At 59.3% G+C, this 45,743-nt stretch carries 50 protein-coding genes and 2 tRNA genes; 23 read left to right on the forward strand and 29 right to left on the reverse strand.

The window, feature by feature from the left end; genetic code table 11:
* Positions 1-41 precede the first annotated feature (41 nt).
* The 8 genes from B5E60_RS11235 to trkA form a co-directional block, all read right to left on the reverse strand.
* Positions 42-803: a zinc ribbon domain-containing protein gene (locus B5E60_RS11235; protein WP_087311663.1), complete on the reverse strand. Its 762-nt coding sequence runs from the start codon at positions 801-803 to the stop codon at positions 42-44.
* Positions 804-826: 23 nt separating this feature from the next.
* Entirely contained in the window at positions 827-1,609 is a 783-nt protein-coding gene (locus B5E60_RS11240) for a Nif3-like dinuclear metal center hexameric protein (RefSeq protein ID WP_087311747.1), read from the reverse strand.
* A gap of 102 nt (positions 1,610-1,711) precedes the next feature.
* Positions 1,712-2,425, reverse strand: a complete 714-nt coding sequence (locus tag B5E60_RS11245; protein WP_087311665.1) for a MerR family transcriptional regulator — start codon at positions 2,423-2,425, stop codon at positions 1,712-1,714.
* A gap of 2 nt (positions 2,426-2,427) precedes the next feature.
* Positions 2,428-4,014 carry a methyltransferase RsmF C-terminal domain-like protein gene (locus B5E60_RS11250; RefSeq protein WP_087311667.1) on the reverse strand — a complete coding sequence of 529 codons (1,587 nt, stop codon included), beginning with the start codon at positions 4,012-4,014 and terminating at the stop codon, positions 2,428-2,430.
* Complete coding sequence (locus B5E60_RS11255; protein WP_087311669.1) at positions 4,011-4,631, reverse strand: deoxynucleoside kinase; 621 nt, start codon at positions 4,629-4,631, stop codon at positions 4,011-4,013. Before B5E60_RS11255 ends, B5E60_RS11250 begins: the two co-directional genes overlap by 4 nt.
* Before the next feature lie 75 nt (positions 4,632-4,706).
* On the reverse strand, positions 4,707-5,141 hold the full coding sequence (locus B5E60_RS11260; protein WP_087311671.1) for a DUF3997 domain-containing protein: 435 nt from the start codon (positions 5,139-5,141) through the stop codon (positions 4,707-4,709).
* A 51-nt stretch (positions 5,142-5,192) separates the two neighbouring features.
* Entirely contained in the window at positions 5,193-6,677 is a 1,485-nt protein-coding gene (locus tag B5E60_RS11265) for a GH3 auxin-responsive promoter family protein (RefSeq protein ID WP_087311673.1), read from the reverse strand.
* 111 nt (positions 6,678-6,788) lie between these two features.
* Complete coding sequence (trkA, locus tag B5E60_RS11270) at positions 6,789-8,129, reverse strand: Trk system potassium transporter TrkA (RefSeq protein WP_087311750.1); 1,341 nt, start codon at positions 8,127-8,129, stop codon at positions 6,789-6,791.
* A 129-nt stretch (positions 8,130-8,258) separates the two neighbouring features.
* On the opposite strand from trkA, the gene B5E60_RS11275 reads away from it, so the two are divergent.
* Positions 8,259-8,525 carry a hypothetical protein gene (locus B5E60_RS11275; protein WP_087311752.1) on the forward strand — a complete coding sequence of 89 codons (267 nt, stop codon included), beginning with the start codon at positions 8,259-8,261 and terminating at the stop codon, positions 8,523-8,525.
* Between the two features lie 293 nt (positions 8,526-8,818).
* Here B5E60_RS11275 and B5E60_RS11280 read toward each other — a convergent pair whose 3' ends face one another.
* Entirely contained in the window at positions 8,819-9,664 is an 846-nt protein-coding gene (locus B5E60_RS11280; RefSeq protein WP_087311675.1) for a 3'(2'),5'-bisphosphate nucleotidase CysQ family protein, read from the reverse strand.
* A 264-nt stretch (positions 9,665-9,928) separates the two neighbouring features.
* Between B5E60_RS11280 and rplU the strand changes: the two genes are divergently transcribed.
* Positions 9,929-10,240, forward strand: a complete 312-nt coding sequence (gene rplU, locus B5E60_RS11285; RefSeq protein WP_022308068.1) for a 50S ribosomal protein L21 — start codon at positions 9,929-9,931, stop codon at positions 10,238-10,240.
* 21 nt (positions 10,241-10,261) lie between these two features.
* A complete protein-coding gene (rpmA, locus tag B5E60_RS11290; RefSeq protein WP_087311677.1) occupies positions 10,262-10,522 on the forward strand; it encodes a 50S ribosomal protein L27 in 261 nt (86 codons plus the stop codon).
* 354 nt (positions 10,523-10,876) lie between these two features.
* Here the strand turns inward: rpmA and B5E60_RS11295 are convergent, their stop codons facing one another.
* A complete protein-coding gene (locus tag B5E60_RS11295; RefSeq protein ID WP_239403322.1) occupies positions 10,877-11,299 on the reverse strand; it encodes an META domain-containing protein in 423 nt (140 codons plus the stop codon).
* Positions 11,300-11,661: 362 nt separating this feature from the next.
* Between B5E60_RS11295 and B5E60_RS11300 the strand changes: the two genes are divergently transcribed.
* The 10 genes from B5E60_RS11300 to B5E60_RS11345 all read left to right on the forward strand — a co-directional run bounded on the left by B5E60_RS11300 (position 11,662) and on the right by B5E60_RS11345 (position 20,944).
* On the forward strand, positions 11,662-12,171 hold the full coding sequence (locus B5E60_RS11300) for a hypothetical protein (RefSeq protein WP_087311681.1): 510 nt from the start codon (positions 11,662-11,664) through the stop codon (positions 12,169-12,171).
* A gap of 474 nt (positions 12,172-12,645) precedes the next feature.
* A tRNA-Arg gene (locus tag B5E60_RS11305) sits at positions 12,646-12,719 on the forward strand.
* A 109-nt stretch (positions 12,720-12,828) separates the two neighbouring features.
* Positions 12,829-13,383: a 30S ribosomal protein S16 gene (locus B5E60_RS11310; protein WP_087311683.1), complete on the forward strand. Its 555-nt coding sequence runs from the start codon at positions 12,829-12,831 to the stop codon at positions 13,381-13,383.
* An 87-nt stretch (positions 13,384-13,470) separates the two neighbouring features.
* The gene (gene rimM, locus B5E60_RS11315; RefSeq protein ID WP_087311685.1) at positions 13,471-13,989 is read left to right on the forward strand and encodes a ribosome maturation factor RimM; all 519 of its coding nucleotides are present in this window, start codon (positions 13,471-13,473) and stop codon (positions 13,987-13,989) included.
* A 1-nt stretch (position 13,990) separates the two neighbouring features.
* Positions 13,991-15,196 carry a tRNA 2-thiouridine(34) synthase MnmA gene (mnmA, locus tag B5E60_RS11320; protein WP_087311687.1) on the forward strand — a complete coding sequence of 402 codons (1,206 nt, stop codon included), beginning with the start codon at positions 13,991-13,993 and terminating at the stop codon, positions 15,194-15,196.
* A gap of 255 nt (positions 15,197-15,451) precedes the next feature.
* Positions 15,452-15,679, forward strand: coding sequence for a helix-turn-helix domain-containing protein (locus B5E60_RS11325; RefSeq protein WP_087311689.1), 228 nt, complete (start codon positions 15,452-15,454; stop codon positions 15,677-15,679).
* 15 nt (positions 15,680-15,694) lie between these two features.
* Positions 15,695-16,510 carry an endonuclease/exonuclease/phosphatase family protein gene (locus tag B5E60_RS11330; protein WP_239403324.1) on the forward strand — a complete coding sequence of 272 codons (816 nt, stop codon included), beginning with the start codon at positions 15,695-15,697 and terminating at the stop codon, positions 16,508-16,510.
* 167 nt (positions 16,511-16,677) lie between these two features.
* On the forward strand, positions 16,678-19,407 hold the full coding sequence (gene ppdK / locus B5E60_RS11335; RefSeq protein ID WP_087311691.1) for a pyruvate, phosphate dikinase: 2,730 nt from the start codon (positions 16,678-16,680) through the stop codon (positions 19,405-19,407).
* 515 nt (positions 19,408-19,922) lie between these two features.
* On the forward strand, positions 19,923-20,384 hold the full coding sequence (locus tag B5E60_RS11340) for an outer membrane beta-barrel protein (protein WP_087311693.1): 462 nt from the start codon (positions 19,923-19,925) through the stop codon (positions 20,382-20,384).
* Positions 20,385-20,485: 101 nt separating this feature from the next.
* A complete protein-coding gene (locus B5E60_RS11345; protein ID WP_143260745.1) occupies positions 20,486-20,944 on the forward strand; it encodes a hypothetical protein in 459 nt (152 codons plus the stop codon).
* Positions 20,945-21,267: 323 nt separating this feature from the next.
* Here the strand turns inward: B5E60_RS11345 and B5E60_RS11350 are convergent, their stop codons facing one another.
* The 5 genes from B5E60_RS11350 to B5E60_RS11370 all read right to left on the reverse strand — a co-directional run bounded on the left by B5E60_RS11350 (position 21,268) and on the right by B5E60_RS11370 (position 24,812).
* On the reverse strand, positions 21,268-21,831 hold the full coding sequence (locus B5E60_RS11350) for a hypothetical protein (RefSeq protein WP_239403325.1): 564 nt from the start codon (positions 21,829-21,831) through the stop codon (positions 21,268-21,270).
* A gap of 148 nt (positions 21,832-21,979) precedes the next feature.
* The gene (locus B5E60_RS11355) at positions 21,980-22,288 is read right to left on the reverse strand and encodes a TRL-like family protein (RefSeq protein WP_087311699.1); all 309 of its coding nucleotides are present in this window, start codon (positions 22,286-22,288) and stop codon (positions 21,980-21,982) included.
* A gap of 1 nt (position 22,289) precedes the next feature.
* Positions 22,290-22,835 carry a peptide deformylase gene (def, locus tag B5E60_RS11360; RefSeq protein ID WP_087311701.1) on the reverse strand — a complete coding sequence of 182 codons (546 nt, stop codon included), beginning with the start codon at positions 22,833-22,835 and terminating at the stop codon, positions 22,290-22,292.
* The gene (gene ruvX, locus B5E60_RS11365; protein WP_087311703.1) at positions 22,832-23,245 is read right to left on the reverse strand and encodes a Holliday junction resolvase RuvX; all 414 of its coding nucleotides are present in this window, start codon (positions 23,243-23,245) and stop codon (positions 22,832-22,834) included. The genes def and ruvX overlap by 4 nt, the downstream gene beginning before the upstream one ends.
* 22 nt (positions 23,246-23,267) lie before the next feature.
* Positions 23,268-24,812 (reverse strand): glycine--tRNA ligase, encoded by a 1,545-nt coding sequence (locus tag B5E60_RS11370; protein WP_087311705.1) that lies wholly within the window; start codon positions 24,810-24,812, stop codon positions 23,268-23,270.
* A gap of 377 nt (positions 24,813-25,189) precedes the next feature.
* On the opposite strand from B5E60_RS11370, the gene B5E60_RS11375 reads away from it, so the two are divergent.
* Positions 25,190-25,411 carry a hypothetical protein gene (locus B5E60_RS11375; protein ID WP_087311707.1) on the forward strand — a complete coding sequence of 74 codons (222 nt, stop codon included), beginning with the start codon at positions 25,190-25,192 and terminating at the stop codon, positions 25,409-25,411.
* 413 nt (positions 25,412-25,824) lie between these two features.
* On the opposite strand, the gene B5E60_RS11380 is transcribed toward B5E60_RS11375, so the two are convergent.
* The 4 genes from B5E60_RS11380 to B5E60_RS11395 form a co-directional block, all read right to left on the reverse strand.
* A complete protein-coding gene (locus B5E60_RS11380) occupies positions 25,825-26,463 on the reverse strand; it encodes a JAB domain-containing protein (protein ID WP_239403326.1) in 639 nt (212 codons plus the stop codon).
* 158 nt (positions 26,464-26,621) lie between these two features.
* The gene (gene rnc, locus B5E60_RS11385) at positions 26,622-27,395 is read right to left on the reverse strand and encodes a ribonuclease III (protein ID WP_232009173.1); all 774 of its coding nucleotides are present in this window, start codon (positions 27,393-27,395) and stop codon (positions 26,622-26,624) included.
* 26 nt (positions 27,396-27,421) lie between these two features.
* Positions 27,422-28,669, reverse strand: a complete 1,248-nt coding sequence (gene fabF / locus B5E60_RS11390; protein WP_087311711.1) for a beta-ketoacyl-ACP synthase II — start codon at positions 28,667-28,669, stop codon at positions 27,422-27,424.
* Between the two features lie 40 nt (positions 28,670-28,709).
* A complete protein-coding gene (locus B5E60_RS11395; RefSeq protein WP_018694937.1) occupies positions 28,710-28,946 on the reverse strand; it encodes an acyl carrier protein in 237 nt (78 codons plus the stop codon).
* 177 nt (positions 28,947-29,123) lie between these two features.
* On the opposite strand from B5E60_RS11395, the gene pepE reads away from it, so the two are divergent.
* The 4 genes from pepE (at position 29,124) to B5E60_RS11415 (ending at position 32,477) form a co-directional block, all read left to right on the forward strand.
* A complete protein-coding gene (gene pepE / locus B5E60_RS11400; RefSeq protein WP_087311713.1) occupies positions 29,124-29,825 on the forward strand; it encodes a dipeptidase PepE in 702 nt (233 codons plus the stop codon).
* A 62-nt stretch (positions 29,826-29,887) separates the two neighbouring features.
* Positions 29,888-30,730, forward strand: coding sequence for a prephenate dehydrogenase (locus B5E60_RS11405; RefSeq protein ID WP_087311715.1), 843 nt, complete (start codon positions 29,888-29,890; stop codon positions 30,728-30,730).
* A gap of 2 nt (positions 30,731-30,732) precedes the next feature.
* Complete coding sequence (locus B5E60_RS11410; protein ID WP_239403327.1) at positions 30,733-31,113, forward strand: YraN family protein; 381 nt, start codon at positions 30,733-30,735, stop codon at positions 31,111-31,113.
* 134 nt (positions 31,114-31,247) lie between these two features.
* Positions 31,248-32,477 carry a 3-deoxy-D-manno-octulosonic acid transferase gene (locus B5E60_RS11415; protein ID WP_087311717.1) on the forward strand — a complete coding sequence of 410 codons (1,230 nt, stop codon included), beginning with the start codon at positions 31,248-31,250 and terminating at the stop codon, positions 32,475-32,477.
* 512 nt (positions 32,478-32,989) lie between these two features.
* Here B5E60_RS11415 and B5E60_RS11420 read toward each other — a convergent pair.
* Entirely contained in the window at positions 32,990-34,276 is a 1,287-nt protein-coding gene (locus B5E60_RS11420; protein ID WP_087311719.1) for an L-cysteine desulfidase family protein, read from the reverse strand.
* A 54-nt stretch (positions 34,277-34,330) separates the two neighbouring features.
* On the opposite strand from B5E60_RS11420, the gene B5E60_RS11425 reads away from it, so the two are divergent.
* Both B5E60_RS11425 and B5E60_RS11430 read left to right on the forward strand, forming a co-directional pair.
* Positions 34,331-34,957, forward strand: a complete 627-nt coding sequence (locus tag B5E60_RS11425; protein ID WP_087311721.1) for an NUDIX hydrolase — start codon at positions 34,331-34,333, stop codon at positions 34,955-34,957.
* A gap of 27 nt (positions 34,958-34,984) precedes the next feature.
* On the forward strand, positions 34,985-35,839 hold the full coding sequence (locus B5E60_RS11430; protein ID WP_087311723.1) for a 4Fe-4S binding protein: 855 nt from the start codon (positions 34,985-34,987) through the stop codon (positions 35,837-35,839).
* Positions 35,840-35,961: 122 nt separating this feature from the next.
* On the opposite strand, the gene B5E60_RS11435 is transcribed toward B5E60_RS11430, so the two are convergent.
* The 6 genes from B5E60_RS11435 to B5E60_RS11460 all read right to left on the reverse strand — a co-directional run bounded on the left by B5E60_RS11435 (position 35,962) and on the right by B5E60_RS11460 (position 41,386).
* Positions 35,962-37,152, reverse strand: a complete 1,191-nt coding sequence (locus B5E60_RS11435) for a transglutaminase-like domain-containing protein (protein WP_087311725.1) — start codon at positions 37,150-37,152, stop codon at positions 35,962-35,964.
* Positions 37,149-37,883, reverse strand: a complete 735-nt coding sequence (locus B5E60_RS11440; protein WP_087311727.1) for a copper homeostasis protein CutC — start codon at positions 37,881-37,883, stop codon at positions 37,149-37,151. Before B5E60_RS11440 ends, B5E60_RS11435 begins: the two co-directional genes overlap by 4 nt.
* Before the next feature lie 74 nt (positions 37,884-37,957).
* A complete protein-coding gene (locus tag B5E60_RS11445; RefSeq protein WP_087311729.1) occupies positions 37,958-38,536 on the reverse strand; it encodes a LutC/YkgG family protein in 579 nt (192 codons plus the stop codon).
* 1 nt (position 38,537) lies between these two features.
* On the reverse strand, positions 38,538-39,908 hold the full coding sequence (locus B5E60_RS11450) for a lactate utilization protein B (protein ID WP_087311731.1): 1,371 nt from the start codon (positions 39,906-39,908) through the stop codon (positions 38,538-38,540).
* Positions 39,905-40,645, reverse strand: a complete 741-nt coding sequence (locus B5E60_RS11455; RefSeq protein WP_087311733.1) for a (Fe-S)-binding protein — start codon at positions 40,643-40,645, stop codon at positions 39,905-39,907. The genes B5E60_RS11450 and B5E60_RS11455 overlap by 4 nt, the downstream gene beginning before the upstream one ends.
* 303 nt (positions 40,646-40,948) lie before the next feature.
* Positions 40,949-41,386, reverse strand: a complete 438-nt coding sequence (locus B5E60_RS11460) for an Hsp20/alpha crystallin family protein (RefSeq protein WP_087311735.1) — start codon at positions 41,384-41,386, stop codon at positions 40,949-40,951.
* A gap of 410 nt (positions 41,387-41,796) precedes the next feature.
* On the opposite strand from B5E60_RS11460, the gene B5E60_RS11465 reads away from it, so the two are divergent.
* The gene (locus B5E60_RS11465) at positions 41,797-42,396 is read left to right on the forward strand and encodes a GNAT family N-acetyltransferase (protein WP_087311737.1); all 600 of its coding nucleotides are present in this window, start codon (positions 41,797-41,799) and stop codon (positions 42,394-42,396) included.
* 44 nt (positions 42,397-42,440) lie between these two features.
* Here B5E60_RS11465 and B5E60_RS11470 read toward each other — a convergent pair whose 3' ends face one another.
* Entirely contained in the window at positions 42,441-42,851 is a 411-nt protein-coding gene (locus tag B5E60_RS11470) for a hypothetical protein (RefSeq protein ID WP_087311739.1), read from the reverse strand.
* A gap of 213 nt (positions 42,852-43,064) precedes the next feature.
* Here B5E60_RS11470 and B5E60_RS11475 point away from each other — a divergent pair.
* Positions 43,065-43,137: transfer RNA gene (locus tag B5E60_RS11475), tRNA-Phe, on the forward strand.
* Between the two features lie 105 nt (positions 43,138-43,242).
* Positions 43,243-44,442, forward strand: a complete 1,200-nt coding sequence (locus B5E60_RS11480) for a site-specific integrase (RefSeq protein WP_087311741.1) — start codon at positions 43,243-43,245, stop codon at positions 44,440-44,442.
* A gap of 64 nt (positions 44,443-44,506) precedes the next feature.
* Here the strand turns inward: B5E60_RS11480 and B5E60_RS11485 are convergent, their stop codons facing one another.
* A complete protein-coding gene (locus tag B5E60_RS11485; protein WP_087311743.1) occupies positions 44,507-45,346 on the reverse strand; it encodes a hypothetical protein in 840 nt (279 codons plus the stop codon).
* A 215-nt stretch (positions 45,347-45,561) separates the two neighbouring features.
* On the reverse strand, positions 45,562-45,743 hold a 182-nt coding region (locus B5E60_RS14085; protein WP_204246470.1), incomplete at its 5' end, for a hypothetical protein.

Raw genomic sequence — 45,743 nt, forward strand, 5'->3', positions numbered from 1 at the left:
CTCGGCCCCCTGCCTGCTCCCCCGGGCCCCCGGGCACCCACTTATTCCTGGGCGGCCTCGGGATCGGCTACGAGAATGCGGCCGCAATACTCGCAGACGATAATCTTCTTGCCCTGACGAATCTCCACCTGACGCTGGGGCGGAATGCGGTTGAAGCAGCCGCCACAGGCATCACGCTTGACCGTCACGACGGCCAAACCGTTGCGGACATTGCGACGAATGCGGTCGTAGGCGGCCAGCAGACGTTCGTCGATCTTGGCCTTGACCTGCTCGCGCTGAGCCTCGTACTCGGCTACCTGCGGGCCGGTTTCGGCCTCGATGCCGTCGAGTTCGGCCTTTTTGGCCGCCAGGTCGGCCGAGCGGTCCTTGGAGAGGTTTTCGGCCTCTTCGAGCTGGAGTTTCTTGGCCTTGATGCCGGCCGCATACTCCTTGAGGCGCTTCTCGGCCAGTTCGATCTCGAGTTCCTGATATTCGATCTCCTTGGAGATGGCATCGAACTCACGGTTGTTACGCACGTTGTTCTGCTGCTCCTTGTAGTTGCCGATCATGATTTTGGCCTGATCCACCTCGCGTTTGCGCTGCTTGGTCAGGGCATTGAGCTCCTCGATCTCCCCGTTGATGTGGTCGATGCGGGTCTTCATTCCGGCCATTTCATCCTCGAGATCCTGGACCTCGAGAGGCAGTTCACCTTTCACCTTGTTGATCTGGTCGATCTTGCTGTCGATCTTCTGCAGCTCGTAGAGTGCGAGGATCTTCTCCTGCATCGAATAATCAACGTCGGCGGTTTTCTTTTGCGTTGCCATATAATGTACTGTATAGTTTAGACTTACACGAGATAATTCACCGGATTGCGCGAGCGTTCACTCTTGCGAACCGCAAAGGTACATAAATTTTTCGACAAAACCTCAAATAATAACTGAATTGCACAATATTCGCTCTCAAAATGACCGACATCCGCCACCATGAGACGCTTGTCGGGGGTCATAAAGTCGTTATACTTGAGATCCGCCGTGATGTAGAGATCGGCCCCGGCCTGCAGGGCATCGCCGATGAGCGAGGCTCCGGCACCCGTGCAGAGGGCCACACGACGCACCGCCGGGATGGCGATATCGCTGTATCGGATGGCACCGCAGCCGAGCCGTTCGCGCACCGTGCCCAGATAAGCGAGGGGCTCCACGGCTTCGGGCAGTTCGCCGACAACGCCGAAACCGACCCCTTCGACCGACGAGGGCTGCAACAGTCGCAGATTCCCGATACCGAGGATCCCGGCCAGACGCCAGCTCATGCCGCCGGGCGCACTGTCGAGATTCGTGTGACAGGCGTAGAGGGCAATGCGGCTGCGGATGGCTCGTTCGACACAGCGCTGCACGGGATCCGCCGAATTGAAGCGTTTCAGAGCGTGGAAGATGATCGGATGGTGCGTGATGATCAGATCGCATCCCGTCTCTTCGGCCTCGTCCAGCACCTCCTCGGTGACATCGACAGCCAGCAGCGCCCGACGTACCTCGTCGTCACTGCGGCCGACCACAAGTCCTGCATTGTCATAGGATTCCTGCCAGCCAAGCGGAGCAAAGCGTTCGATGACATCGGTTATCTCTTTTATTTTCATGGCATTCATAGGTATTTTCAGGTTTCAGGTTTTCGATTCCGGGTGATCGTAAAGCAGGACACGGCGCTGACCGACGGCCTCTGACCGGTGGTCTCGAACCGTTCAGAAAAGTGACTGCTCGTAGAAGGCAAAGAGCTCCTTGTTTTCGGTTTCCTCCTTTTTGCGGCGAGGTTTCCGGGCCGTACGTCGGGTCGGTTGTCCGGGGACGGGTTCGGAAGCGGGTTCAGCAACGGGTTCGGCAACCACGGGTTCGGAGGCGGACTCAGCAACGGGCTCGGCAACCACGGGTTCGGAGGCGGACTCAGCAACGGGCTCGGCGACCACGGGTTCGGCAACCTCGGGTTCGGCGGCTGGCTCTACATCCACCATCTTCGGTTTGCGGAGCCGATCCGCAGACACTCCCCGGCGTCGCGGCTCCTTGCGGGGCATCTCCTCCTCCGGTGCCGCAACGGAAGATTCCTCCTCTTCATCGACAACCTGTCCGTTGTCGGCCTTCAGATCCTCGCGGACCTCAACCAGCAGCGAACGGATCCGTTGCAGATGCTCCATGAGCTGCGTATCCCGTTCGACCGCCGTGGCTGCCCCCTCCTTGCGAAGCACCTTCCGGGCCCCGTCGAGTGTCATGCCGCACTCCTTGACCAGGTGGTAGATCATCTTCAGATGCTCGACATCCTGCGGCGTGAAGAGGCGGTTGCCCTTCTTGTTGCGCTTCGGGCGGAGAATCGGAAACTGCGACTCCCAGTGGCGGAGGAGCGACGTGTTGACGTCGAACATCTCGGCCACTTCGCCCATCGTATAAAAAATCTTTTCGGCCATATCTATTGTTTCATGATTCGCAATGAGTTCGGATAGAGGTTGTTGACCCGCGATCCGATCCGTTTGGCAAAGCCCAGTCCGCGGTCCCGCACACAGATGAGGTTCATCCCCTCGGCCAGTCCGGCTGCCGCAATCTCCTGACGCCGCAGGTAACGCAGCGCCTCCTCCTCCGCCAGTTCTGCCACGGGTACCGCCGTGCGGTTCAGCCCCGGGAAGAAGGCCAACGCCGGATCGGGTTTCAGCACCCCCTTGAAGATCTGCCCGAGGGCCACCCCCGAGCCGATCACCGGCAGCACTTCGGAGAGCGTCCGCACCGCCTCGGCCTGTCCGGCATACCAGGCGTAGCAGGTGTCGCCCGCCATCCCGAAACGCATCGCTTCGGGTTCCGTCAACCAGCGCCACAGCTCCGCCGCGCATTTGCGGTCGACGGGCGTCAGCACCGAACGGCGCGATTTCGGAGTGCGCGTCCGTGCATCGGCTTCGGCCGATTTGCGGGCCACGGCGGCAAAGAACCCCTCGCCGCAAGTCCGATGGGGATAGAAGCGGAAGGTACGGAAGGCCCCTACCCTGCCGCAGCAGATCCCCCACGCCGGGTCGACCTCGACCGGTCCGGTCTCCTCCACCTCCGTTTCGGCCCATGCGAGCATCCGTTCAAGCGACCCCTCGTCCTCCTCGCGGTTGAAGGTGCAGGTGCTGTAGAGCAGCACGCCGCCGGGCTTCAGGGCCCGCCACGCCTCGCGCAGAATCTCGTCCTGACGCGCGGCACAGAGACGCACGTTCGCCTCGCTCCACTCCTCGCGGGCAGCCGGGTCCTTGCGGAACATCCCTTCGCCCGAACAGGGGGCGTCGACCGTCACGGCATCGAACCACGCCTCGAAGCGTCCCAGCGAGGCGGCGTCGCAGCACGTCACGGCCACGTTGCCCGTTCCCCACTTACGCACGTTGTCGGCCAGCACCGAAGCCCGCCGTCGGTCGATCTCGTTGGCCACGACCAGCCCCTCACGTCCGACCAGCGAGGCATAGAGGGTTGTCTTGCCTCCCGGCGCCGCACAGAGATCCAGCACACGGGCCCCCGCGGGGAGCCGGCCGCGCAACAGGTGGCCGACGAATTGCGACGAGGCCTCCTGCACGTAATAGGCCCCGGCGTGGAAATCGGGGTCGAACGTGAACGAGGGGCGTTCACGCAGATACCAGCCGTCAGCGCACCACGGAACCCGTCTCAACAGCGGCAGATGGGGCAAATCCGGCAACAGACGGGCAACAGCATCGGCATCGGCGGAGTCAGTCGGGAGACATAGGGCTGCGGGTGCAGTTGCGGCCGGCAGCTCCGCGGCTTCCGGCCGTTTATCGGCATCTGACCGGCCTCCGGCATCCGGCAGGCCATCGGCATCCGTCGGCATCGCGACACCCGGCAACGTCGCAGTCTCTTGTCGGTTATCGGACGGTGAAGCTCCCGCCGGCCGGCACTTCGACGCATTGAGACGCACCGAGGTCGGGGACTCCGACTCCAGCGCCTCGCACAAGGCCCGACCCTCCTCCACGCCGAGTTCGCGCAGCGTGCGTTCGACGAATCGTTCGGGCAGACTCATCGCTCTTCGCGGGCTTTGAGGGCATCCAACCGCGCGCAGATCCGCTCGAAGACCGCCGGATCCGAAACAAAATCCTCGTGGTCCTTGTCCACGACAAAGACCTCTCCCTCGTAGATCGTGTCGATCCAATGGTTGTATTTGTCGTTCAGACGTTTCAGATAGAGTTCGTCGATATTCATCTCGTACTCGCGGCCCCGTTTGCGGATCTGCGAGATGAGCGTCGGAACGCTCGCCTTGAGGTAGATCAGCAGGTCGGGCTGCGGAATGAGCGACGTCACCAGGCGGAAGATCTTCATGTAGGTCTCGATGTCGCGCGTCGACATCAGTCCCATTTCATGGAGGTTGTCGGCGAAGATGTGAGCATCCTCGTAGATCGTGCGGTCCTGGAAGATCACCCCCGACTTGTTGTCCGAAAGCATGTCCATCGTCTGCTGGATCCGGCTCCCGAGAAACGAGATCTGAAGTTGGAACGCCCAACGGTTCATGTCCTCGTAGAAATCGCCGATATAGGGGTTGTCACACTCCTCCAGATAGCACTTGGCATCGTATCGCTGCGTCAACATCTCGGTCAGCGTCGTCTTCCCGCTCCCGATATTTCCTGCAATGGCTATGTACATGACCGTATCCGTTAATGGTTTGAAAAGAGATAACGTAAAGCGTTATCCTCCCGTTAATATCGTTAATAATTTTTATTACAGCTTCTTGAATGTTATATCATCCGGTACTCCCAGCTCTTTCCGCCTCACTTCAAAGGCCTCTTCATCGAATGCCCCGAATTTGTTTTCCTGCGCCTCCCAGGCCTCCTGCGCGTTATTGACGGGAATGATGTAATATTCGGTTGTATGCCTGTCATAACGCGGTAAGGAAACTCCCATACTGTCCTTCAACGCACGGTACGCCTTGACCAGAATAAAATCATCGTCATATCCCACGGCATAAACACTCGCCCCGGTTATGCCCGTATAAGGTGCATCATCTTCCGGTTGATGATAACACACATCCATATCCTCTTTGGTATCCACTGCGATCAAGTAATAATTCCCAGTAAGATGCCGTTCATAGACAAATCCGCAGCTTTGCATGATCAGGAGCAACAACAAAATGAGGAATGATGAAACCGTTTTCATACGCTCGTTTTATCGGATCTGATGACGCCCAGTTTACGAACGACGACAGGCTCAGTGCCCCTCTTCGCCGCCGATCCCCGCAAACGACTTCACGTCGTCGGCCACCCGGCGGTCGTTCATCAGCCGCGGAACCTTGTTCTTCCCCCGCGCCCGCATCCACGCCAGGAACCCCCCGCGCGGCATGCACAGCAGATGCTGCTTCTCGAGCGTCGTGCGGCGCTTGGCGTCATAGTCCGAATTGACGGCCCGCAGCTCCTCGTCGAGCGCCGCCGCAAACGACTCCATCGAATCGGGTTCGCGGTCGAACTCCACGATCCACTCGTGGGCGCCCCGCTCGCGCAGCGACATGTAGCACGGCGAGACCGTATATTCGCTCACCACGGCTCCCGTCCGGCGGCAGGCGACCGCGAGCGCCCGCTCGGCATTGTCGACAATCAGCTCCTCGCCGAATACGTTGATATACTGACGCGTGCGCCCCGCAAAACGGATCCGGTAGGGGTTCGTCGAGGTGAACTCCACCGTATCGCCGATCTCGTAGCGCCACAGGCCGTTGTTCGACGTGATCAGCACGGCATAAACCTTGCCGCACTCCACCCCCTCGAGCGGAACGATCCGTTCGCCGTCGCGGAACTCGAAGAAGGTCCCGTAATCCAGCATCAGCAGCATGTCGCTGCGCGAAGGATCGTCGGCCAGGGCAAAAAAGCCCTCCGAGGCGTTGTAGGTCTCCATGTAGTGCATCCCGTCGGAGGGGATCAGCTCCTCGAACGAACGCCGGTAGGGGGTGAACTCCACCCCGCCGTGGGCGAACATCTCCAGATCGGGCCAAACCTCCAGCAGATTCCGACGCCCGGTGTACTCCAGCACGCGGCGCATCAGCGCCAGGTTCCACGACGGAACCCCCGCAAAGGCCGTGATGTGCTCGCCCGTACATTCGCGGCAGATCGCCTCGCACTTGGCATCGAAATCGGCAATGATGGCAGTCTCGATGCGCGGTGCCCGGAACCACCCGCTCCAGAACTTCGTCTCGTGGATCAGCAGCGCCGAAAGATCACCCACCAGATTGCGGCCCTCGGCAATGCACGAACCGCCCAGCGTCAGCGTCTTGCCCTCAAGCACCCGGCTGCGCGGGTAGTTGGCCGCATAGACCGTCGCCACGTCGCGCATGCCGAGCGTATGGTTGCGCCACAGCGACTCCCGCGTCACGGGGATGTATTTGCTCCGGTCCGACGTGGTGCCCGACGAGCGGGCAAACAACGAAACCCGGCCCGGCCACGTGACGTTCCACGCCCCGGCACGCATCTGCTCGATATAGGGCTTGAAGGTCTCGTAGTCGAACGTCGCAACCAACGACTCGAACTGCTCCACCGTACGGATATGCCGCAGGTCGTAACGTTCGCCGAACTCCGTCATGCGGCCGCGGCGCAACAGCCGGCGGAACATGCGCATCTGGGTCTCGACCGGATGGCGGCGGAACCGGTCTATCGACCGTTCGCGCTGCGAGAACCACGCTCTGAGTATGCTGTTTCGAAAAGACATTTTCTCCAGTTTTCGGCGGATGACGCCGCGTCGTCCGCATCGGAATGCCCGGCGCCCGTCCGCCTCCCGACCGGTATCTCTCCGTCCCGGGGCACCGCCCCGTCAGTTAAATCAGTTAAAGTAATATCCTATGCGCCCTACCGACGCCGGCATGGCAAAGACCACCACGCGGTCGTAGGGATTGATCTCCATGTTGTCCACGGCGATGAAAACCTTGTCGCCGCGCACAATGCCGCCGATGATCGTATCCTCGGGAAGTCCCAGATCCTTGATCCGGCATTTGGTCGCCGGCGAATTGGGCTTGACGATGAACTCCAACACCTCGGCGTCGCTCCCCGTCAGGCACTTGATCGCCTGCACGTCGGTCGACATCGTGAAGCGAAAGATGTTCGACGCCGTCACCAGCTTCTTGTTGATGATCGTATCGATGCCGATCGACTCCGCCAGGTTGATGTAGTTCAGGTTCTCGACCTCGGCGATCACCTTCTTCACGCCCATCCGCTTGGCCAGCATCGCCGCCAGGATGTTCGTCTCGCTGCGGCCCGTCACCGCCACAAAGGCGTCCATGTTCGACAGGCCCTCCTCCATCATGGCTTCCGTATTGCGACCGTCCTCGTTGATGATCAGCGTCTTGTCCAGCATCTCGGCCAGCCGGTAGGCCTTCTCGGCGTTGTAGTCGATGAGCTTGATGTTGACCTCGTCCTGCAGCTCCGTGGCTACCCGGATGCCGATGCGCGAACCGCCCAGGATCATCATGTTGCGGATCTCGATGTTCGTCTGCCCCGAAAACTCCATCACCTCGTGCACGGCGTCCTGGCGGGCTATCACGTAGATCATGTCGCCCTCCATGAACTCCTCCCCCGCACGCGGGATGATCGTCTGACCGCCCCGCGTGATGGCCACCGTACGGTAGCTCAACGGAGTCTGGTCGTCGGCAAAGCCCGTCAGCACCTGTCCCACCAGCGGCGAGGCCGGCTCCAGGCGGAAGACCACCAGCGAAAGCTTGCCGCTCGAAAAATCCACGTATTCGGTCGTCGAGGTGTGGCCCAGCAGGTTGATCACCTCCCGCGCCGCCACCTTCTCCGGATAGAACAGGTAGTCGATGCCCATGTCGATGAACATCTCCTTGTTGTTGGGCTCGAGATACTCGTTGTTGTCGATGCGCGCGATGGATTTCCGCGCTCCGAGCTTCTTGGCCAGCATCGCCGCCACGATGTTGTCGTTCTCCTCGTGGTTGACGGCGATAAAGAGGTCACACTTGCGGACCGACGCCTTGCGCAACACCGCAAAGGTCGTCGAGTCCCCCTCGACGGTGATCACGTCGGCCAGCGCCCCCACCTCGGCCAACAGCTTCTGATCGCTGTCCACCACCGTGATGTCGTGTCCGCTGCCGCTGAGCATCCGCGCCAGATGGCTGCCCATCTCTCCGGCTCCCGCTATGACGATTTTCATACGTTTTCCGAAATTGTATCCTGCGATCCGTCGCCCGAATCCTTCGGGCAACATTTTTGCAATTTATCTGACAAATATATACATTTGTCCCCGAAAGCCAAAATTTCAAACCACAAAAACTTGACCGCCATGCCCGCCTGGTTAATCGTACTGATCTGCGCCATCGTTGCCGTTGCCTTCTTCGTCGTGGGGATGTCCCTGACGCTGATGATCAAGGGTCACCACATCGACTCGGAGATCTCGACCAACAAGGACATGCAGCGACTGGGAATCAAGTGCGCCGTGCAGGAGACCCGCGAAGCCGACGGTACGGCCGACTGCTCCGACAGCCACTCCCTGGCCGGATGTTCGGGGAACTGCGGCGCTTGCGACATCGAACACAAGGCCGCCAGGTAACCATCTTTCCATCAACGCATACCACAACCTCCGGGGCTCCGCATTCCCGACAGCAGCAGACGCCCGACAATTCCCGGGGCATGGCCGAAGTCCGCACCTCCCGGCAATATCCCGGCCATTCCATCCCCGACAGCACCGCCAGACGTCAGTCAGTCCAACGCCATCGACCCCGACACATTCCGAGAACATTCCGGCTGCCCGACAAATCCCGGCGCCCCTCACGAAAAAAAATCCCGGTCTCCGCACATCGGAAACCGGGACCTTTATATAATTATAATGTCGCCCGCCGGTCCTCAGAAGGGGCAGTACTTCGACCGACAGCAGAACCACGGATTGTGCAGGTCCTCCTCGTTGTAGCGCAGCTCCCGTTCGTCGGGCAGCGACCGCGTGGAGCCCCCCGCCTCCAAGAGAATCAACTCGCCGGCCGCCGTATCCCACTCGTAGGTATGGGTCGTGCGCACGTAGTAGTCGACCCGACCCTCGGCCAGCATGCAGAACTTGTAGGAGCTTCCCTGCTCGACAATCTCCAGATCGGGATAACGTTCGCGGAGCCGCTCGACGGCCTCGTGCGTCTCGCGCGTCTGGTGCGACCGCGAAAGAGCCACCCGCAGGTGGTCGTGGTGCGCCTCACTCTCCAGCGGCAAACGCCTCCATCCGCCTACAATCTCCTCGTACGTATAGTTTGCCCCGGCATCCGGCACCACATGCTCCTTCAGGTAAGACCCCGAGTCGCGCCCGGCAATGTACATCTTCTCGAAATAGGGCACGTAGATCACCGCTCCGATGCAGACGTTGTTCTCCATCAGGGCGATGTTGACCGTGAACTCGTTGTTGCCCTTGATGAACTCCACGGTCCCGTCCAACGGATCCACCAGCCAGTAAAGCTCCCAGTTGCGGCGCTCGTCGTAGCGCATCTCACGACCCTCCTCCGAAAGAATCGGAATACGCGTCGGCCCCAGATACTCGCGGATCGTGCGGTGGGCCAGCCGGTCAGCCAGCGTAATGGGTGTACAGTCGGCCTTGAGGCTGATGTCGTAATCGTCGAAATTCTTGTATACTTGCATGATCGAGGCCCCGGCCCTGACTGCCGCATTGAAAAGCGGAGGCAGCAGATATTGGCGTACCTTGTCGTTTATCATCGTCACTCGCGGTTTTGGATTCCTGACTTCTGTTTCCGTCATTGTCATGGTAAAGGTAGCAAGAATTTATGAGACCCGGAAATTTTTCGGACCCGTCAGCCCCTCTTCCCGTCAAAGAGTACAGATTCGATCCGAAAATCGCCACTCACCCCTCCCGCCAAAACCGTGCCCCGATCCCTCCCGACAATTTTTTTGTCGCCGGCGTTTTGTTTCTCGGAAATTATCCGTATATTTGCCTCCCGAATTCATTCAATTACACGTAGAATGTACGTAATCGTAGAGATCGCAGGTCAGCAATTCAAAGCTGAAAAAGGTCGGAAACTTTATGTTCACCGTCTCCAGGGCGAAGAAAATTCGTCCGTAAGTTTCGACAAGGTCCTGCTCACAGACAATGACGGTCAGGTCAAAGTCGGCGCACCTGTAGTTGAAGGCGCCGCAGTAAAGTGCAAGATCCTCAAGCATCTGAAGGATGACAAGGTTCTGGTCTTCAAAAAGAAACGTCGCACCGGATACCAGAAGTGCAACGGACACCGCCAGTACCTCACCCAGATCCTCGTGGAAGAAATCGTTGCATAAACCTTTAAAAACTGAAGCATCATGGCACACAAAAAAGGTGTAGGTAGTTCGAAGAACGGCCGTGAGTCCGAAAGCAAGCGACTCGGCATCAAATTGTTCGGCGGTCAGTTCGCAAAGGCGGGCAACATCATCGTCCGCCAGCGCGGTACGGTGCACAACGCCGGTGAAAATGTCGGCATGGGCAAAGACCACACGCTCTTCGCTCTCGTGGACGGAACCGTCGAGTTCTGCAAGAAGCGCGAAGGAAGATCCTATGTCAGCGTTACCCCGCTGAGCGAGTAGTCTCCCTCTGTCTGAAGATAACGGTCCTCTTCCGCAAGGAAGAGGACCGTTTTTGGTTATCGCACCCCGCTGCAACTTCGCCTGCGCCCCTTCTCCCCACAAAAAGGGTCCCGCGTCAGTCAAGGACGCGGGACCCTTTTTCGAAACCCGAAACCCAGACCGCTGCAGGTTCGGGTATCGGGAAGAGAGATGGATCGGGACCACAGCGGGCGAATCGGGCCCGAGAGCGAGAGAATCAGACCATTCGCAGACGGCCCCAACCACGGCGGAGGGTTTTGACCACGGCGGAGGGTTTTGACATTGCCGCCAGACCAAACCGCAGCGGGCAGAACGCACCCCACCCCGGACATCCGGCTATTCGGCGGCAGCCTGCGTTCCCTGGAACTCGGCCAGAACCCGATCGCCGTCGAGAAGCTTCAGATCCGAACCCTTAATCTCGAATCCGTTCACCTTCGAGAGCATCTCGACAAACGAAGTCTCGTACTGCAGATCGGGGCAGGCCATCCGCGTCATGCCCAGATCCCCGAACTTCAGGCTCTTGCCATTGAGGATGTAAGGGCCGAAGAAGCGGTTGCAGTTCGTACGTCCGGCCACCAGCGTATCGGCGGCATTGAACATCAGCGTGAAGGCATCCTCCTCGGCCGAAACGGCCGTTGCGGGGATCGACTCCATCTTGGAGAGTTTCCACGAAGTGCCTTCGAGAGGCAGGTTCTCCTGCTGGCAGCAGCAGGCGGTCATCGCCAGAAGCAGCCCGGCGGCTGCAAGAATCTTTTTCATAATCGCTACAATATATTTAGTTCAGGTATTGTTGCTTCCGCTGTCGGAGTTCAAAAGCCGGGCCAAAACAGGATCGGGGCATGGACTCCGCAACCAAGACAAGCATCGCGGCCAGGCCGGAAGAACCGTTCCTCTCCGCATCGCTCATCGGTCTCCGAGGTTCGTGCCACGGTGCAGATCGCCCCGAATACCGTGTGCAAAGATATTCAATATTCTCAACGCCGGCAACGTTGCACGATTGTATTTTTTTTCGTATCTTGTCATCAGAAGACATGACACCCTCCGTCGCAGGGCGTCGGCCGCATCGACTTCCGATCAGGCCGGAGCCGTCACCGAAACATGGACAAAAAGAGATAAAAAACATGAGACACGTTGCACATCTTTTTTTACTGACGCTGGCCGCCCTGCTGTCGGGCTGTGCCTCGCAACGGCGGGCAACCGCCACGGCGGACTCCGGCAACCAAACCTTTCAAACGGCGCTTGCAGCGCTCGAATCGCAGCGGTTTGTCGTCGACATCGACGAGGTCTACACCCGAAAGGGGAAAAGACTGGACACCTACCAGAGCTACGTCCGCATGCAGGGACCGCAACTCGAGGTCAGCTTCGCACCCGACCTCTTCGGGCCGCGGAACTCCCACAGAATGGACCAGATGCGCGCGACCGACGAACAGGGCCGCATCGAAAGAATCGGCACGAAGGCAAACGGAGATGTGCAGTTCCGAATTCACGGCCGCTGGGGATGGCAGCAGCGAAGCCGCTCCTGTCTGGTGACCCTCTTCCACAACTCCGACCGGGTCTTCCTGGAGTTCCGCACCGAACGGGACCGTCCGGAAGGAACCGCCAAAGGGACGCTTCGACCGCTCGACCGCTAAGCACCACGCCCCGTTTCGCACCGAAGGAGGACCGGAGGAGGACCGAAGGTAGGCCGGAGGTGGACCGGAGGTGGGCCGGAGGTAGGCCGGAGCCGAACAGGACTCCGACAGATCCGGTCTGAGGTGGGGCCGGGCTGTGTAATCCGAGAGGGGCTGGGCTATGTAATCCGAGAGGGACCGGGCTGTGTAATCCGAGAGGGGCCGGGCAGAGTAATCCGAGAGGGGCCGGGCTGTGTCGAGTGCCCGGCTGCCGCAGAGCAATCCGAAAGAGGTCCGGACGGGGATGAGAGACGCGACCCGGAAAGGAACGAGCAATCCGGAGCGAAAACAGAACTGCCCGGGAGAGGATTCTGCCGAGGCTTGGCGATCCGGGCGGACAAAATGCCGTCATCCGCGCATTTCGGCCGGCAAGGGCTTTGCATTTGAGGATTTATTTTATAATTTTGCACCGATTTCCCCGTCATCGGGCAAATTGGTCCCGTAGCTCAGTTGGATAGAGCAGCAGATTTCTAATCTGCCGGCCGCGCGTTCGAGCCGCGCCGGGATCACTTTTTTCTCCCATTATTTGGCCAATCTGTTTTTTTTCCCTACATTTGCACGCTTAAATGCCCGAACCGGGTGAGCGTTTTTACTTTAATTAACAAAATTTTATAGCAAATGGCTGTTAAAATTCGTCTGGCACGCCATGGTAAGAAGGGCTACGCCTTCTATCATATCGTTGCCGCAGATAGCAGAGCGCCACGTGATGGTAAATTCATCGAAAAGTTGGGTACCTACAACCCCAACACGAATCCTGCTACGATCGATCTGAACTTCGAGAAAGCTCTGGATTGGTTACTCAAAGGCGCACAACCTACGGATACTTGTCGGGCTATCCTCTCGTACAAGGGCGTACTTTACAAAAAGCACCTGCTGGGTGGCGTTGCCAAGGGTGCATTCTCGGAGACCGAGGCCGAGGCTCGCTTCAACAAGTGGATCGAGGCCAAGAACGGTAAGATCGAGGCCAAGAGCAACAAGATCGCTTCCGACGCCAAGTCGGCCGAAAAGGCCCGTCTGGCTGCCGAAACCAAGATCAAGGAGGAGCGTGCCGCTGCCATCGCCGAGAAGAAGGCCGCTGCCGAAGCTGCTGCCCGTGAGGCCGCAGAGGCCGCTGCCGCCGAGGCTGCCGCTGCCACCGAAGAGGCCGCTCCGGAAGCTCCCGCTGCCGAATAAGCAGGTTTTCTATTCCGATAAGACAGGAGATCACCCGAAGGGGAGATTTCCTGTTTTTTTTGTACTTTTGTCCCAAACTCTTTCGTAATGGCTGCATCCGCTGGACGTATCAACAAACTTTTCGGCACGGACGGGGGCCTCATGCTCTCGCTCTACTCCACGTTCCCCGACAACTTCGACCCTCAGACCATGCCGCTGATGGTCACGATCGACGCCCTGGAGGTGCCGCTCTGGTGCGACCGATTCGAGCGCCGCGGAATCGCTGGCGCTACGGCCTCGTTCGCCGATTTCGACACCGAACGCCGCGCTCAGGAGCTCATCGGTCTCGAATTCCGCGTAGACGATCCCGCCGACGAGCAGGATGACGAATTCTATCTCGAGGATCTCATCGGTTTCGAAGCCGTGGTCGAAGAGGCCGGATCCGAGACGAAACATGCCGGAATCGTCACCGACTTCTACGACAGCGAGATGAATCCCCTGTTCGAGGTGGAGACCGGCGGGCATCAGGTGCTCATCCCCGCCGCCGAGGAGTTCATCGCCCTCATCGACTTCGAGGAACGGCGGATCCACTTCGTCCTACCCGAGGGGCTCTTAAATCTGGAATAACATGGCACGCGTTGTAATCGGTCTTTCGGGCGGCGTCGATTCGTCGGTGGCCGCCTGGCTGCTCAGGCAGCAAGGACACGAGGTTATCGGCCTCTTCATGATCAACTGGCACGACACAACCGGTACGCTCGAGGGCGACTGCCCGTGGCACGACGACCGCCTGTTCGCCGAACTGGTGGCCAAGAAACTCGATATTCCGCTCCATGTCGTCGATCTCTCGGCCGACTACCGCACGCGTGTGGTCGACTACATGTTCGCCGAGTACGAACGCGGCCGCACACCCAATCCCGACGTGCTGTGCAACCGCGAGATCAAATTCGACGTCTTCCTGCGCGAGGCGCTCAAACTGGGGGCCGACTATGTCGCCACGGGCCACTACTGCCGCAAGGAGGAGGAGCTGCTGCCGGACGGACGCATCGTCTACCGGCTGCTGGCCGGTTCGGACCCCAACAAGGATCAGAGCTATTTTCTGTGTCAGCTTTCGCAGGAGCAGTTGAGCCGGGCCCTCTTCCCGGTCGGCGGGCTGCTGAAGCCCGAGGTGCGGCGCATCGCCGCCGAGCAGGGACTTGCCACGGCCAAGCGCAAGGATTCGCAGGGAATCTGCTTCGTCGGAAAGGTCGATCTGCCGGTTTTCCTCCAGCAGAAGCTCGCCTCGAAGCACGGAAACGTCCATGAGATTCTCCCCTCGTGGCCCAAGTATGCCCGCAAACCGGCCATGCCGGCTCCGGACATGGAGCCTTCGGACGAGGAGCTGGCCGCTCTGGCCGAACCGTGGCACTATACGGTGCGCGACGGAAAGAAGATCGGCGAGCACAACGGCGCCCACTTCTACACGATCGGTCAGCGCAAGGGACTCGGAATCGGCGGCCGCAAGGAGTCGTTGTTCATTCTGGCCACGGACACCGTGCAGAATGTGATCTATGTGGGTGAGGGGGACGCCCATCCGGGGTTGTGGCGGCCGGCGCTGCGCATCCTGCCGGGCGACATCCATTGGGTCAACCCCACGCGGGAGATGAAGGTCGGAGAGAGCGCCCGCTTCTCGGTACGCATCCGTTACCGGCAGCCGTTACAGGGGGCACGGCTCTTCATCCGCCGCGAAGGGGCCTATCTGCTCTTCGACGAACCCCAGCGGGGCATCACCCCGGGGCAGTTCGCCGCCTGGTATGACGGCGACGAGCTGGTCGGCTCGGGGGTGATCGACGCATGATCCCCGCAGGCAACTGAGACTCACCGGGCTTCAAACTCTATACGACGTACCCGTCGCCGTACAGAGACTGAAATTCGGGGGGGGGAGGTCGTGTCTCACTGGATTTCAAAAGCAATTGAGCGCAACCAAGCCCAAAAAGAGAGAAGATCTTTCATCTTTCGAAAGGACGCTCAGTGATAACTTAGTATCGGTTGTGTATACACAAGCGTTTCGAAGAATAAGTTGCTTAGTTTTACTTGATAAAACAAGCAACTTGTGATATACCCGATCGACCAATATATTATCGATGCCGTTCGTAAAGAGCGGAAACGCCAGAATATCTCCCAATCCATGCTGGCGTATGGAATCGGTGTATCGAAAAGTTTCATCGGGCAGGTCGAAAGCCCCAAATACGATATCAAATACAATCCCCACCATATCAACGAAATCGCCAAGTTCCTCGGCTGCTCGCCCCGCGATTTCCTCCCCGAAAACCCCCTTTAACCTCTCCGGCCGGTCATGATGCGTCTGCTGTCGATCATCATCGCACTCGTCGCGGCGGGGCTCGCCGCATTCGGACGCCAGCCCGTCGGAATCGCCTTCTACGACGTCGACCGAATCTACGACACCATCCCCGCCCTCTTCTACAATGACGAGGCGTACACACCACAAGGCCGTTACGGCTGGAACTCGGAGCGTTACGAACGCAAGATCCGAAACACGGCCGCTGTCATCGACTCCATGGCGCTGGAGATCGTCGCCCTGTGGGGCGTCGAAAACGAACAGGTCGTCCGCGACCTCTGCTCGGCCTGCCGCGGTGAATACTCCTACCTCCACCGAACACTCAACACGCTCGACGGCATGGACTTTGCCCTGCTGTACTACGGCGACCGCTTCTACCCGGAACGCGCCGAAGTCGGACGTCGCTATCTGCTGGTCATCGGCGAGCTGGACGGGCTGCGCGTAGGGCTGGCGATGTGCGGCGATCGAAGCACGGGACGATGGCTCGCGGAGGATTTGCGCGACAACTATCCCGGGTTGCCGCTCGTGGTCATGGGCCGTGTCGACGGCCAGAAGGCCGCACGCCTCGGGCTGCGCGACGCCATGGCACGTGCCGAAAAAGCCGGACGCGGAAATATCCGCCGCGCGGGACGCTGGGAGATGCGCGACCGGATTCTCGTCGACACGGCATTCAAATGCCCGGCAGGCGATGTCTACATCCGCCGCCAACTGGTTGACCAAAAGAGCGGTAACCCCCTTGGAACCTTCTCCGGAAGCATCTATCGGGGCGGATACGGGTATTCACTGCCCGTGTTTGTATATATCGGCCGCTGAGATTTGTTTTTTCCGGAAAGTTTTGCTATATTCGCAATCCCTCCGGGCAAAAGCCCCTTTTTTACAGGTGGCAAATCGGTTATCACCGCAATTTTTTCGACTTCGGAGGCTCCTTTTTGCGAAAAATTTTTTATATATTTATCATACAATTCAAAAATCTCGAAACTATGGCAGACGTTAAACGAGTCTACACCTTCGGCAACAAAGAGGCCGAAGGAAATGGCAAAATGCGTGAGCTGCTCGGCGGTAAGGGTGCAAACCTCGCCGAGATGAACCTCATCGGCATACCCGTTCCCCCGGGATTCACCATCACTACGGAAGTGTGCACGGAGTACTACAGCCACGGCAAGGAGGCCGTCATCAAACTCCTCAAGCCCGAAGTCGAAAAGGCCATGAAGAATATCGAAAGCCTCACCGGCATGAAGTTCGGCGACAAGGAGATGCCGCTGCTCGTCTCGGTTCGCTCGGGCGCACGCGCCTCGATGCCCGGAATGATGGACACGATTCTCAACCTCGGTATGAACGATCAGGCCGTCGAGGCCGTCGCCAAACGCACCGGCAACCCCCGCTTCGCCTGGGATTCGTACCGCCGTTTCGTCCAGATGTACGGCGACGTCGTGCTCGGCATGAAACCCGCCTCGAAGGAGGATCACGACCCCTTCGAGGAGATTATCGACGCCATGAAGAAAAAACGCGGCGTGAAGAACGACACCGATCTGACAACCGACGACCTGAAGGAGCTCGTCAAGGAGTTCAAGGCCGCCGTCAAGAAGCAGACCGGCGAGGATTTCCCCACAAACCCCTGGAATCAGCTCTGGGGTGCCATCTGCGCCGTGTTCGGCTCGTGGATGAACGAACGCGCCATCCTCTACCGCAAACTCAACAACATTCCCTCGGAATGGGGTACGGCCGTTTCGGTACAGGCCATGGTCTTCGGAAACATGGGAAACAACTCCGCAACGGGTGTCGCCTTCTCGCGTGACGCCGCCACGGGCGAGAACATCTTCAACGGCGAGTATCTGATCAACGCCCAGGGCGAGGATGTCGTGGCCGGTATCCGCACCCCGCAGCAGATCACCATCGAGGGTTCGAAGCGCTGGGCCAAGGCCCAGAACATCTCCGAGGAGGAGCGCAAGAGCAAATACCCCTCGCTCGAGGAGGTGATGCCCGATGTCTACAAGGAGCTCAACGAGATCCAGCACCACCTGGAGCAGTACTTCACCGACATGCAGGACATCGAGTTCACGATCCAGGACGGCAAGCTCTGGATGCTGCAGTGCCGCAACGGCAAGCGTACGGGTGCCGCCATGGTCAAGATCGCCATGGACATGCTGCGCGAAGGGCTGATCGACGAGAAGACCGCCGTGCTGCGCTGCGAACCCGCCAAGCTCGACGAACTGCTCCACCCGGTATTCGACAAGAAGGCCATCGCCTCGGCGCAGGTCATCACGAAGGGTCTGCCCGCTTCGCCCGGCGCCGCCACGGGTCCCGTGGTCTTCTTCGCCGAGGATGCCGAGAAGGTCTTCGCCAAGACCGGTCAGAAGGCCGTGCTGGTGCGCATCGAAACCTCGCCCGAGGATCTGAAGGGTATGCTCGACGCCGCAGGTATTCTGACCGCCCGCGGAGGTATGACCTCGCACGCCGCCGTCGTGGCTCGCGGTATGGGCAAGTGCTGCGTATCGGGTGCCGGTGAGCTGCAGATCGACTACAAGACCCGCACCATTCACGTCAACGGATTCACCGTCAAGGAGGGCGACTGGATCTCGCTCAACGGTTCGACGGGCGAAGTCTATCTGGGTGAGGTAGCCACGAAGGCCGCCGATCTGAGCGGCGACTTCGGCAAGCTCATGGAACTGGCTTCGAAATACGCCGTGCTGAAGGTCCGCGCAAACGCCGACACGCCAAAGGATGCCGCTCAGGCCTTCGAATTCGGCGCCGAGGGTATCGGCCTCTGCCGCACGGAGCACATGTTCTTCGAAGGGGACCGCATCAAGGCCATCCGCGAGATGATCCTGGCCGACGACGAGGCCGGACGACGGGTCGCCCTGGCCAAACTGCTGCCGATGCAGCGCGGCGACTTCGAGGGTCTCTTCAAGGTCATGAAGGGTTATCCCGTCACGGTCCGCCTGCTTGATCCCCCTCTGCACGAGTTCGTGCCCCACGATGAGAAGGGCCAGAAGGAGATGGCCGAGGAGATGGGCGTGCCTCTGCAGAAGATCGTCGAGAAGGTCGAGTCGCTGGCCGAGTTCAACCCCATGCTGGGTCACCGCGGCTGCCGTCTGGGCAACACCTATCCCGAAATCACCGAGATGCAGACCCGCGCCATCATCGAGGCTGCCATGAACGTCCGCGCAACGGGTACGCCCGTTCACGTCGAGATCATGGTCCCGCTGGTCGGAAACCACAAGGAGCTCCGCTACCAGAAGAAGATCATCGACCAGACGGCCGATCAGGTATTCTCCGAGCGCAACGACAAGATCGACTACATGGTCGGCACGATGATCGAAGTACCGCGTGCCGCCGTCACGGCCAACCAGATCGCCGAAGTGGCCGAGTTCTTCTCGTTCGGTACGAACGACCTCACGCAGATGACCCTCGGATTCTCGCGCGACGATATCGGCAAGTTCCTCCCGATCTACCTCGAAAAGGGTATTCTGAAGAACGACCCGTTCCAGATCCTCGACCGCAACGGCGTGGGCCAGCTGATCCGTGAGGCCGTCTTCAAGGGCCGCGGCACGCGTCCGACCCTCAAGTGCGGTATCTGCGGCGAGCACGGCGGTGAGCCCTCGTCGGTGGAGTTCTGTCACTATGCCGGTCTGAACTACGTGAGCTGCTCGCCCTTCCGTGTGCCCATCGCCCGTCTGGCTGCCGCTCACGCTGCCCTCAACCAGAAATAACCGGGGCCGTAGAGGGGGGGGGCTGAGGCCATGAGGAGCCGGGACCAAGTGGAACCGGGGCCATAAGGAGCCGGGGCCAAGTGGAACCGGGGCCATGAGGAGCCAGGGCCATGAGGAGCCGGGGCCAAGTGGAACCGAGGCCAAGTGGAACCGGGGCCATGAGGAGAACAAGCTGAGCCGGGCCGCCCGGAAGGAGGAATCGGACCGAAAAAACGCCCCGAAAAAAGGCTGAACCTGTCGGGAAGAGAAACGGACCGAAGCAAGCCGCCTGAAAGCGGGAAACAGCCTCAACGTGCCGCCTCAGAAAGATGGCCAACCTACCGGATTCTGCCCCAAACAACCCCCTACCCTTCCAAAGATCATTCGTCAAAATCCCGCAGCCTCGGGCTGCGGGATTTTCCGTATGTTGACAAATCCGTCGGATTGGTTGAATTTATTTGCACGACACTCCCTTTTTTGCTATATTTGTCTTGGTAAAGTTTTTGAACGGACGTTTTTAAAATCTCAACGAAACCATGAAAAAGATCCTCCTTTCGGCGATCGCCGCTTTGTGCGTAGCCACGGCAGCTTCGGCTCAGGATGCAGGGAATTGGGCAGTCGGCCCCCGCATGAACATCTACACCAATACAGGAGACGGCATCGTCGGATTGGGCGCATTCGCCCGATACAGCTTCACGGACAACTGGCGCATCGAACCCTCGATAATCGCCTTGCTCCACGACTATTGCTCGATCGATCTCAACGTCGATGTGCAGTATGTATTCGACCTCGGTAGCGGTTGGAAAATCTATCCCGCAGCCGGTCTGACTGCAAACGATATCGGTCGATGGGCTGCCGGTCTGAATCTCGGCGGCGGGTTCGACTACAAGGTCGCTCGCGACTGGGACATCACGGCCGGGCTCAAATGGCAGCCCATGTTCGATGATCTACGCAAAAACCCGGTCACGATCAGTATTGGGGCCGCCTACCGGTTCTGACCAGCCTCTCCTCCAATCCATCCCGGAATGTCATTCATCTGACTTCCGGGATTTTTTCTGCCCCGACCGAATCATCCTGAACAACGGATTGCAGGTTCCGAATGGATGAAATCAAGAGGCTCCGAATGAGGGGGGGGGTGACGGCCGGTCACGAAATTTCATACAACCGCTTTGCGCGTCCCGAGACGATTCTCGACGCAGACGGTGAACCGGCCAACGAGCAGGAGACCATCCGCGTCGTCGAGGAAAACTGGTTCGAACGGTTGAACAGTGTCGGATACAAGGCGGCATTGTGTCTGGTCCGCGGGGAGGAGAACGTCTCGCTGAGCGGCTATGCGCAGGTAAAGAATGCCCTGGTGAAGGGCAGCACCAGCAACTATGTCGTCCGATACGAGGACTCGGATCCCCAGGCCGAAATCACGTGGAGCAACAACCGGTTCTACGGGCGTTTCAAAAACAACCGCTTCGGTCTTACCGCCCTCAAGGTGCGCCCGGACGTCGGCAACGCAGCGGCTGAGATGGATGCCATCGAACAGGCAGCCGGCACCTCCCGGGAATAGGCAGATCCCGTCTTCTGCAGGTACGAAGAACCCCGGCAGCCGTCTTCACGACTGTCGGGGTACTTTTTCGGGGAAAGTCCTCACGCGGAACCGACATCCGAAGCCGATCCGGTAAGATTCAGGAGAATCTCAGAGGATTCGAGAGCAGGCTGTCCAGCACTTCGGAACTATCTGTACCACAGCGCGACGCCTCGCTCAGCCCTCATATCCGGCCTCATATCCGGTCATTGCACCAGGTCCATTCACCGGTCCGGCCCCTACTCGGCCCCTATTCGGTCTCTATTCCACCTCTACTCGGTCCCTACTCCGCCCCTACTCGGCCCCTATTCCGCCCCCTCGTTGATGCGGATCATCTCGAAGATCCGGTAGCCGATCGGCGCATAGCTGCGCCAGGCCGAACGTTTGGCCCGATAGAGCCACGGGCGTCCATCGATATAGAGCGTCACTTCAGGGAGCTGGCGCTCGTCGAAGAAGCCGCACAGCTGCGAAGCGTCGAGATCGAACGTATAGCGATGTTTCCAGCCTCGCTTTTCGGGCTCGAGGTAGAGTCGGCCGACCGGCCCGGAGAGAATTACGCCGCCCGAAACAAAACGCACGGAATCAACCGTCTCGGGACGTGCCATCCGGCACGTGAAGTTCAGCGTCGCCCGTCCTCCACGGTGCTCCTTGTAGGTAAGGTCAAAGGTCAGATCGCCCGCCTCGGGATTCTCGAACAGCGTCACCGGAAGGGTGTGGTAGATCGTGCCGTCGGTCTCGGCCTTCGAGACATAGTGCGAGCGGATCTCCTGCCCCGAAGCCGTCAACAAGGCTCCCCAGCAGCACACAACCGCCAAAAGCCCCCGACCGATCCGACTTCCATCCTCCGGCATCGCAAGCCTCTTCCACACCTTCTGCTCCTTCTGTCCCTTCAGCTCTTTCTGCCCCTTCTGCCCCTTCAGACCCCTCAGCTCCCTCAGCCCCCTCGGCCCTCTCAGCTCCCTCGGCCCCCTCGGCCCCTTCCGGCATTCGGGAAACGGCCCGCCCGGCTGTCGACAATCAGTCACCGTAGACGATGATCGTATAGATGGTATAGAGCCCCACGTAGGACTTCATCTGGTAGTCGACGTGGTGGATACGCGTAATGCCGGCTTCGCGGGCCGCCGTCTGGATGCTGGCATCGCCCAGCGCCACCAGACCTACGTACCCCTTGACCTCGGCCGTGCCGACCTTGCTCGATCCGGCATTGCCCGTAACGGCCATGCCGTCCTTGATATCCGTATAGGCGAAGCCCGAAACGGGCGACTTCACGCAACCCGTCAGCGAAAGGGCTGCCACGGCAAGGGCTGCAAAGAGGAACTTCTTCATGTTATCGCGTTTTGTAGGCACAACGGAACTTTCCCTTGGCCAGATTCAACAGTTTGCTCTTGAGCAGCTGACGACGCAGCGGCGAGATGCGGTCCGTAAAGACCTTGCCCTGGATGTGGTCGTACTCATGCTGGATAACCCATGCCTTGAGCCCCGTGAACTCCTCGTCGTGCTCGACGAAGTCCGTATCCTGGTAGCGCATCCGGATCCGCAGCGAACGCTGCACGTCGGCATAGATCCCCGGAAACGAAAGGCAGCCTTCGTTATAGATCTTCGTCTCCTCGGAGTATTCGTAGATTTCGGCGTTGACGAAGGCCCGCTTGTAGTCGGCACACGACGGGTCCTCCTCGGCCCACGGCGTACAGTCAACCACAAAGAAACGCAGATTCTTGCCCACCTGCGGGGCTGCAAGCCCTACGCCGCCCGCCTCGTCGAGGGTCAGGAACATGTTCTCCTCGAACTTCTTCACGTCGAGCGTCTCGGGCGTGACGGGTGCACACGCCTTGCGAAGCACCTCGTCTCCATAGATCACTATCGGGTAAATCATCGGTTGAATTCCATGTAACTTTGTAAAATAATCGTCGCGGAGATCTTGTCCACCAGCGCCTTGTCACGCCGCGCCATGCGTCCGATGCCGCTCTGGAGCATCGTGCGGTGGGCCAGCACCGAGGTGAAGCGTTCGTCGTGGAAGACCACCTCCTTGTCGGGCCACGCTCGCTGCAGGCGGCGCGCCAGCGGCTCGATGAAGCGCCACGTTTCGGAAGGCGTGCCGTCCATCTGCATGGGTTTGCCCATGACGATGGTCGAGACCTCCTCTCGTGCAAAATAGTCGGCCAGCCAGCGTTCGAGATCCCGCGTCGGAACGGTCTCCAACCCCCCGGCAATCAACCGCAGAGGATCGCTCACAGCGATCCCCGTACGTTTGGTGCCGTAGTCGATGGCCAGAATCCGTCCCATATCGGATGGCGTCGCGCGGCGACTACAGATTCAGTTTCTTGAACAATTTGCGGTAGGAGCACTCCTCGTCGACCAGGGCCGGCAGGGCCTCGATCCTGACGCGTTCCTGCTGCATCGTGTCGCGGTGACGGATCGTCACCGTACCGTCCTCGAGCGTCTGGCCGTCAACCGTCACGCAGAACGGCGTACCGATGGCATCCTGACGGCGGTAGCGTTTGCCGACGGAATCCTTCTCGTCGTAGGCCACGTTGTAGTCGTACTTCAGCAGGTCGACGATCTTCTGCGCCACTTCGGGCATGCCGTCCTTCTTCACAAGCGGCAGGATGGCCACTTTCACCGGTGCCAGTGCGGCCGGGAAACGCAGCACAACACGCGTATCGCCGCCCTCGAGCTGTTCCTCGGTGTAGGCCGCCGACATCACCTGCAGGAACATGCGGTCGACACCGATCGAAGTCTCCACCACGTAGGGTACGTAGCTCTCGCCCGTCTCCGGATCGAAATACTGCATCTTCTTGCCCGAATACTTCTGGTGATTGCCCAGATCGAAGTCCGTACGCGAATGGATGCCCTCGACCTCCTTGAAGCCGAACGGGAAGTTATATTCGATGTCGGTGGCGGCGTTGGCGTAGTGGGCCAGCTTCTCGTGGTCGTGGAAACGGTAGTTGTCGTCGCCGAAGCCCAGCGCACGGTGCCAGGCCATACGCGTGTTGCGCCACTCGTTCCACCACTGCATCTCGGTGCCCGGGCGAACGAAGAACTGCATCTCCATCTGCTCGAACTCGCGCATGCGGAAGATGAACTGACGAGCCACAATCTCGTTGCGGAAGGCCTTGCCGATCTGTGCGATACCGAACGGAATCTTCATGCGGCCGGTCTTCTGCACGTTCAGGAAGTTGACAAAGATGCCCTGGGCCGTCTCCGGGCGCAGGTAGATCGTCGACGAACCTTCGGACGTCGACCCCATCTGCGTCGAGAACATCAGGTTGAACTGACGCACCTCGGTCCAGTTGCGCGTACCCGAGATCGGGCAGGCAATCTCGCAGTCGAGGATGATCTGCCGCAGCCCGGCCAGATCGTTGGCATTCATCGCCTCGGCATAGCGGCGGTGAACCTCGTCACGCTTGGCCTGCGTCTCGGCCACACGCGGCGACGTGGCCCGGTACTTGGCCTCGTCGAAGTCCGCCCCGAAACGCTTGCGCGCCTTTTCGACCTCCTTCTCGATCTTTTCATCCTGCTTGGCGATCCAGTCCTCGATCAGCACGTCGGCACGGTAACGCTTCTTCGAGTCCTTGTTGTCGATCAGCGGGTCGTTGAACGCCGCCACGTGGCCCGATGCCTCCCACGTCTTGGGGTGCATGAAGATCGCCGCGTCGAGCCCCACGATGTTCTCGTGCAGCTTGACCATCGAATCCCACCAGTAGCGCTTGATGTTGTTCTTCAACTCGACACCGTTCTGTCCGTAATCGTAGACCGCACCCAGACCGTCGTAGATCTCGCTCGACGGGAATACGAATCCGTACTCCTTGCAGTGAGCGACCAGCTTCTTGAAAAGTTCTTCCTGAGTCATCGTATTTTGAATTTACTGATTTTCCGATTTGTTCTTCCAAACGACAAAAATACAAAATAAAAAGAAATTGACACCTCCCGCTCCCGATTTATTTCCTATTTGTCACAACGGACGGCCCCGGATCGGGCAAACCGCCGCAAACAACGTCCAATCTCAAGACTCACGATGATGAAAACATGCAGGCCCCTTGCGCTGCTGCTGGTTTCCACGCTGCACTACATCTACCGGATAACAGCTGTTCGCAGATCCGGTGGACGAAGAACGGCACGCAGGAGTTCACCTAAGACGCGAATATCCACAAGCAGACATACGAGTACGAACGGCTCAACCAGCTTCAGACCATCGATCCGGGGCTGATCTTCATCTACGACTCCGACATGCTGCGCAGTCTGGGACTGCTTGGTCCGACGGGCAACATGCTGCCTGTCAAGGTGGTCACGACGCTGACCAATGGCGAGAAGGTGACCGGAAATCTCTCCTACACCTACCACAGTCTCGACAACTGGCAGCGGGGCGAGGAGATCGACGACATGGAGTTCACCCTGCGTAACAACCTCGGCTCGGAGTACCGCTACGTATTGACCTATCTGGGAATCTGAACCGCTCCCGACCACAGTACAAAAAAACGACGGCATCCCTCGATGTCGTCGTTTTTCGCTTTCTCGGGATAACTCCGAAAACAATTTTCTCATGGGGCCGTCCGACCGGAAGTTCCCCTTGCGGGCTGCCGCCCGAATGCCCGCCTAACCCATGGAACGCTATCCCAAGGGCCGCTGTCAGCCGGCCAGTCCCCGTCGGCCTCCGTCTGCTCCTGCCGTCTGCCTCGGTCACGCTCGGCCTGCCCCGTCTGCCTCCGTCTGTCCCTGCCGTCTGCCCCGGTCTCGCTCGGCCTGCCCCGTCTGCTCCTGCCGTCTGCCCCGGTCACGCTCGGCCTGCCCCGTCTGTCCCGGTGGCCCCGGTGGCCAATCATCGAGAACTCCCGGGTATTCCGTCCAACCCGCCCCAAGGCCGGTTATCCGATCAATCCCGCCTCCCGAAACGAAAAGTCCCCGCCGCCGCGGGCTATGATCACGTGATCCAGCAGCCGAATGTCAAACAGTGCAGCCGCCTTGGCAATACGTTCGGTCAGCGCCCGATCCTGCGCACTCGCCTCCGGACTCCCCGAAGGGTGATTGTGAATCAGAATAAGCCGCGTGGCGAGCAACTCAAGGGCCCGTTTGGCGATCAACCGGTGATCGACCACCGTCCCTGTCACCCCGCCCTGACTCACCCGTTGGCGCTCAATGATGCGATTGGATGAAGTGAGATAGACTACCCAGCACTCTTCGTGGGTCAGGCGTTCAAGTTGCGGACGAAACAACCGCACCACATCATCGCTCGTTGCAATGGAGTCGGACTCCCCCGCCCCTTCAGCCGCCACCCTGCGGCCCAACTCGGCGGCCAACAACAGATTTCGGGCCCGCCTAAGCCCCATTCCGCCCACCATGCGCAATCGGGCTTCCGGTTCGCGGGTCATGCGTGCCAACGAACCCCCGTAAGTTGCCAACAACACCTCGGCCAGTTGTTCGTCCTCGATCAGCAACGACAACAACTCCCGGTCGTCGAGAGACTCGACGCCTCGTGAAGTCATCTTGCTGCGTATGTTCTCCATGATTTTTACGGTTTTCTTTCCAGACACCTGTCAGTCCCGCAATTCAGGCATATTCCAAGCTACTCGGTACGGCCCGACCGTGCCCCCGGTACGACTCTCCCGGACTGTAATCCCGGTCAGCTGTCTCTGTCTGCCCCCGGTCAGTCCCCGGCCCCGGGTCAGTGAGAAAGACGATCGACCTTGTCCAGTAACAAGGCGCACTGCTCGTCGGTCAGATACTGCGACACGGAAAAGGCGGCATGCTGTTCGGCCTCCTTCTTCGAATCGCCCGCACCGTGGCCGACCTCCATGTCGTCGACAAGCACCGTGCAGTAGAAGACCGGACGGTTGGCCGACGAGCCCTTTTCGTTCTCCGTACGGAAAAGCACCCGGTGGCGGTTCTTCTGGCACCACTCGATCAGGCGGCTCTTGAAATCGGTCTCCGATTCGGTCAGCTCCTCAAGGTCCAGGCAGCGGTAATAGATGCGGTTGATGAGCAGCCGGTTGACAAAATCGTACCCCTGATCGAGGTAGACGGCTCCCATCATCGCCTCGAAGGCGTCGCCGAAGATGTGTTTCTGGGCAATGCCCGCTCCGCCGTTCGAAATCACGTAGCGGTCCAGGCCCAGCTTCACAGCCAGGGCATTGAGCGACTGCCGCGACACGATTTTCGAGCGCAGCTGGGTCATGAAGCCTTCGTCGCGATCGGGATATTCGATGAAGATATAGTCGGAAGTTACGGCCTCGATCACCGCGTCACCCAGGTATTCGAGGCGTTCATTGTTGATCGCACGGCCGTCTTCCAAAACCAAAGAAGCTGACTTGTGAATCAAAGCCAGCTTGTAAAGTTCGACGTTGTGCGGAATGAATCCGAACAGGTCGTCGACCATTTTGTAATACGCCCGGTCACGCCCGAAATTCCGCCGTAGCGGACGCAAGAGAAAATCAATCACTGCGCGGACGTTTTTTAGGGGGGGGGTTAGAGCTTGCGGAAGATCACCGTCGAGTTGTGACCGCCGAAGCCGAACGTATTGCTCAGACAGCACTTCACGTCACGTTTCTGTGCCTGGTTGAGCGTCAGGTTGAGTTTCGGATCGATCGCCGGATCGAGGTGCTCGCAGTTGATGGTGGGAGGCACGACTCCGTGCGTCATGGCGAAGATGCAGGCCAGCGCCTCAACGGCTCCGGCGGCACCCAGCAGGTGACCCGTCATGGACTTCGTCGACGAGATGTTGACGTTGTAAACGTGGTCGCCCAGAACCTCCGCTACGGCCTTCAGTTCGGGAAGATCGCCGGCAGGGGTCGATGTGCCGTGAACATTCACATAGTCGATATCCTCGGGGCGGATGCCGGCATCCTTGATGGCATCGCGCATGGCCTTGATGGCCCCCTTTCCTTCGGGGTGCGGAGCCGTGAAGTGGTAGGCATCGGCCGAAGCACCGCCGCCGACGATCTCGCAATAGATCTTCGCTCCACGGGCCTTGGCGTGCTCGTACTCCTCGAGAATGAGCGCTCCGGCTCCTTCGCCGATCACGAAGCCGTCACGGTCGGCGTCGAACGGACGCGAAGCGTGCTGCGGATCGTCGTTGCGCGTCGAGAGTGCCTGCATCGAGTTGAATCCCCCGACGGCCGGTTCGTTGACTGCGGCTTCGGAACCGCCGGCAACCATCACGTCGGCCTTGCCGTAACGGATGGTGTCGAAGGCGGCGATCATGCCGTGGTTCGACGAGGCGCAGGCCGATACCGTACAGTAATTCGGGCCCATGAAGCCGTACTTCATGGAGATGAACCCGGCGGCGATATCGGCAATCATGCGGGGAATAAAGAATGGGCTAAACCGCGGGGTTCCTCCCCCTGCGGCATAGCCTAAACACTCATCGAAGAACGATTTGAGTCCTCCGATACCCGAGCTCCAGATCACACCGACCTGCTCCTTGTCGATCGTCTCCAGATCGAGCGCCGAATCCTCCACGGCCTGCGTGGCGGCAATCAGAGCATACTGCGTAAAGAGGTCGTATTTGCGGACCTCCTTGCGGTCGAAATGCTGTGCCGGATCGTAATTTTTTACTTCACAAGCGAATTTGGTCTTAAATTTTTCCGCGTCAAAATGAGTAATGGGTGCGGCACCGCTGACTCCCTTCTCCAGATTGGAAAAATACTCTTCAATATTATTACCGAGCGGATTGATCGTTCCGATGCCCGTAACAACTACTCTTCTTTCCGTCATAAATTCAAGCCTTATTCCGTGAACGTATTTTCTTGGTTAATTATTTCTTGTGCTCCTCGATGTACTTGATGGCGTCACCTACGGTAGCGATCTTCTCAGCGTCCTCATCCGGGATCTGGATATCGAAAGCCTTCTCGAACTCCATGATCAGCTCTACGGTGTCGAGCGAGTCTGCGCCCAGGTGGTTGGTGAAGCTGGCTTCGGGTACTACCTCCGACTCCTTGACACCCAGCTTGTCGACGATGATCTCGACAACTTTTGATTGAACTTCTGACATAATCTTAAGTTTTTAGTTAAACAATTATAGGGAATAGTTTCAATACATTTCCCGGGTAATTTTGCGCAAAAGTAACACTTTTTTTATTACTTTTGACAAAACGGCCCAATTTTTTATTCACAACTTTTTCGACATTTAGCACAAAAACATACACAATAATTTAAGAATCACCGAATTATGAAATTGCTTCTGATCTCGAATTCGACCAATGCCGGCGAAGAATATCTGCGCTATCCGCTGCCCGAAATCGGCCGCTTCCTTGCCGGGATTCACGAAATAGCCTTCGTCCCCTACGCCGCCGTGACCTTCTCCTACGCCGACTACGAAAAAAAGGTCCAGGCCCGTTTCGACGAACTCGGAATCCGCGTCCGCTCGGTCCACCGGACCAAGGACCCCGCTGCGATGATCCGCACGGCCGAAGCCGTCTGCGTCGGCGGCGGAAATACCTTCGCCCTGGCCCGCAAGATGCAGCAGCAGGGGCTCATGAAGGCTATTCTGGGCCGAATCCGCGCCGGAGTGCCCTACGTCGGCTGGTCGGCCGGCAGCAACGTCTGCTGCCCCACGATCTCGACGACGAACGACATGCCCATCGTCCAGCCCGAATCGTTCCGCGCCATCGGAGCCGTCAGGTTCCAGATCAACCCCCACTACCTCGATGCCAACCCCGCGGGCCACGCCGGAGAAACGCGCGAACAGCGTATTCTGGAGTACATCGAAGCCAATCCGCGCCGTTGGGTCGTCGGACTGCGCGAAGGATGCATGCTGCGCCTCGAGCAGGGAAGGCTGGAACTGATCGGCAGCCGTCCGATGCGTGTATTCCGCAAAGGAGTCGAGACCTTCGAGGTCGAACCCGGAGGCGACCTCTCGTTTTTATTATAAATAGGTATCGAAGGGAAGGGGCGTCGTTCTCCACCCCTCAAAAGGCATAAATTCCACCACTGATGAAAGTCATGATCGTCGGACTGGGCCTCATCGGAGGTTCGTTCGCTCTCTCGTTGCGCGACCACGGACTCGCCGACGAGATCCTCGGGGTCGAAAACTCCGAGGAACATGCTGCGGAGGCCCTCCAGCTGGGGTTGGCCGACCGCATCGTTCCGTTCGAAGAGGGAATCGCACAGGCCGACCTCACGGTGCTGGCAACCCCCGTGGACACCATTCCGCTGCTGGCCGTCAAGGCCCTCAACCGCGTCTCGGACCGCCAGGCGGTCATCGACATGGGCTCGATCAAGGGCGAGTTGTGCGAGGTGATCTCGATGCACGCCCGGCGGAGGCGTTTCGTCGCCGTACACCCGATGTGGGGCACGGAGTACAGCGGCCCGAAGGCCGCCCAGCACGGTGCCTTCACTGGCCGTCACGTCGTCTTCTGCGACACGGAACACAGCGATGCCGATGCCCTGCAGACTGTCGAGCGGATCTTCCGCACGCTCCGGTGTCCGGCCATCTACATGAATCCCGAGGAACACGACCTGCATGCGGCCTATGTCTCGCACATCTCCCACGTCTCGTCGTTCGCCCTGGCGCTGACCGTCCTCGAAAAGGAGCTCGAGGAGCGCCACATCTTCGATCTGGCGGGCGGAGGTTTCGAAAGCACCGTGCGGCTGGCCAAGAGTTCCGCCACAACGTGGGTGCCCATCCTGCTGCGCAACAAGTACAACGTCCTGGACGTCCTGCGCGAACACATCCACCAGCTGCAGGTGCTGCGCAAGATGCTCGAGAGAGACGATGCCGAGGGGCTCCGACAGGCCATCGAACGAGCCAACTCCATCCAACGGATCATCCACTGATGATGACGGATCATCCACCGATGACGACGGCCGAAACGGGACGCATCGGCGAAGAGGCCGTGGCCGACTATCTCCGCCGGAAGGGCTTCTCGATCCGGGCGCGGAACTGGCGGCAGGGGCACTACGAACTGGATCTGGTGGCGCTGCGCGACGGGATTCTCCACATCGTCGAGGTCAAGACCCGCCATGCGGGATCGCTCACCCCGCCCCAGGCGGCGGCCACACACCGCAAGTTCCGCGCCGTGAGCCGCGCCGCAGCCGGTTACATCCGCGCCGTCGGGTGGAAGGGCGACGTGCAGTTCGACGTGGCGGCCGTGGAGCTCGACACAGACGGGGGCGTCCGCATCGACTGGATCGAAAGCGCCTGGGAGTACAACTGGTAATTTGGCGTTTAAGACAATTTATACTATCTTTGCCCTGCCAAACGCCTCCGGGAACTCCCGGTGTGACGACCGGCTTGAGAGGTGAAAACGAAAATCAAGAAATTCCTGGAAAAATTCAACACCATAGACTGCTGATGTGGCTCTATAATTTCGGTCTGTTGCTTTACGTTTGGGCAATCCGTCTCGTGGCCCCGCGCCACCGGAAAGCCCACCTTTGGCTCGAAGGACGCAAGGACCTCTTCCGCAGAATGCGGGAAACCATCGACCCCGCGGCGCGTATCGTCTGGATACACGTCGCTTCCCTCGGAGAGTTCGAACAGGGACGCCCCATCATCGAACAACTCCGCAAATTACATCCCGAATACAAGATCCTGCTGACCTTCTTCTCCCCCTCGGGTTACGAAATCCGAAAGGACTACAAGGGCGCCGACTACATCTTCTACCTGCCGCTCGATACCCCGCGGAACGCCCGCCGTTTCCTCGATGCCGCACATCCCGACGTGGCCATCTTCGTCAAATACGAATACTGGTTGAACTTGTTGCGCGAACTCCGCCGCCGGAAGGTCCGCACCTATGTCGTCTCGGCCATCTTCCGCCGCAATTCGGTCTTCTTCCGCCCCTACGGCGGTCTGTGGCGCCAGGCCCTGGAGTCGTTCGACGTGATGTTCGTCCAGAACGAAGAGTCGAAGAAACTCCTCGCCACACTCGGTTTCGACAACGTCCTCGTGGCCGGCGACACACGATTCGACCGTGTGGCCGAAATCGCCCGCGCCGCCAAGCATGTCGATATTGTCGAACGCTTCAAGGGCGAAGACCGCCTCTTCGTGGCCGGATCGACCTGGGGCCCCGACGAAGAGCTGCTGATCCAACTCATGAACGACAACCCCGACGTGAAGTTCGTCATCACCCCCCACGAAATGGACGAGACGCGCATCGCCCGGCTCATAGCCGAAACGCGCGGCGGCGCACTCCGCTACACACAGTGCACCTCGCGAACGGGATACGGAACCCGGCAACTGCTGATCCTCGACACGGTGGGGCTCTTGTCCTCGGTCTACTCCTACGCCACGTGGAGCTACATCGGCGGGGGATTCGGCGTCGGAATCCACAACACGCTCGAGGCCGCAACCTTCGGGCTCCCGATCGCCTTCGGCCCCAACTACCAGAAGTTCAAGGAGGCCCGTGACCTCGTGACGCTCGGTGCGGCCCGTTCGGTGACCTCCTACGAGGAGCTGCGGAGCTGGTTCATTCCCCTGCGTGACAACGAGGAGTTCCTGCAGAAGACCTCCCGCATCGCCAAGGACTACACCACCCGTCATCAAGGGGCCACAAACATCATCGTCAAGACCATCTTCCCGCAATAACCGGAGGGGGGGGGTATTAGGGACCGGAAAGAGGCTGGGCTGCAGAGACCGAAAGGGACCGGCCGGACAGAAAAAGGGCAGCAGAGACCGAAAGGGGCCTCCGGACAAAGGCAGAGTCGCAGAGAGCGGGAGGAGCAGAAAGAGACTGAGCCGCAGAGAGCGGGAGTGCCAAAATAATGTGCCGGAGTGGCAAGTCTGTCTCTCACGGAGAAGAGGAAAAACCGCACCGCATAAAGGCAAACAGGCGGGGCCATCCAATCGGATGGCCCCGCTTTCCATATCCGGAGGATTGTGTCAGGCGACCGTCTCACCTGTCGTTTCTGACACCCCTGACGTCCCTGTCGCCCTTCCTGGTCGTTTCTGGCATCCACAGGTCGTCACTTGTCGCCCCCGGGCTCACGGCCGTTTCTGGCACCCTCTCACGCCTCGGTCGTCTCCGGTCGCCCTCTCGCGCCTCGGACACCTCTGTCGCCCTCTCGCGCCTCGGAACGCCTCGGAACGCACCCCTCCGGTCAACACTTGTGGGTCATAATGTTGAGCACCAGACGGTCGGTCTCGTTCATGCCGTCACGACCGATCTTCGTCAGATTGCGGATACAGCGGTCGACATCCTCTTCGATGATCCCCTCGACGGGCGTCACACACTGCCCGTCCATGGCCATCATCGCCGAAAGAACGGCCGTCGAAACACCGCTCGTGAGCTTCATCGCACAACTCGGCTTCGCACCGTCGCAGATCATACCCGTCAGATTGGCAATCATGTTCTTCACCGCAGCGGCGACCTGGTCGTAACCCCCGCCCATCAGATATACAATGCCGCAGCTCGATCCCGTCGCAGCCACCACGCAGCCGCACAGGGCCGACAGCCGACCCAGACTCTGCTTGATGTAGATCACCGTCAGATGGCTCAACGTCAGCGCCCGGATCGTCTGCTCCTCCGTGGCGCCGGTCTCCCGCGCGTAGACCGCCACGGGCATCGTCGCCGCAATCCCTTGGTTGCCGCTTCCGGAGTTGCTCATTACCGGAATCATCGCCCCGGCCATACGCGCATCGCACGCCGCCGACGTATAGGAGAGAATCCGCGTGAAGATGCTGTCGCCCATCACCCGCTGCTCGCGGTCGCAGCGCAAGGTACGTCCCACGCTGTGGCCGTAATCCCCCGAGAAGGCCTTCTCGGCGGCATTCCAGTTCAGACGCCGCGATTCGAGAATAAAGCGGATCTCGTCGAGCGGCGTGGTCGTGGCAAACTCCCATACTCGGCGCAGCGTCAGCGAAACATCGCCCGACTCCGTCTCCGACGAAGCCCCGCCCCGCTTGTCGAGCTGCACCTCGCCGTCGTGCTCGACATAGACGAACGTCGTATGTCCGCCGGCAATGACGGCCTGCGCCTCGTGGCCTGCCGCCACAACCTCCACTTCGATATAGAGTTTTTCCGAGATACCCTCCTTCAGCTCGATGGTGATGCGTTTCTCTTCGATCATCCGCCGTCCGCGCTCCACCGCCTCGGGCGTCACGTCACGCAGCACCTCCAGTTGATACTCCGAGCGTCCGATCAGCGCCCCGAGCGCCACGGCAATCGGCAGGCCGATCATCCCCGTACCCGGAATGCCGACTCCCATGGCATTCTTCAGGATATTGGCACTCAACCGAACGGCGATCCGTTCGGGCTCGGTGCCCAGCGTTTCCGTCGCACGTGCCACGCACAGCGCTACGGCGATCGGCTCGGTACACCCGATGGCCGGAATGACCTCGCGATGAATCAGATCAATGATTTGCTTGCGTTCAGACTCTGGTAGCATAGACTTTTGGGTTTAGCGAAAACAAAGATACTATTTTTTCCCTATTTTTGCAGCATGAAAGATCCCGAAGATCGCAAATGGAGGGTACTCTCGAGCGAATACCTCTTCCGGCGGCCGTGGCTCACCATACGGCACGAGAGCCTCGAGCTGCCCGACGGGCGCCGTGTGCCTGACTATTACGTCCTCGAATACCCCGACTGGGTCAACGTCACGGCCATCACGCGCGACGGACGCTTTGTCCTGATCGACCAGTACCGCCACGGTCTGGGCGAAACCTCCTACGAGATTCCGGCCGGTTGTGCCGAACCCTCCGACGCCTCGATGCTGGACGCCGCACGGCGCGAGCTGGCCGAAGAGACCGGTTATGGCGGCGGGGAGTGGCGTCTGCTGACAACCGTAGCCCCGAATCCCGCCACGCAGAACAACCTCACCCACTGTTTCCTGGCAACGGGCGTCGAGCGTCTCGGTGATCAGCACCTCGATCCGACCGAAGATCTGCGCGTTCACCTGATGACGCGCGGCGAGGTGCTCGAACTGCTCCGCACCAACCGCATCCGACAGGCACTGATGGCCGCACCGCTGTGGCGCTACTTCGCCGAACACCCCTCGCCCGACGACTCCCGTCCGCCGGCCGGTACGCCGGCCGGAGATGACTCCGCAGAGACCGACACCCAAGCATAACCCATAACCCGTAACACGACACACACCATGCAACCATACGATTCAATCCAGACACTCTTCTTTTCGCCGACGGGAACCACCAAACGGGTGGTCCAGGCCATCGCCCACGGAATCGCCGGCCCGAAATCGGGAACTTCCGCAGCCCCGACCCTCCGAAACCTCGACCTGACCTATACGGAGGCCCCCGCGGCACAGATCGCCCGGAAGGAGGTGACGATTCTGGCCGTTCCGGTCTATGGCGGGCACGTGGCCCCGACGGCCCGACAACGGCTCGAAGGGATTCACGGCGCCGGAGGTCCGGCCGTGGTGGTGGTCGTCTACGGCAACCACGCCTTCGAACACGCCGCCGTGGAGCTGGCCGAACTGGCCCGCCGGCAGGGTTTCGTGCCCATAGCTGCGGCGGCCTTTGTCGGCGAACACTCCTTCTCGTCGACGGCCACGCCCATTGCCGCCGGACGTCCCGATGCGGCGGATCTGGCCGCCGCCGAGGAATTCGGCCACAGGGTGCGGCAAAAGCTCGACCGCGGAGACCTCTCGCCGGTCGATGCCTCCCGGCTGAAGGAGCGTCCTACCCCACTCTTCGCCACGCTGCGTTTCATCGGATTCGCCCTGGGCTACCTCTGCCGACAAAAGCGTAATCCGGTCGTCTATCTGCCGGAGTGCGACGCCGCGCTCTGCACCCACTGCGGGCGTTGTGCGGCCATCTGTCCCGTCGGGGCTATCGCGCGCGGCGACGAAACCCGCACCGACCCCGCACGCTGCATCCGCTGCTGCGCCTGTGTCAAGGGGTGCCCCGTCGGTGCACGCACCTTCTACACCCCCTTTGCCGCCGCGCTGTCTCGCAACTTCGCCCGTCGCAAGGAGCCCGTCACCCTGCTGTAGGGACCAGGAAGAAGCCAATCGAAGGAGCGTAAAAGATTCCCAGAAAATCTCCTAAGAATCCCCTGACAAAAAACGGACGCTCCCTGACGGAAGCGTCCGTTTATCAGATCCAAAGGCGTCGGCTACTCCATGTAACCCACCACCGAGAGGGGTTCCTCGCCCACCTCGATGGTCACCTGCGAGGCCTCGCCCCGCGCATTCTCGTAGCGGAACGTATAGGTGCGATTCTTTTCGAGCAGGATCCGGTAGCCGTCGTTCATGTCCTGCAGCGGCCCCGCCGTGCGTCCTCCGCCCACCTGTTCGGCTCCGCAGAAGACATCAACATTCGCGGCAACACGGCCTTCGGACATCCCTTCAAGAGCCCGGTTGCGGTACATCGTGAAGCGCACCTCGACGTGCGTCTGCCGGGCCCGGCGCAATTCGCTCACCTCCCGGTAGGCGGCCCGATAGCGCGAGGTCACCTCCACGGCGTGCACGTCGTGCGACGACTCGTTCCACACCATCGGGAACCAGTCGCCCGTCGGGTGGAACGACACGGCATAGACGGCATGCTGACGGTCGCCCTCCGTAGCCTGTCCGGCATCGGCCAGAAACCACGCCCGGTCGTAACCCGGAAAGTAGTACTCCGTAAAGTGCCAGGCGTCGTCGAACCATACCTCAGTCCAGCTGTGGTTGCCGCGGTTGTCGTGCCAGGCCGCCGTCCCGACAAAGCGCGCCGGGATACCCACAGCCCGCAGCGCGTCGACCAGCAGCACCGAAAGCCCCGTGCAGGAGGCCATGTGCTGGCGCATCGACTCCGAGGGGCTCTGGTTGGTCTTCTCGCGGCGCGTGTTGTACTCCACGCCGACCCGTTCGACGATGGCCCGGTTGACGGCCTCGGCCGCCTCGCGCAGCGTCCGGCATCCGGCCACGCAGGGCGTGAAGCGGTCGAAAAAGTCGCCGCGCCACGCATCGCGCACCTCGTCAACCACGGCATAGGGCAGCACCTCGTTCAGAAAGAGCGAATCGGGCAGCGCCTTCGTCCAGGGAAACACTTCGCGGGCCTTGCAGGCGTAGGCCACATTCTCGCGCAGCAGGTCGAGGCGCATCGTGTCGCGGTCGCCCTGCGGCATCCAGGCCACCAGCCACGCCATCGCTTCGCGCTCCTCGCGGGGCGTCTCGCGCAGCAGGTGTCGCAGGCTGTCGGCGCGCGGGCACTCGGCCAGCGCCGCATCGAGCAGCGGATCGTACGTTTCGGGAATGCCGCTTCCGTAGCGGCTGCCACCGCAGGCGCACAAACCCAGGCAGGTAATCAGGGTCAGCAGTCGTATCATCGTTCAAGAGCTTTGAGTATTTCCCGGATCTTCGCCTCGTCGGCGCACAGCGTCGCATATTCGGGCACCCCGTCGAGTCCTCCCATCGAGACCTTCGGATTGCGGTAGCGCATGCGGCTCTCGCGCCAGCCCCGGGCACTGAAGTGCAGCGCATCGACCTCCGTTGCGGCCAGCTGCCGCGCATTGGCGGCATTCACGCCGCTGCCGGCCATGATCTCGATGCGCCCCGCGGCCCGCGTGACCAGTTCGCCGAGGGTCGCAATCCCCTCCACGGCCGTATTGCTCCCCCCGGAGGTGAGGATGCGCCGGCATCCGCACGCGATGACCGTCTCAAGCGCCGCCATCGGGTCGCGCGTCATGTCGAAGGCCCGGTGGAAGGTCACCTCCAGCGCTCCGGCCTCGGCCACCAGACATGCCGTGCGCACGCGGTCGACCTCGCCCTCCGGAGTCAGCAGCCCCAGCACCACGCCGTCGGCCCCGCATTCACGGGCGAAGCGGATCTCTTCGGCCATCTGCGCGACCTCGTCATCCGTATAGCAGAAATCGCCGCCTCGCGGGCGGATCATCACCTGGAGGCGGATCCCCTCCACACGACGCGCCCCGCGGATCGAAGCGGCCGAAGGGGTCGTTCCCCCCTCCCACGGCGAAGCACAGAGTTCCACGCGGTCCACCCCCGCACGTGCCGCCGTACGGCACGATTCGACAGAGTAGGCACACAATTCGGTTTTCATCGTTCTTCGTTTTTTCCGAAAGAGGCGGCCGCCACGATGCGGCAACGCCCTCGCATTCATCCTTTCCCGCCCGGTTATCGGAGCACGACGGTGACCGCCATCGGTCCATGGGCGCCGAAAACCAGCGCCTGCTCGATGTCGGCCGTCTTCGAAGGGCCCGACATGAAGCATCCGTAGCCGAAGTCGTCCACCTCGGGACGCACGACGGCCTCCTGCATCGTATCGACCAGCGCATCGCGCGGAATGACGATCATCAGCGACGTGGCGCCGAAGTAGAGCGCCTTGTGGCGGATATCCTGCGCAATCCATACGGCGCCGTTCTCCGCTACGCCGAACGAGCCGCGCACCACGCCCAAATCCACGTCGACCAGTTGGCGCGGATCCTCCACGCGGTCGGGATCCACCGTTGCCGAGGTCACCTCGGGCAGCGTCGAGGCGATGCGCCGCGCCTCGGGGTAGAGGCGGGCGATCAATCCGTCGAGCGTCTCGCCCGGCTCCATCCGTACGGCCGTACCGCCCGCAGCCTCGAGCCGCTCGACAAACGTCTGCTCGCGGTCGGCAAAGCGCTGCGGAACGAAATCCATCGTCGGGCGCGGCCGGACGGCCATGCCGTCCGCCGCCAGACTCTTCAATATCTTCTCCTTGCTGTTCATCTTACTTGTTCGCTTTCTCTTTTTTCCACCAGGCGTTGAAACTCTGCCCCGCAATGGGCGGCAGCGCACGTCCCGGTGCACTCCACGGATTCAGGCCGCTCTCGACCAGCCCCCGGGGCAGCTTCTCGGCCAGGTGTCCCAGCGCAATGCTGCCGTAGAAGCGGTGACGGCCCCCCATGATGAAGTCCATCCCCTTGACGGCCGCCTTCTTCATCGGATCGGCAAGACCCATGCCGTCGAGCCGCTGCCGCCACTCGTAAATCTGCTCCCCGAGGTCAATCTTCGCCGGGCAGACGCCCGAACACGAGTAGCACAGCGAGCAGGCCGAGACGTTGCCGTGGTAGAGTTTCGGCGAGCGCAGCATCCCGAGGTTGATCCCCAGCGGGCCGGGGATGAAGTACGAATAGGAGTAGCCGCCCGAACGCCGGTAGACCGGACAGGTATTCATGCAGGCGCCGCATCGCAGGCACTTGAGCATGTTGCGGTGCGCCTCGTCGGCCAGCCACTCCGAACGGCCGTTGTCGACCAGAATGACATGGATCTGGCGGCCCGGGTCCGGCCGCCGGTAGAGCGACGTGTAGGTCGTCACGGGCTGTCCCGTACCCGAACGCGCCAGCAATCGCGTGAAGACCCCCAGCGCCTCCATGTCGGGAATCACCTTCTCGATGCCCATGATGGCGATGTGCAGATCGGCGAACGAGGTTCCCATGTCGGCATTGCCCTCGTTCGTACAGACGGCCAGCGCCCCGGTCGAAGCCACGGCAAAGTTGACACCCGTCATCGAGACGTCCGCCTCGAGGAACTTCTGCCGCAGGGCGCGCCGTGCGGCATGGGTCAGATAGGTCGGGTCACTGTTGCCCGCCTCGGTCCCCATCTTGCGCTCGAACAGCGCCCCCACCTCCTCTCTGCGCACGGCGATGGCCGGCAGCACGATATGGCTCGGCGGCATGTGCAGCAGCTGCATGATCCGCTCGCCCAGGTCGCTCTCCACGGCCTCGACGCCCCGCGCCTCGAGGTAGGGCGTCAGCCCGCACTCCTCGGCGAGCATCGACTTGCTCTTGACGAGGCACCGTCCGCCGTGGCGGCGGATCAGCTCCCACACCGTTTCGTTCATCTCGGCGGCATCCGCGGCCCAGTGGACCTGCATGCCGTTGGCCGTGGCGTTGCGCTCGAACTCGCAGAGGTAGTCCCCCAGGCGGCTCAGCGTATGCAGCTTGATCTCCGACGAGAGGCGCCGCAACTCCTCCCACTCGGGCACCGTCTCCATCATCCGGTCGCGCTTCTCGCGCACGGCGTACAGCGCCCGGTCGTGCCAGGCCAGCCGTTCGGCATCGGCCACGAATCGTTTGGCGGCTTTGGAATGCGTACTCATGACCTCGAATTGAGAATTTCAACCATGTGGATCGTCCGGATCGGAAGCTTCTCCCGCGTGATGATCCCCTGCATGTGCATCAGGCACGACGAATCGGCCCCCGTGATATACTCCGCTCCGGTGTCGATGTGGCGGCCGACCTTCGCACGGCCCATGGCCACCGAAACCGCGTTCTCCTCGACGGAGAACATTCCGCCGAAGCCGCAGCACTCGTCGCGCCGCTCGGGCTCCACCACGTCGATCCCCTCGACCAGCGACAGCAGGTCGCGCAGCTTCGAGTGGTAGGGAACCTTCTCCTCGCTCGGCGACGAGAGCCCCATGCGCCGCACGCCGTGGCAGGAGTTGTGGAGGCTCACCCGGTGCGGGAAGCGGGCATCGAGCCGCGTCGGGCGCACCACGTCGTGCAGAAACTCGCAGATCTCCCAGATCCGCGCATCGACGCAGGCGTGTTCGCGGTAATCCTTCAGCAGCCGCGGGTAGCCCTCGCGCACGAAAACCACGCAGCTGGCCGACGGCCCTACCACGTAGTCATAACGCGCAAAGAGTTCGTTCATGTGTTCGGCCAGGGCCCGGGCATCCTTCTCGAAGCCCGCATTGGCCATCGGCTGGCCGCAGCAGGTCTGATCCAGGGGGTAGTCCACCTCGCAGCCGACCCGCTGCAGCAGTTCGTACGAGGCGCGACCCACCTCGGGGTAGACCGCATTGATATAACAGGGAATGAACAGTCCGACCTTCATCCGTTCTTGTTGTTCGCTTGTTGTTTGTTATGGGTATGTTCGGTTCTGCGTCCGCCGCGCCGGGGCGCACGAACGCACCGTCAAAGATAGCCGTTTTTTTTCATAGCTGTTCCCCCGCAGGGCACTTTTCCTCGCACGAAGGCGGCTTTTCCGCTCGCCGGAGGGCTCTTCTCCCCGTCGTCCGTCGCACTCTGCCGGGCCCGGCAGCCCCCGAAAGGCGGCCGGCCGGAGAGGGCCAGGCCGCATACGGGCAAAAAAGAGAGCCCCGCTCTCGCAGGGCTCTCAAAGGCCGGGTACCGACGATTATTTGATCTCGATCTGACGAGCCACAGCCGAAGCTTCCGTCTCCTTCTTCTTCGGGAGGTCGATACTCATCACACCGTTCTCCACTTTCGCGGAGATCTTCTCGCGCTCGACATTGTCAGGAAGCAACAGGTTCTGCTGGAACTGCGTGTAGGAAAACTCCCGACGCAGATACGTGCCTTTGTGCTTCTTGTCCTCCTCCTTCTCCTCGCTGTGCTTCTCCATCGAGATGACCAACTCGTTGTCCTCGTTGATATGCACCTTGAAATCCTCCTTGGTCATACCCGGAGCGGCAACTTCGACCTTATACTCGTCGTCATTCTCGATGATGTTCACAGCCGGAGCCGTCGTGTTGCGGCGTTCCATCAAGAAATCGTTGTTCAGCAAATCGTTGAAAATACTCGGCAACCAGTTTTGATTACGTCTTACAGGTACCATAATTAAATCCTCCTTGGTTTATTTTAGTTTAACATTTTTTTCATTCGTCCCCGCCTCTTTCGAAGCGGTTTCACCCCCTATCCGATCAAATCGCGTGCCACGACCAAAAATCCAGAAAATTGTCAGAAATTGTCACACTTCGCCCGATTTTGTGTCAAAAAGTGACAAAAAGTCAGCGACGACGAGGTGACAAAACGCCATGTCCGACCGTCCGGAACACCCGGAACAGGCTTTTTCACCGGTGCGGAGGCTGCACCGCCTCGGAACTTTACGTATCTTTGTCGGAAACGGAATGCGCCTGGCACGGTCCGTCCCCCGAAAATGCCGTCCGCCGGATGGTCGGCGCGCCCTTCGGACAACGGACTTTGGCAGGCACGTCCGACCGAACCTCCGCAAAAGATCGACTCGTCATGGAAAAAACACGCTTCCGAAGCGCCGCTGCCGGCGATATACCCCGCATTCTGGAGATCATCCGCCAGGCCCGGCACCGCATGGCCGCCGCCGGAAGCCAGCAATGGCAGGACGGCTACCCCGCTCTCGACGACATATCCGCCGACGTGGCGCACGCCTGCGGATATGTGCTTTGTCACGCCGGAGAGGCCGCCGGACATCCATTTGCAGAGTCCGGCTCCGGAGAGAACCGCCCGGAAGATGGCAACAGAAAGGAGGAGCCGATCGTCGCCTACGGAGCCATCCTCTTCGACGGCGAGCCCGCTTATGCCGAGATTCGGGGCGCATGGCTCACCGCCGGGCCCTATGTGGTCGTCCACCGGCTGGCCGTGGCCGACGAGGCGCTGGGGCACGGACTGGGGACGGAATTTCTCCGCCATGCCGCCCGTCTGGCCCTTGAGCGCGGCATCCGCGCCTTCCGCATCGACACCAACTTCGACAACCACCGCATGCTGCGCATCCTCGCGCGCAACGGATTCACCCGCTGCGGGACGATCCGCTACCGCAGCGGCCAACGCGAGGCCTTCGAGAAAATTCTCCTTCGGGAAGCAGCCGACTGACAGGCCTCGCAGCACCGGATCACGGGGGGGGGATGGCCGCCGACTCACTCGGCCGCAGCCGGGACGGGGACGACCGAAGAGGGCTGCTGCACGGGGGCCGAGACGATGCTGTCGACGACAAACTTCGTGAAACCGCGCCAGGGAAGCGCCCCGAAATACTCCTTGTAATGCAACTCGACGGTCCGGCCACCGAGGAGCATTAGTTCACGGGCCAGCGCCTCGTCGTCGACCGAAAATTCAAACTCATAGGACTGGATCGTACCGGCCGTCCGGGATCGGATCCCCGACTGGATGAGCTTGCCCTCGTAGGTCTTGAAAAGAACCCCCTTGTAGACGACATAGTTCAGTTCGCCGCTCTTGATCCCTTCGCCAAAGACAAAGTAGAAGCGGAAATAGAAAAAGAGTGCCAGCCCTGCGACAAGCACCGAAAGGGTGATGATCCAAAATTTCTTCATGATCGGCTCCTTGAGGATACGGATACAAAGGTAGCAAATTTCGCGGATCGCAGGGGCACGGACCGGAAAAATAATTCTGCCAAAGGGAGATTCGGCGGCATCGGGAAGGGGTAAAGGCGAAAAAACACGACATTTTTCGAGCAAAAATTTGCAGAATGATTTTTTTTGTATACCTTTGCACCACGATAAAACCGAAAGGCCTAATCGTCGGATGGTGCCATAGCTCAGTTGGTAGAGCAAAGGACTGAAAATCCTTGTGTCGGCGGTTCGATTCCTCCTGGTACCACAAAGAAAATCAACCACTTACAGCAATGTAGGTGGTTTTCTTTTTATCTTTTCCGTAGCGGTTTTATGCACGTTTGAACAGGTTGTTTAAACCGTTGTTTAAACCATGAGTTCCACAATCGAGGTCGTTTGCTACAAGTCCAAAGTATTGGCAAACAATGAATCACCGCTAATGTTACGAATCACGAAAGACCGTAAGTCAAAATATTCCAGCATCGGTATTTCAGTCAATCCCGCATTGTGGGATTTTGAGAAAAACAGACCGCGTAGAAATTGCCCGAATCGCCTGCATATCGAACGCCTTATTGCTGATAAAATAGAAGCCTATCGTGCAAAGATGATTGAATTGCAGGCCGAGAAAAAGGAGTTTACCGCGACATCACTACATGAAAGAGTTGCAGACAAGACTACGAAACGCACCGTTGGCGAGGTGTTTCTATCACAAATCGAGAACTTGAAGCAAACGGGGCGAACGGGCTATGCGCTATCGCACAGAGAGGTCTACAATTCGCTACTGAAATTCAACGGGCATCTGAATATCTACTTTTCAGACATCGACACGGTTTGGTTGAAACGCTATGAAACATGGTTACGGGGACAGGGCTTTTCAGAAAACACAATAGGCCGTAGATTCCGTACTTTACGGGCTGTCTATAATGTAGCCATTGAGGAAAAGTGTGTGAAAGCGGATTATTACCCGTTCAAATCCTACAAGGTTTCCAAATTGCACCAAGCGACGGCAAAGCGAGCCATAAGCAAGGCAGACATCATGCGGATTATCGAATACCGCAGCAATGATTTCTACAAGCAATTTGCGGTCGATTTGTTTGCGTTCGGTTACTTTATGGGCGGGATTAATTTCGTGGATATAGCCTACCTCAAAACAGATAATATTGTAGATGGACGGCTGATTTACATACGGCGTAAGACTCACAAGTTGATTAGGCTGCCTTTGCAGTCCAAAGCGCAGGAGATTATAGAGCGTTACCGAACGGACGGTGCGCTCTTTTTGTTTCCCATTCTTTCAGCGTTTCATAAGACCGAGCAACAGCAACGCAATCGAGTTCACAAAGTAATTTCCAAAGTGAACGAGCGACTGAAAGAGGTGGGAAAAGAGCTGGAAATCCCTATCGACTTAACGACCTATTGTTTGCGGCATAGCTTTGCGACCGTATTGAAACGTGAGGGCGTTAGCTCGTCGATAATTTGCGAATCGCTGGGACATAGTTCTGAAAAGGTCACGCAAATCTACCTCGATTCATTCGAGAACTCGCAAATCGACGAGGCCATGCAACACTTATTGTAAAGGTAAAGGAGGTCGGGAACCAATAATAATCCCGACCTCCACAAACCTTATACAATTGTCATTTTTAACCGAGATACTGTGTCAGCATATCCATAATCAACTGCTCCCGTGCCACGCCTATCATTTTGCGGGGATTCATAATCTGGTCAGCTTGGTCGCGTGTTAAGGCATTGATTTTCTGCTCCATTTCCACCGTGAACTGTTCGAAATCCTCATCGGGATTCTGCTGCTTGATGATAAAGTCGATTAAATATCTGTTCATAAGGAATTTATCCTTAAACTTTCCCTGTGCAGCCTTATACCACCTGCTACTGGAACGAAACCACGTTTCATCCTCAAAGACTTTAGGCAACTGTTTCGTATTAAGACACTCCACCAAGTCTTTAGCTTGCAGAGTGTTCTTGCCGAAACACCACAACGAAATTGTGGAAAGTGGACACGCCTTGCCATGCAGGAACATGGCGAAATCGAACACTTCGTTGGCTTCTTTGAGCATCATGGCAGGTGCGGCCATGTAATCCGATTTTTTCCAAACGGTGGTGCAGATATTCATTTGTGCAATGACCTCCGTAATGGATAATTCAGCATTGAGGGGTTCGCAAATCACAAGGTCATTCAAATCCAACTCTAAATTCTGATAAGCTACCAATCGGTGCTGACCGTCCAATACGGCGTAATACTTTCCTGCATCCTCGTTGGAAATTTCACGCCCTTTCAAATCGACCAGACGGCCACCCATCTGAATTACCTTTTCGCCATCAGTTACCGTGATAGGCGTCAATTGCCCATAGGCTTTCATGGATTTTTCTTTCTGCTTCACGATTTTGACATTTACAGGGCGGTTTCCCTTAACGAATGCAAACTGACGCTGGGCGTCATCCTTTGAAATAACCATCTTTTTCATGGTCTTTACTTACTCTGTCCTTTATGCAGAGGGGCTGATAATGGCTGCAATCCTTGCCCAAAGACTACAGACCGCAAAGAATACCCTTGTGGCAGGGCAAAGGTCTAAATATAATCGTTATATCCTATTAAATAGCAAGTTATCAACGACACACGGGCTGATTCAGATTATATACCAAAAATATCAGTCAATTACTTGACTTTTGGTTAAATATTTTATATCTTTGCAGAGCAATTCAGTAAAGAAACCCACACTACAAATTGAGCAGTTCCTATAAGGGCAGATTCGTCTGCCTTTTCTTTGCGTTGTGTTACCACATTTTTTGAGTGCGAAATGAACATTCCCTTTAATAAGATAGTTTCAGAATCAAAAAATATGGAATCGTTAAAAAGTGCAT

This window comes from Alistipes sp. An116, from assembly GCF_002161005.1.
Lineage (GTDB): Bacteria > Bacteroidota > Bacteroidia > Bacteroidales > Rikenellaceae > Alistipes > Alistipes megaguti.

What these genes read in the sequence shown, in the direction of transcription:
- B5E60_RS11235 (WP_087311663.1), bottom strand. Translation starts at nt 803, where the DNA reads ATGGCAACGCAAAAGAAAACCGCCGACGTTGATTATTCGATGCAGGAG.
- B5E60_RS11240 (WP_087311747.1), bottom strand. Translation starts at nt 1,609, where the DNA reads ATGAAAATAAAAGAGATAACCGATGTCATCGAACGCTTTGCTCCGCTT.
- B5E60_RS11245 (WP_087311665.1), bottom strand. Translation starts at nt 2,425, where the DNA reads ATGGCCGAAAAGATTTTTTATACGATGGGCGAAGTGGCCGAGATGTTC.
- B5E60_RS11250 (WP_087311667.1), bottom strand. Translation starts at nt 4,014, where the DNA reads ATGAGTCTGCCCGAACGATTCGTCGAACGCACGCTGCGCGAACTCGGC.
- B5E60_RS11255 (WP_087311669.1), bottom strand. Translation starts at nt 4,631, where the DNA reads ATGTACATAGCCATTGCAGGAAATATCGGGAGCGGGAAGACGACGCTG.
- B5E60_RS11260 (WP_087311671.1), bottom strand. Translation starts at nt 5,141, where the DNA reads ATGAAAACGGTTTCATCATTCCTCATTTTGTTGTTGCTCCTGATCATG.
- B5E60_RS11265 (WP_087311673.1), bottom strand. Translation starts at nt 6,677, where the DNA reads ATGTCTTTTCGAAACAGCATACTCAGAGCGTGGTTCTCGCAGCGCGAA.
- trkA (WP_087311750.1), bottom strand. Translation starts at nt 8,129, where the DNA reads ATGAAAATCGTCATAGCGGGAGCCGGAGAGATGGGCAGCCATCTGGCG.
- B5E60_RS11275 (WP_087311752.1), top strand. Translation starts at nt 8,259, where the DNA reads ATGCCCGCCTGGTTAATCGTACTGATCTGCGCCATCGTTGCCGTTGCC.
- B5E60_RS11280 (WP_087311675.1), bottom strand. Translation starts at nt 9,664, where the DNA reads ATGATAAACGACAAGGTACGCCAATATCTGCTGCCTCCGCTTTTCAAT.
- rplU (WP_022308068.1), top strand. Translation starts at nt 9,929, where the DNA reads ATGTACGTAATCGTAGAGATCGCAGGTCAGCAATTCAAAGCTGAAAAA.
- rpmA (WP_087311677.1), top strand. Translation starts at nt 10,262, where the DNA reads ATGGCACACAAAAAAGGTGTAGGTAGTTCGAAGAACGGCCGTGAGTCC.
- B5E60_RS11295 (WP_239403322.1), bottom strand. Translation starts at nt 11,299, where the DNA reads ATGAAAAAGATTCTTGCAGCCGCCGGGCTGCTTCTGGCGATGACCGCC.
- B5E60_RS11300 (WP_087311681.1), top strand. Translation starts at nt 11,662, where the DNA reads ATGAGACACGTTGCACATCTTTTTTTACTGACGCTGGCCGCCCTGCTG.
- B5E60_RS11310 (WP_087311683.1), top strand. Translation starts at nt 12,829, where the DNA reads ATGGCTGTTAAAATTCGTCTGGCACGCCATGGTAAGAAGGGCTACGCC.
- rimM (WP_087311685.1), top strand. Translation starts at nt 13,471, where the DNA reads ATGGCTGCATCCGCTGGACGTATCAACAAACTTTTCGGCACGGACGGG.
- mnmA (WP_087311687.1), top strand. Translation starts at nt 13,991, where the DNA reads ATGGCACGCGTTGTAATCGGTCTTTCGGGCGGCGTCGATTCGTCGGTG.
- B5E60_RS11330 (WP_239403324.1), top strand. Translation starts at nt 15,695, where the DNA reads ATGATGCGTCTGCTGTCGATCATCATCGCACTCGTCGCGGCGGGGCTC.
- ppdK (WP_087311691.1), top strand. Translation starts at nt 16,678, where the DNA reads ATGGCAGACGTTAAACGAGTCTACACCTTCGGCAACAAAGAGGCCGAA.
- B5E60_RS11340 (WP_087311693.1), top strand. Translation starts at nt 19,923, where the DNA reads ATGAAAAAGATCCTCCTTTCGGCGATCGCCGCTTTGTGCGTAGCCACG.
- B5E60_RS11345 (WP_143260745.1), top strand. Translation starts at nt 20,486, where the DNA reads ATGGATGAAATCAAGAGGCTCCGAATGAGGGGGGGGGTGACGGCCGGT.
- B5E60_RS11355 (WP_087311699.1), bottom strand. Translation starts at nt 22,288, where the DNA reads ATGAAGAAGTTCCTCTTTGCAGCCCTTGCCGTGGCAGCCCTTTCGCTG.
- def (WP_087311701.1), bottom strand. Translation starts at nt 22,835, where the DNA reads ATGATTTACCCGATAGTGATCTATGGAGACGAGGTGCTTCGCAAGGCG.
- ruvX (WP_087311703.1), bottom strand. Translation starts at nt 23,245, where the DNA reads ATGGGACGGATTCTGGCCATCGACTACGGCACCAAACGTACGGGGATC.
- B5E60_RS11370 (WP_087311705.1), bottom strand. Translation starts at nt 24,812, where the DNA reads ATGACTCAGGAAGAACTTTTCAAGAAGCTGGTCGCTCACTGCAAGGAG.
- B5E60_RS11375 (WP_087311707.1), top strand. Translation starts at nt 25,190, where the DNA reads ATGCTGCGCAGTCTGGGACTGCTTGGTCCGACGGGCAACATGCTGCCT.
- B5E60_RS11380 (WP_239403326.1), bottom strand. Translation starts at nt 26,463, where the DNA reads ATGGAGAACATACGCAGCAAGATGACTTCACGAGGCGTCGAGTCTCTC.
- fabF (WP_087311711.1), bottom strand. Translation starts at nt 28,669, where the DNA reads ATGACGGAAAGAAGAGTAGTTGTTACGGGCATCGGAACGATCAATCCG.
- B5E60_RS11395 (WP_018694937.1), bottom strand. Translation starts at nt 28,946, where the DNA reads ATGTCAGAAGTTCAATCAAAAGTTGTCGAGATCATCGTCGACAAGCTG.
- pepE (WP_087311713.1), top strand. Translation starts at nt 29,124, where the DNA reads ATGAAATTGCTTCTGATCTCGAATTCGACCAATGCCGGCGAAGAATAT.
- B5E60_RS11405 (WP_087311715.1), top strand. Translation starts at nt 29,888, where the DNA reads ATGAAAGTCATGATCGTCGGACTGGGCCTCATCGGAGGTTCGTTCGCT.
- B5E60_RS11410 (WP_239403327.1), top strand. Translation starts at nt 30,733, where the DNA reads ATGACGGATCATCCACCGATGACGACGGCCGAAACGGGACGCATCGGC.
- B5E60_RS11415 (WP_087311717.1), top strand. Translation starts at nt 31,248, where the DNA reads ATGTGGCTCTATAATTTCGGTCTGTTGCTTTACGTTTGGGCAATCCGT.
- B5E60_RS11420 (WP_087311719.1), bottom strand. Translation starts at nt 34,276, where the DNA reads ATGCTACCAGAGTCTGAACGCAAGCAAATCATTGATCTGATTCATCGC.
- B5E60_RS11425 (WP_087311721.1), top strand. Translation starts at nt 34,331, where the DNA reads ATGAAAGATCCCGAAGATCGCAAATGGAGGGTACTCTCGAGCGAATAC.
- B5E60_RS11430 (WP_087311723.1), top strand. Translation starts at nt 34,985, where the DNA reads ATGCAACCATACGATTCAATCCAGACACTCTTCTTTTCGCCGACGGGA.
- B5E60_RS11435 (WP_087311725.1), bottom strand. Translation starts at nt 37,152, where the DNA reads ATGATACGACTGCTGACCCTGATTACCTGCCTGGGTTTGTGCGCCTGC.
- B5E60_RS11440 (WP_087311727.1), bottom strand. Translation starts at nt 37,883, where the DNA reads ATGAAAACCGAATTGTGTGCCTACTCTGTCGAATCGTGCCGTACGGCG.
- B5E60_RS11445 (WP_087311729.1), bottom strand. Translation starts at nt 38,536, where the DNA reads ATGAACAGCAAGGAGAAGATATTGAAGAGTCTGGCGGCGGACGGCATG.
- B5E60_RS11450 (WP_087311731.1), bottom strand. Translation starts at nt 39,908, where the DNA reads ATGAGTACGCATTCCAAAGCCGCCAAACGATTCGTGGCCGATGCCGAA.
- B5E60_RS11455 (WP_087311733.1), bottom strand. Translation starts at nt 40,645, where the DNA reads ATGAAGGTCGGACTGTTCATTCCCTGTTATATCAATGCGGTCTACCCC.
- B5E60_RS11460 (WP_087311735.1), bottom strand. Translation starts at nt 41,386, where the DNA reads ATGGTACCTGTAAGACGTAATCAAAACTGGTTGCCGAGTATTTTCAAC.
- B5E60_RS11465 (WP_087311737.1), top strand. Translation starts at nt 41,797, where the DNA reads ATGGAAAAAACACGCTTCCGAAGCGCCGCTGCCGGCGATATACCCCGC.
- B5E60_RS11470 (WP_087311739.1), bottom strand. Translation starts at nt 42,851, where the DNA reads ATGAAGAAATTTTGGATCATCACCCTTTCGGTGCTTGTCGCAGGGCTG.
- B5E60_RS11480 (WP_087311741.1), top strand. Translation starts at nt 43,243, where the DNA reads ATGAGTTCCACAATCGAGGTCGTTTGCTACAAGTCCAAAGTATTGGCA.
- B5E60_RS11485 (WP_087311743.1), bottom strand. Translation starts at nt 45,346, where the DNA reads ATGAAAAAGATGGTTATTTCAAAGGATGACGCCCAGCGTCAGTTTGCA.